The 55,135-nt window shown below is 65.0% G+C and carries 57 protein-coding genes and 2 tRNA genes (2 of these 59 cut by a window edge); 9 read left to right on the forward strand and 50 right to left on the reverse strand.

What is annotated here, in order from left to right; translation table 11 throughout:
- The 3 genes from M2361_RS20190 to M2361_RS20200 all read right to left on the reverse strand — a co-directional run.
- Positions 1 to 941: the 5' portion of a peptide chain release factor 3 gene (locus M2361_RS20190; RefSeq protein ID WP_100853574.1), read on the reverse strand. Its footprint begins 667 nt before the window's first position; 941 of the gene's 1,608 nt are visible here — the first part of the coding sequence; it begins with the start codon at positions 939 to 941; its stop codon lies beyond the left edge, outside the window.
- Positions 942 to 1,054: 113 nt separating this feature from the next.
- Complete coding sequence (locus tag M2361_RS20195) at positions 1,055 to 1,684, reverse strand: LysE family translocator (RefSeq protein ID WP_259251428.1); 630 nt, start codon at positions 1,682 to 1,684, stop codon at positions 1,055 to 1,057.
- A 57-nt stretch (positions 1,685 to 1,741) separates the two neighbouring features.
- The gene (locus M2361_RS20200) at positions 1,742 to 3,268 is read right to left on the reverse strand and encodes a DEAD/DEAH box helicase (protein ID WP_259251429.1); all 1,527 of its coding nucleotides are present in this window, start codon (positions 3,266 to 3,268) and stop codon (positions 1,742 to 1,744) included.
- Between the two features lie 305 nt (positions 3,269 to 3,573).
- Here M2361_RS20200 and M2361_RS20205 point away from each other — a divergent pair, with 305 nt between their 5' ends.
- A complete protein-coding gene (locus M2361_RS20205) occupies positions 3,574 to 5,046 on the forward strand; it encodes a YdgA family protein (RefSeq protein ID WP_259251431.1) in 1,473 nt (490 codons plus the stop codon).
- Between the two features lie 242 nt (positions 5,047 to 5,288).
- Positions 5,289 to 6,779, forward strand: coding sequence for a YdgA family protein (locus tag M2361_RS20210; protein ID WP_259251432.1), 1,491 nt, complete (start codon positions 5,289 to 5,291; stop codon positions 6,777 to 6,779).
- A gap of 2 nt (positions 6,780 to 6,781) precedes the next feature.
- On the opposite strand, the gene M2361_RS20215 is transcribed toward M2361_RS20210, so the two are convergent.
- From M2361_RS20215 to M2361_RS20245, 7 genes are all read right to left on the reverse strand, one after another.
- Complete coding sequence (locus M2361_RS20215) at positions 6,782 to 8,512, reverse strand: ABC transporter ATP-binding protein (RefSeq protein ID WP_259251433.1); 1,731 nt, start codon at positions 8,510 to 8,512, stop codon at positions 6,782 to 6,784.
- 7 nt (positions 8,513 to 8,519) lie between these two features.
- Positions 8,520 to 9,446 carry an ABC transporter permease gene (locus M2361_RS20220; protein WP_259251434.1) on the reverse strand — a complete coding sequence of 309 codons (927 nt, stop codon included), beginning with the start codon at positions 9,444 to 9,446 and terminating at the stop codon, positions 8,520 to 8,522.
- 10 nt (positions 9,447 to 9,456) lie between these two features.
- Complete coding sequence (locus M2361_RS20225; RefSeq protein WP_100853568.1) at positions 9,457 to 10,428, reverse strand: ABC transporter permease; 972 nt, start codon at positions 10,426 to 10,428, stop codon at positions 9,457 to 9,459.
- 136 nt (positions 10,429 to 10,564) lie between these two features.
- On the reverse strand, positions 10,565 to 12,172 hold the full coding sequence (locus M2361_RS20230; protein ID WP_259251435.1) for an ABC transporter substrate-binding protein: 1,608 nt from the start codon (positions 12,170 to 12,172) through the stop codon (positions 10,565 to 10,567).
- Positions 12,173 to 12,528: 356 nt separating this feature from the next.
- On the reverse strand, positions 12,529 to 13,917 hold the full coding sequence (locus M2361_RS20235; RefSeq protein ID WP_259251436.1) for a GTPase/DUF3482 domain-containing protein: 1,389 nt from the start codon (positions 13,915 to 13,917) through the stop codon (positions 12,529 to 12,531).
- Positions 13,910 to 15,346, reverse strand: a complete 1,437-nt coding sequence (locus tag M2361_RS20240; protein WP_404976406.1) for a DUF2868 domain-containing protein — start codon at positions 15,344 to 15,346, stop codon at positions 13,910 to 13,912. Before M2361_RS20240 ends, M2361_RS20235 begins: the two co-directional genes overlap by 8 nt.
- Before the next feature lie 151 nt (positions 15,347 to 15,497).
- Positions 15,498 to 16,388 carry a helix-turn-helix domain-containing protein gene (locus M2361_RS20245; RefSeq protein WP_259251437.1) on the reverse strand — a complete coding sequence of 297 codons (891 nt, stop codon included), beginning with the start codon at positions 16,386 to 16,388 and terminating at the stop codon, positions 15,498 to 15,500.
- Positions 16,389 to 16,558: 170 nt separating this feature from the next.
- Between M2361_RS20245 and M2361_RS20250 the strand changes: the two genes are divergently transcribed.
- Entirely contained in the window at positions 16,559 to 17,452 is an 894-nt protein-coding gene (locus M2361_RS20250; RefSeq protein ID WP_259251439.1) for a DMT family transporter, read from the forward strand.
- A gap of 52 nt (positions 17,453 to 17,504) precedes the next feature.
- Here the strand turns inward: M2361_RS20250 and M2361_RS20255 are convergent, their stop codons facing one another.
- The 5 genes from M2361_RS20255 to M2361_RS20275 all read right to left on the reverse strand — a co-directional run bounded on the left by M2361_RS20255 (position 17,505) and on the right by M2361_RS20275 (position 21,517).
- Positions 17,505 to 18,728, reverse strand: a complete 1,224-nt coding sequence (locus tag M2361_RS20255; RefSeq protein ID WP_259251440.1) for an aminotransferase class V-fold PLP-dependent enzyme — start codon at positions 18,726 to 18,728, stop codon at positions 17,505 to 17,507.
- 19 nt (positions 18,729 to 18,747) lie between these two features.
- Positions 18,748 to 19,221: a RidA family protein gene (locus M2361_RS20260; RefSeq protein WP_259251441.1), complete on the reverse strand. Its 474-nt coding sequence runs from the start codon at positions 19,219 to 19,221 to the stop codon at positions 18,748 to 18,750.
- A gap of 136 nt (positions 19,222 to 19,357) precedes the next feature.
- Positions 19,358 to 20,284, reverse strand: coding sequence for a transcriptional regulator GcvA (gcvA, locus tag M2361_RS20265; RefSeq protein ID WP_259251442.1), 927 nt, complete (start codon positions 20,282 to 20,284; stop codon positions 19,358 to 19,360).
- A gap of 291 nt (positions 20,285 to 20,575) precedes the next feature.
- A tRNA-Asn gene (locus M2361_RS20270) sits at positions 20,576 to 20,651 on the reverse strand.
- 65 nt (positions 20,652 to 20,716) lie between these two features.
- Complete coding sequence (locus M2361_RS20275) at positions 20,717 to 21,517, reverse strand: IclR family transcriptional regulator (protein WP_259251444.1); 801 nt, start codon at positions 21,515 to 21,517, stop codon at positions 20,717 to 20,719.
- Positions 21,518 to 21,717: 200 nt separating this feature from the next.
- Here M2361_RS20275 and M2361_RS20280 point away from each other — a divergent pair, with 200 nt between their 5' ends.
- The 3 genes from M2361_RS20280 (at position 21,718) to M2361_RS20290 (ending at position 25,664) form a co-directional block, all read left to right on the forward strand.
- Positions 21,718 to 23,139 carry an amidase gene (locus M2361_RS20280; protein WP_259251445.1) on the forward strand — a complete coding sequence of 474 codons (1,422 nt, stop codon included), beginning with the start codon at positions 21,718 to 21,720 and terminating at the stop codon, positions 23,137 to 23,139.
- Between the two features lie 30 nt (positions 23,140 to 23,169).
- Complete coding sequence (locus M2361_RS20285; protein ID WP_259251446.1) at positions 23,170 to 24,135, forward strand: tripartite tricarboxylate transporter substrate binding protein; 966 nt, start codon at positions 23,170 to 23,172, stop codon at positions 24,133 to 24,135.
- Between the two features lie 140 nt (positions 24,136 to 24,275).
- Complete coding sequence (locus M2361_RS20290; RefSeq protein WP_100853558.1) at positions 24,276 to 25,664, forward strand: GntP family permease; 1,389 nt, start codon at positions 24,276 to 24,278, stop codon at positions 25,662 to 25,664.
- Between the two features lie 72 nt (positions 25,665 to 25,736).
- Here the strand turns inward: M2361_RS20290 and M2361_RS20295 are convergent, their stop codons facing one another.
- The 8 genes from M2361_RS20295 to petA form a co-directional block, all read right to left on the reverse strand.
- Positions 25,737 to 25,943 (reverse strand): sulfatase, encoded by a 207-nt coding sequence (locus M2361_RS20295; RefSeq protein ID WP_259251447.1) that lies wholly within the window; start codon positions 25,941 to 25,943, stop codon positions 25,737 to 25,739.
- Between the two features lies 1 nt (position 25,944).
- Entirely contained in the window at positions 25,945 to 26,703 is a 759-nt protein-coding gene (locus tag M2361_RS20300) for a GAF domain-containing protein (RefSeq protein WP_232312143.1), read from the reverse strand.
- A 211-nt stretch (positions 26,704 to 26,914) separates the two neighbouring features.
- Positions 26,915 to 26,990 (reverse strand) — tRNA-Thr (locus M2361_RS20305).
- Between the two features lie 167 nt (positions 26,991 to 27,157).
- Positions 27,158 to 27,613, reverse strand: coding sequence for a ClpXP protease specificity-enhancing factor (locus tag M2361_RS20310; protein ID WP_259251448.1), 456 nt, complete (start codon positions 27,611 to 27,613; stop codon positions 27,158 to 27,160).
- Between the two features lie 13 nt (positions 27,614 to 27,626).
- Positions 27,627 to 28,238, reverse strand: a complete 612-nt coding sequence (locus M2361_RS20315) for a glutathione S-transferase N-terminal domain-containing protein (protein WP_050448901.1) — start codon at positions 28,236 to 28,238, stop codon at positions 27,627 to 27,629.
- 152 nt (positions 28,239 to 28,390) lie between these two features.
- The gene (locus M2361_RS20320; RefSeq protein WP_100853546.1) at positions 28,391 to 29,251 is read right to left on the reverse strand and encodes a cytochrome c1; all 861 of its coding nucleotides are present in this window, start codon (positions 29,249 to 29,251) and stop codon (positions 28,391 to 28,393) included.
- 23 nt (positions 29,252 to 29,274) lie between these two features.
- Positions 29,275 to 30,663: a cytochrome bc complex cytochrome b subunit gene (locus M2361_RS20325; RefSeq protein WP_100853545.1), complete on the reverse strand. Its 1,389-nt coding sequence runs from the start codon at positions 30,661 to 30,663 to the stop codon at positions 29,275 to 29,277.
- A 73-nt stretch (positions 30,664 to 30,736) separates the two neighbouring features.
- A complete protein-coding gene (petA, locus tag M2361_RS20330) occupies positions 30,737 to 31,378 on the reverse strand; it encodes a ubiquinol-cytochrome c reductase iron-sulfur subunit (RefSeq protein WP_259251449.1) in 642 nt (213 codons plus the stop codon).
- Between the two features lie 140 nt (positions 31,379 to 31,518).
- On the opposite strand from petA, the gene mscL reads away from it, so the two are divergent.
- The gene (mscL, locus tag M2361_RS20335) at positions 31,519 to 31,965 is read left to right on the forward strand and encodes a large conductance mechanosensitive channel protein MscL (protein ID WP_259251450.1); all 447 of its coding nucleotides are present in this window, start codon (positions 31,519 to 31,521) and stop codon (positions 31,963 to 31,965) included.
- 79 nt (positions 31,966 to 32,044) lie between these two features.
- Here the strand turns inward: mscL and M2361_RS20340 are convergent, their stop codons facing one another.
- Complete coding sequence (locus tag M2361_RS20340; RefSeq protein ID WP_259251451.1) at positions 32,045 to 32,821, reverse strand: Nif3-like dinuclear metal center hexameric protein; 777 nt, start codon at positions 32,819 to 32,821, stop codon at positions 32,045 to 32,047.
- Positions 32,822 to 32,840: 19 nt separating this feature from the next.
- Here M2361_RS20340 and M2361_RS20345 point away from each other — a divergent pair, with 19 nt between their 5' ends.
- Positions 32,841 to 34,001 (forward strand): trypsin-like peptidase domain-containing protein, encoded by a 1,161-nt coding sequence (locus tag M2361_RS20345; RefSeq protein WP_259251452.1) that lies wholly within the window; start codon positions 32,841 to 32,843, stop codon positions 33,999 to 34,001.
- A 31-nt stretch (positions 34,002 to 34,032) separates the two neighbouring features.
- On the opposite strand, the gene M2361_RS20350 is transcribed toward M2361_RS20345, so the two are convergent.
- The 26 genes from M2361_RS20350 to M2361_RS20475 all read right to left on the reverse strand — a co-directional run bounded on the left by M2361_RS20350 (position 34,033) and on the right by M2361_RS20475 (position 54,302).
- A complete protein-coding gene (locus tag M2361_RS20350) occupies positions 34,033 to 34,422 on the reverse strand; it encodes a helix-turn-helix transcriptional regulator (protein WP_259251453.1) in 390 nt (129 codons plus the stop codon).
- A gap of 190 nt (positions 34,423 to 34,612) precedes the next feature.
- Positions 34,613 to 35,404 (reverse strand): twin-arginine translocase subunit TatC, encoded by a 792-nt coding sequence (tatC, locus tag M2361_RS20355; RefSeq protein WP_259251454.1) that lies wholly within the window; start codon positions 35,402 to 35,404, stop codon positions 34,613 to 34,615.
- Entirely contained in the window at positions 35,401 to 35,970 is a 570-nt protein-coding gene (tatB, locus tag M2361_RS20360; protein WP_259251455.1) for a Sec-independent protein translocase protein TatB, read from the reverse strand. Before tatB ends, tatC begins: the two co-directional genes overlap by 4 nt.
- A 72-nt stretch (positions 35,971 to 36,042) precedes the next feature.
- A complete protein-coding gene (tatA, locus tag M2361_RS20365; RefSeq protein WP_100853537.1) occupies positions 36,043 to 36,270 on the reverse strand; it encodes a Sec-independent protein translocase subunit TatA in 228 nt (75 codons plus the stop codon).
- A gap of 14 nt (positions 36,271 to 36,284) precedes the next feature.
- Complete coding sequence (locus M2361_RS20370; RefSeq protein ID WP_259251456.1) at positions 36,285 to 36,653, reverse strand: histidine triad nucleotide-binding protein; 369 nt, start codon at positions 36,651 to 36,653, stop codon at positions 36,285 to 36,287.
- Between the two features lie 17 nt (positions 36,654 to 36,670).
- Complete coding sequence (locus tag M2361_RS20375; protein ID WP_259251457.1) at positions 36,671 to 37,021, reverse strand: phosphoribosyl-ATP diphosphatase; 351 nt, start codon at positions 37,019 to 37,021, stop codon at positions 36,671 to 36,673.
- Complete coding sequence (hisI, locus tag M2361_RS20380) at positions 37,018 to 37,422, reverse strand: phosphoribosyl-AMP cyclohydrolase (protein ID WP_100853534.1); 405 nt, start codon at positions 37,420 to 37,422, stop codon at positions 37,018 to 37,020. The genes M2361_RS20375 and hisI overlap by 4 nt, the downstream gene beginning before the upstream one ends.
- A 2-nt stretch (positions 37,423 to 37,424) precedes the next feature.
- Positions 37,425 to 38,246 carry an imidazole glycerol phosphate synthase subunit HisF gene (gene hisF / locus M2361_RS20385; RefSeq protein ID WP_259251458.1) on the reverse strand — a complete coding sequence of 274 codons (822 nt, stop codon included), beginning with the start codon at positions 38,244 to 38,246 and terminating at the stop codon, positions 37,425 to 37,427.
- On the reverse strand, positions 38,243 to 38,983 hold the full coding sequence (gene hisA / locus M2361_RS20390; RefSeq protein WP_046805342.1) for a 1-(5-phosphoribosyl)-5-[(5-phosphoribosylamino)methylideneamino]imidazole-4-carboxamide isomerase: 741 nt from the start codon (positions 38,981 to 38,983) through the stop codon (positions 38,243 to 38,245). The genes hisF and hisA overlap by 4 nt, the downstream gene beginning before the upstream one ends.
- A 57-nt stretch (positions 38,984 to 39,040) precedes the next feature.
- Positions 39,041 to 39,739: an imidazole glycerol phosphate synthase subunit HisH gene (hisH, locus tag M2361_RS20395; protein WP_100853532.1), complete on the reverse strand. Its 699-nt coding sequence runs from the start codon at positions 39,737 to 39,739 to the stop codon at positions 39,041 to 39,043.
- Positions 39,740 to 39,772: 33 nt separating this feature from the next.
- Entirely contained in the window at positions 39,773 to 40,360 is a 588-nt protein-coding gene (gene hisB / locus M2361_RS20400) for an imidazoleglycerol-phosphate dehydratase HisB (protein ID WP_006216836.1), read from the reverse strand.
- A gap of 1 nt (position 40,361) precedes the next feature.
- The gene (hisC, locus tag M2361_RS20405) at positions 40,362 to 41,468 is read right to left on the reverse strand and encodes a histidinol-phosphate transaminase (protein ID WP_259251459.1); all 1,107 of its coding nucleotides are present in this window, start codon (positions 41,466 to 41,468) and stop codon (positions 40,362 to 40,364) included.
- Positions 41,465 to 42,769, reverse strand: a complete 1,305-nt coding sequence (hisD, locus tag M2361_RS20410) for a histidinol dehydrogenase (protein WP_259251460.1) — start codon at positions 42,767 to 42,769, stop codon at positions 41,465 to 41,467. The genes hisC and hisD overlap by 4 nt, the downstream gene beginning before the upstream one ends.
- Positions 42,770 to 42,823: 54 nt before the next feature.
- Positions 42,824 to 43,501 carry an ATP phosphoribosyltransferase gene (gene hisG / locus M2361_RS20415; RefSeq protein ID WP_100853529.1) on the reverse strand — a complete coding sequence of 226 codons (678 nt, stop codon included), beginning with the start codon at positions 43,499 to 43,501 and terminating at the stop codon, positions 42,824 to 42,826.
- A 76-nt stretch (positions 43,502 to 43,577) separates the two neighbouring features.
- Positions 43,578 to 44,846, reverse strand: a complete 1,269-nt coding sequence (gene murA / locus M2361_RS20420) for a UDP-N-acetylglucosamine 1-carboxyvinyltransferase (protein ID WP_259251461.1) — start codon at positions 44,844 to 44,846, stop codon at positions 43,578 to 43,580.
- The gene (locus tag M2361_RS20425; RefSeq protein WP_046805270.1) at positions 44,846 to 45,091 is read right to left on the reverse strand and encodes a BolA family protein; all 246 of its coding nucleotides are present in this window, start codon (positions 45,089 to 45,091) and stop codon (positions 44,846 to 44,848) included. The genes murA and M2361_RS20425 overlap by 1 nt, the downstream gene beginning before the upstream one ends.
- A 5-nt stretch (positions 45,092 to 45,096) precedes the next feature.
- A complete protein-coding gene (locus tag M2361_RS20430) occupies positions 45,097 to 45,909 on the reverse strand; it encodes an ABC transporter permease (protein WP_100853527.1) in 813 nt (270 codons plus the stop codon).
- A complete protein-coding gene (locus M2361_RS20435) occupies positions 45,906 to 46,718 on the reverse strand; it encodes an ABC transporter ATP-binding protein (protein WP_259251462.1) in 813 nt (270 codons plus the stop codon). The genes M2361_RS20430 and M2361_RS20435 overlap by 4 nt, the downstream gene beginning before the upstream one ends.
- Positions 46,719 to 46,892: 174 nt before the next feature.
- Positions 46,893 to 47,522 carry a phospholipid-binding protein MlaC gene (locus M2361_RS20440; RefSeq protein WP_259251463.1) on the reverse strand — a complete coding sequence of 210 codons (630 nt, stop codon included), beginning with the start codon at positions 47,520 to 47,522 and terminating at the stop codon, positions 46,893 to 46,895.
- Positions 47,523 to 47,561: 39 nt separating this feature from the next.
- Positions 47,562 to 48,362: a VacJ family lipoprotein gene (locus M2361_RS20445; protein ID WP_259251464.1), complete on the reverse strand. Its 801-nt coding sequence runs from the start codon at positions 48,360 to 48,362 to the stop codon at positions 47,562 to 47,564.
- A gap of 80 nt (positions 48,363 to 48,442) precedes the next feature.
- The gene (gene mlaD / locus M2361_RS20450) at positions 48,443 to 48,940 is read right to left on the reverse strand and encodes an outer membrane lipid asymmetry maintenance protein MlaD (RefSeq protein ID WP_100857516.1); all 498 of its coding nucleotides are present in this window, start codon (positions 48,938 to 48,940) and stop codon (positions 48,443 to 48,445) included.
- Positions 48,941 to 48,952: 12 nt separating this feature from the next.
- Entirely contained in the window at positions 48,953 to 49,741 is a 789-nt protein-coding gene (gene mlaE / locus M2361_RS20455) for a lipid asymmetry maintenance ABC transporter permease subunit MlaE (protein ID WP_100853523.1), read from the reverse strand.
- Positions 49,738 to 50,574 (reverse strand): ABC transporter ATP-binding protein, encoded by an 837-nt coding sequence (locus tag M2361_RS20460; RefSeq protein WP_259251465.1) that lies wholly within the window; start codon positions 50,572 to 50,574, stop codon positions 49,738 to 49,740. The genes mlaE and M2361_RS20460 overlap by 4 nt, the downstream gene beginning before the upstream one ends.
- A gap of 338 nt (positions 50,575 to 50,912) precedes the next feature.
- On the reverse strand, positions 50,913 to 51,974 hold the full coding sequence (locus M2361_RS20465) for a nitronate monooxygenase family protein (protein WP_259251466.1): 1,062 nt from the start codon (positions 51,972 to 51,974) through the stop codon (positions 50,913 to 50,915).
- 17 nt (positions 51,975 to 51,991) lie between these two features.
- Complete coding sequence (locus tag M2361_RS20470) at positions 51,992 to 52,969, reverse strand: tripartite tricarboxylate transporter substrate binding protein (protein WP_259251467.1); 978 nt, start codon at positions 52,967 to 52,969, stop codon at positions 51,992 to 51,994.
- Positions 52,970 to 52,994: 25 nt separating this feature from the next.
- On the reverse strand, positions 52,995 to 54,302 hold the full coding sequence (locus M2361_RS20475; RefSeq protein WP_259251468.1) for a YbfB/YjiJ family MFS transporter: 1,308 nt from the start codon (positions 54,300 to 54,302) through the stop codon (positions 52,995 to 52,997).
- Positions 54,303 to 54,366: 64 nt separating this feature from the next.
- Here M2361_RS20475 and M2361_RS20480 point away from each other — a divergent pair, with 64 nt between their 5' ends.
- On the forward strand, positions 54,367 to 55,135 hold the 5' portion of the coding sequence (locus M2361_RS20480; protein WP_259251469.1) for a LysR family transcriptional regulator. The gene runs 104 nt beyond the window's last position; the window shows 769 of its 873 coding nt (coding positions 1–769); its start codon is at positions 54,367 to 54,369; its stop codon lies off the right edge, out of view.

Here is a 55,135-nt window from a genome sequence, read left to right on the forward strand (position 1 = left end):
ACGAATGCAACGCGGTCGCGGTGGGCCGGGTCCATGTTGGCTTGCACCTTGAACACCACGCCGGTGAACTTGGGTTCCTCCGGCAGCACTTCGCGTTGCAGCGCCATGCGCGGGCCGGGGGGCGGCGCGTGGTCGACCAGCGCGTCCAGCACTTCCTGCACGCCGAAGTTATTGATGGCGGACCCGAAGAACACCGGGGTCTGCTTGCCGGCCAGGAACTGGTCGCGGTCGAACGGGGGCGCGGCTTCGTTGATGAGTTCGATCTCGCCGCTGGCCTGGTCGAACGCCGAGCCGTAACGGCGGGCGATTTCGGGGTTGGTCAGCCCTTCGATGACGTCGTCATTGTCCGAGCGGCGTTCCTGCCCGGGGCGGAACACGCGCATGCGGTCGCGGCGGATGTCGAACACGCCGCCAAACGCCTTGCCCATGCCGACCGGCCACGAGAACGGCACGGCGTCCATGCCCAGGTGGCCTTCGATTTCCGACAGCAGTTCCAGCGGCTCGCGCACTTCGCGGTCCATCTTGTTGATGAACGTGATGATGGGCGTGTTGCGCGCGCGGCAAACCTGCAGCAGGCGGATCGTCTGCGGTTCCACGCCATTGGCGGCGTCGATCACCATCAGCGCGGCGTCCACCGCCGTCAGCACCCGGTAGGTATCTTCCGAGAAGTCCTGGTGGCCCGGGGTGTCGAGCAGGTTGATGACGCAGTCGCGGTATTCCATCTGCATGACCGACGAGGCCACGGAAATGCCGCGTTGCTTTTCGATTTCCATCCAGTCGGACGAGGCATGGCGCGAGGCTTTGCGCGCCTTTACGCTACCGGCGATCTGGATCGCGCCTGCGAACAGCAACAGCTTTTCGGTCAGCGTGGTCTTACCCGCGTCGGGGTGGGAAATGATCGCGAACGTTCGGCGCCGCGCAACTTCTTGAGGGATATTCATGGTCGGGGAGATTGTACTTAACGCCGCTTTTGGAGCCGGCGCGGTACGGCATCGTGCATGAAAAAGCCTTGGGGCACGCGCTGTCGCCAGCGAGCACCGCAAGGCCCGAAAATTCAGGAATGGCGGCGGAACGACGCCAGGAATACACCAGCCAGAATGAACAGCGACCCAAAGGTGCGGTTCATCCAGCGGATGTGCTTGGCGTCGCGCAGCAGGCGCAGCACGCGCGCCGCCAACAACGTGTAGACACCCATGGCGACCAGGTCGGTGAAGGCCAGCGTACCGGCCAGCGCCATGTATTGCGGCGTCAGCGCCAACGCGGGGTCCACGAACTGCGGCACCACGGCCAAGAGGAACACCGTGCCCTTCGGGTTCATGGTGTTGATCAGGAAGCCGCGCATGACGAGCTCACGGATCGAGGCCTGCTTGGGGTCGCCTGCATCCACCGCAACGGGCGCGGCGTCGGTACGAATCTGACGCACGCCCAGGTAGATCAAATACGCCACGCCCAGATACTTGACCACATTGAAGGCCATTTCGGACGTCGCCAGCACCGCGCCCAAGCCCACGGCCACGACGACGAACTGGAACAGGATGCCCAGGATGAGGCCGGCCGTGTTCCAGTAGCCGCGTGCAAAGCCGTATTTCAATCCAGAGGACATCGCGGAAATCGCGCCCGCCCCGGGTGAGAACGAAATGGCCCAGGAGGCCAGGAAGAACGTCAACCAGGTGGATAAGGGCATGATGGCGCGGGTCCTTGGATCGCAGGAAAGAGGTGCCGGGATATTACTCGCTTGGCTTTACTTGCCCAGCAAGGCCGCGCGCGGACGACCCGAACCGCCATTGCCCGCCGGACGCGGGGCGCCTTCGGCGCGGCGCGGGGCCTGCTGCGGACGGCTTTCGCCGCGACCGGCGTGAGCCGGACGGTCAGCGGGCTTGCTGTCGCGCTGGCCACCATTGCCACGACCTTCGCCGCCGGCGCGAGCCGGTGCGGGGGCGCGGCCACCGGTGGATGCGCGAGCCTGGCCCTGGGCCGGACGCGAACGACCGGCGCCAGCGTTGCCGCCGCGGCCGGCGTTACCGCCATTGCCGCCACGACCGCCGTTGCGATTGCCGCCGCGCGGGCTGCGCGCGTCTTCATCGCGTTCCTGGCGTTCGAAGGCGGCGGCGCTGGTGGGCGAGGGGGTCCAGCCTTCGACCGGCTTGCGCTCGATCGTCTTCTTGATCAGGCGTTCGATGTCTTTCAGCAGCTTGATTTCGCTGTTGTCGACCAGCGAGACGGCAGCGCCCGTGGCGCCGGCGCGGCCGGTACGGCCGATACGGTGCACATAGTCTTCCGGCACGTTAGGCAGTTCGAAGTTCACCACCTGGGGAAGTTGGTCGATGTCCAGGCCACGGGCGGCGATGTCGGTCGCCACCAGCACCGTCACGGTGCTGTCCTTGAAGCCGGCCAGCGCGCGGGTGCGGGCCGATTGGCTCTTGTTGCCGTGGATGGCGGCGGCGGTCAGGCCGTCCTTGACCAGCTTTTCAGCCAGGCGGTTGGCGCCGTGCTTGGTGCGCGTGAACACCAGCACCTGATGCCAGCCGCTTTCACGGATGATGTGGCTGATCAGGTCGCGCTTGTGATGCTGTTCCACCATGTGCACCGTCTGGGTGACCAGTTCGGTGGCGGTGTTGCGCGGGGTGACCGAGACTTCGCCCGGGTTGTTCAGCACGCCACGCGCCAGCGTGCGGATTTCGTCCGAGAACGTGGCCGAGAACAGCAGGTTCTGGCGTTGCTTGGGCAACAGGGCAAGAATCTTGCGGATGTCGCGGATGAAGCCCATGTCCAGCATGCGGTCGGCTTCGTCCAGCACCAGGATTTCGACGCCGGACAAGTCCACCGTCTTCTGGCCGCAATGGTCGAGCAAACGGCCCGGCGTTGCCACCAGGATGTCCAGCGGCTTGCGCAGCGCGGAGATCTGGGGGTTGATATTGACGCCGCCAAACATCACCATGGACGTCAGCGAGGTGTATTTGCCGTAGGTTTGTACCGATTCGGCCACCTGCGCGGTCAGTTCGCGCGTCGGGGTCAGAATCAGGCAACGGGGGCGGCCGGGCTTGCGGGCTTCCGGCTTTTGCTGCATCAGCAAATGCAGGATGGGCAGCGTGAAACCGGCGGTCTTGCCGGTGCCGGTTTGCGCGGCGGCGAGCAAATCGCCACCTTTCAAAACTTGGGGAATCGCCTGGGCTTGAATAGGCGTGGGTGCGGTGTAGCCGGTATCGGCAATGGCGCGCAACAGGGAATCAGCCAGCCCGAGGTCGGCGAAAGGGGAAGAGGTAGTCAAAACAACTCCAGCGGCAGCCCGTCGCTCAAGTTGAGAGACTCCAATCCAGGCGGACGAATAAGGAGAAAAGGGAAGCGCCCTGATGGGCGAAGCTTGGCAGCGAAGGGCCATAGCGGACGTGTGCAGATTGGCAAAGCACACTCGGCGATTGTAGCTGATGTGGCGGTGCAGCAGCGGATTGCTTTACCGGTGCTGTATTGCGAAGTAACAAATTGCAGCGTATCAGAACGAAATACGTGTTTTCCCTAGGGCGCACTCCCTATAATCGCTGCGCATCTATCCATTCAAAGAAATAAAGGGTCGCTATGAAGAAATCGGCATTAGTGGGCGTCGTGGTTGTTCTGGGCGCGGTGTGGACCGGCACGGCCTGGTACACGGGCCAAAAGGCCGAGGCGTTCGTCAACCAGTCCATCGGCGACGCCAACGTTGAACTGAAGAAGTTCAGCGACCAGTGGGGCATTGCTTCCAGCGTGGAATTGATGTCTTTCGAGCGCGGCGTGTTTTCGTCCACCGCGCGCTATCGCGTCAAGTTCACCCTGCCGGCCGCCGAGGGCAAGCCCGCCGAAGAGCGCGACGTGGTGTTCGTCGAGCATTTGTCGCATGGCCCGCTGCCGATGTCGAACCTGAAGTCGGGTTCGTTCGCGCCGGCCATGGTGGCCAGCGACTTCGTGCTGGAAGAGACCCCCACCGTCAAGGAATGGTTTGCCGCCACCAAGGGCGCGGCGCCGCTGTCCGGCCACTACAGCGTCAGCTACGGCAAGGACATCACCGGCAAGTTCAACATGGCGCCCGCCGATGTCGCGAAGGACGGCACCAGCCTGTCGTTTTCGGGCATGACGGGTAACTTCGACTACACGATCGACACCAAGCACGGCATCTTCGACTTGAAGACCGACAAGCTGGTGCTGGCCGGCCAGAGCGAAAACAGCGACGTGGTCAACATGACCATGCAAGGCATTGCGCTGACCAGCGACATGACGCCGGCGTCCAACGACATGTACGTGGGCAACCAGAAGCTGACGCTGAAGGACTGGACGATCACGTCCAAGGAAAAGCCGCCCGTCCAGTTCAAGGACACGTCGATTGCCGTCGACATGACCGAAGCCGGTTCGGCCATGGGCGCGAAGATGGCTCTGGACTTTGGCATGATCAACGTGCAGGCCAAGGATGTGGCCGGCATGAAGCTGGGCATTGACGTGCAGAAGCTGGACTCCAAGGCGTTCAAGGCACTGAACGACGTCTACGAAGCCGCCTCGCGCCGCATGATGCAAAGCAACGGCGAAGAGCAACTGCCTGAGTTCACGCCGGAAGAGCAGCAGGTCATCAAGGCCAATGTTGAACAGATCCTGGCGGGCAACCCCACGCTGGCCGTGTCGCCGCTGGAAGTGCGTACCGCCAACGGCACGTCCACGTTCAACCTGAATCTGGACTTCGCCAAGCCCGCGTCCATGGACGGTGAAATCGCCGATACCCTGACGCAAGCCGTGCGCAAGCTGGACGCCAAGCTGGTGCTGTCCAAGGGCAACCTGGGCGACCTGATGGCTGTTGAACCGCAGATGCGTGGCGTGCCGGCCGAACAAGCCGCGCAAACCGCCAAGGGCCAAGCCGAAATGGTCGCCACCATGGCCACCGCGATGGGCATGGCCAAGGTCGAGAACGACAACATCGTCACCTACCTGAACTACGCCGACGGCCAGGTCGACTTCAACGGCAAGAAGATGCCGGTTGAACAGTTCCTGATGATGGTCATGAGCGGCGCGATGGGTGGTGCGCGTTAAGCGTGTTGTGACCCCACGGCGCCGATAAACATCGGCGCCGTCGCATGAAGACTGCTGCGCCGTAAAGGCGTGGCAGTTTTTTTTTGTGAATGCCCAGGCAAGCAAAATAAGAAAAATCTCGGAATCGGTATGAGCCGGACATGTGGGGTCACGTTCATTCATGCCCGGCGGGTGCCTTGCCCCGTGTTGCTGCCCATACTGTGACTTCTGGTCATCGGGTGTGGGCATGGGGTAGGGGCATCATGAAGCAATCAGTATTCGCGGGCGTGCTGGGTCTGTCCCTGGCGCTGGCTCTGGGCGTGGGCGTCACTGGCGCAGCCTGGTACACGGGGAAGCGGGCGGAAAGCCATCTGGACCAGACGCTTGGCCAGATCAACGGCGTATTGCAGGCACTGCGTGAATGGGACGGTGACGCCGTGCCTGTCATCGACCTGATGGAGTCGAAGCGCAGCGTATTCTCGACCACGCGGCGGTACCGATTGACGTTGATATCCCCCAAGGGCGTGACGGGGGCCGCGCCGCAAGAGATTCGGTTTATCGAGACCCTGGATCATGGCCCGTTTCCCCTGCAACGCCTGAAAGCAGGCAACTATGCGCCAACGATGGTCGCGGGCCGCCTCCAGTTGGAAGACACCGCGACCGTCAAGGATTGGTTTGCCCAGACCGATGGCAGGGTTCCGGTGGCGGGCGAATACACCATCGATTACAGCCAGCAGTACTCCGCCCGCGTCGACGTCCGGGCGATGGCGTTGCAACACGGCGCGACCCACTTGCGCGTCTGGAACATGACGGGCCAGGTTGCTTACTCCGCTGACCGGCAGCGCGGCGTTGTGCAGTGGCAGGCGGACAAGTTGTCCGTGTTGTCGCAAGGCAATCGTCATGCCGGCATTGAGCTCGTGGCGCCAAGCTGGCGTTACGAGCTGAGCCGCACGCCCGATGGCGCGCGTGTCACCCAACAAAAACTGGCGTTCCAAACAGGCACGCTCGCCGCGCGCAACCGGCCCTTCTGGATATTGGAAGACACATCATTGGCCTTCGGCACGACGCAAGCGGGCAGGCTCTGGGGGGCCGAGGGGGGTGTTGATATCGGTGCGTTCAGGGGTTGGGGCAAGGGCTTTGGTACGGACCTTGAGCACACCAGCCTGCAATTGGCCGTCGCCATGAAGAACTGGGATCTGAATGCCGCCCGCGCGCTGGTTGGTACCTCGGCGGCTTTGGCTAACCGTGATTACCCGACGGAATATGGCGCCGACGCGCAGCAGTTGATGGCGTCGATGGCGCTGCATTTGCAGCAGTTTCTTGTCGGCGAGCCCACCCTGGCGTCATCGCTGACGGTGCGCACCGCGTCAGGCCGATCGGCGATGAAGCTGGACCTTGGCCTGACCGCGCCCGACCCCACGCAATCACCGCTTCAGTCCCCCTTGCATGGCATGTTGAAAAAGCTGGACTTCAACATGGCGCTGTCCAAGCAGTTGCTGCGCGACGTGATCGTCATGCGGCAAGGTCCGCCCGGCGTTGCCGTTGCGCGCGCCGCCCAAAAGATGGCCGCCGCGCGGCAGGCCGAAGCCATTGCGGCAGCGCTGGCGGATAGAGGCTTGGCCAGCATCGACGGCGACGCCCTGCGGGCCCGGGTGCGCATCGCTGACCATGGCCTGGTGGAATCCAACGGCGCCTTCATGCCGTTCGACACGTTCCTGGGCCATGTCAGCGGCATGATGCGTCGTCTGGATTGAGCCTAGCCTTCCACCACGTCCAGCCCGTCGCGCGACATGGATTGCAGGCGCGGCATCAAGCCAAGCAGGTGCTGGCTGTACGGATGTTGCGGACGCTCGAACAGGCTTTCGGTTTCAGCTACCTCGAGCAGTTCGCCGTAGCGCATCACGCCGACGCGGTCGCACATCTGGCGTATCACCGGCAGGTCGTGGCTGATGAACAGCATGGTCAGGCCCAGCTCTTCTTGCAGGTCTTTCAGCAGGTTCAGGATCTGCGCCTGAATCGATACGTCCAGTGCCGACGTGGGTTCGTCGCAGATCAAGAAGCGCGGCCGGGTGGCCAGCGCGCGGGCGATGCAGATGCGTTGGCGTTGGCCGCCTGAAAATTCATGTGGAAAGCGTTCGGCCGCGCGGTCGCCCAGGCCCACCACATCAAGCAGGTTGGCGACGATACGGCGCGCTTCGGCCTCGGATGCCGCCAGCTTATGAAAGCGAATCGGTTCGGCAATGATGTCCAGCACGCGCATGCGCGGGTTCAGCGACGAGAACGGATCCTGGAAAATCATCTGGATCTGCCGGCGGAACGGATTCAGCTGCTTTTCGCCTTTCAGCGCGGTCAGGTCCGTGCCGCCGAATGTCACCGAGCCTTCCGACGGGGTGTACAGGCCGGATATCAGCCGCGCCACCGTGGACTTGCCTGAGCCGGATTCACCCACCAGCCCAAACACTTCGCCCTCGCCTATGGAAAAGTTGACGCGCTTGACCGCGTCCAGCGTGCGCTGGTTGCGCTTGAACAGCGCGCTCTTCAACACGAAGCGCATGGACAGATCACGCACCTGCACCAGCGGGCCATTCGTCTGCGCGCCGAAGTCGCGCCGTTGCCCCAGCCAGTGCGTGGCCAGGTCCAGCGGTTGTGACGGCGTCTTGACGTCTTCGATGTAGGTGACCAGCGGAAAGCGCTTGAGCTTGATGTCCGGACGCGGCACGGCCGAGATCAGGCTGCGCGTGTAGGGATGGTCGGGGTCGCCCAGGATCTTGGCGGTGGGGCCTTGCTCAACAAGCTTGCCGCGATACAGCACCGCCACGCGGTCGGTCACGTCCGCAATCACGCCCATGTCGTGCGTGATGATGATCATGCCCACCTGCTCTTCGCGGCACAGCTTCTTCAGCAGTTCCAGAATCTGCGCCTGAATGGAGACGTCCAGCGCGGTGGTGGGTTCGTCGGCAATGATGACTTCGGGCTCGCAGCACAGCGCCAACGCAATCACCACGCGCTGCCGCATGCCGCCCGAGAACTGGTGGGGGTATTGCTTCACGCGCAGTTCCGGCTGGTCGATGCCCACTTGCACCAGCAATTGCACCGCGCGCGTCTTGGCCTCGGCGTGTGTCAGATTCAGGTGGACCTGCATGGTTTCCACCAACTGGCTTTCCACCGTTTGCAGCGGGTCCAGCGAGGTCAGCGGATCCTGGAAGATCATGCCGATGCGGCGCCCGCGCACCTTGCGCTTTTGCGCGGGCGTCAGCGTGTCGATGCGTTCGCCGTTCAGCAGCACCGAGCCGCCCGCCAAGCGCCCGGGCGCTTCCAGCAAGCCGATCACCGCATTGCCGATGGTGGACTTGCCGGCGCCGGACTCGCCCACCACTCCCAGGATCTCGCCCTTTTCCAGGGCCAGCGATACGCCGTCCACCGCCACCAGCGTGCCGCGGCGGCTGGGGAATTCGATGCGGATGTCTTCTATGTTCAACAGGGCCATGACGTCCTCAGCGCAGCTTGGGGTTGAGCGCGTCGCGCAGCCAGTCGCCCAGCAGGTTGACCGATAGCACCAGCGCCACCAGTGCAACGCCAGGGAAAATCGAAATCCACCACATGCCCGAGAACAGATAGCTGTTGCCGATGCGGATCAGCGTGCCCAGCGACGGCGCGGTCGGCGGCACGCCCACGCCCAGGAACGACAGCGTGGCCTCGGTGATGATGGCAATCGCCAGGTGGATGGTGGCGATGACCAGTACCGGCCCCATGACGTTGGGCAGGATGTGGCGGCGCAGGATGGTGATCGGGCCAATGCCGATCAGCCTTGCCGCCTGCACGTATTCCTTGTTGCGCTCGACCAGCGTAGAGCCGCGCACGGTGCGCGCGTACTGCACCCAGCCGGAAATGCCGATGGCGAAGATCAGCACATACAGCGCCAGTTGATCGTGCATGTCGCGTGGCAACAGGCCGCGCGCCACGCCGTCGATCAGCAGCGCCACCAGGATGGCGGGAAACGACAGTTGCACGTCCGCGATACGCATGATGAAGCTGTCGATGCGGCCGCCGGCGTAGCCGCTGATGAGGCCCAGCGTGACGCCCAGCACCATCGAGAACAACACCGACGCGAAGCCCACCAGCAAGGACACGCGCGAGCCATACAGCACGGCGGAAAGTATGTCGCGGCCCTGGTCGTCGGTGCCCAGCAGGAAGTCGGGGCTGCCGCCCTCTTCCCAGGCGGGCGGCGTGTTGGCGTCCATGATGCTCAAGGAAGCCAGGTCGAAGGGGTTGTGCGGCGCGATGATGGGCGCGAACAAGGCGCCCAGCAGAATGGCCAGCGTCACGATGGCGGCGATGATGGCGCCGGGCGACCGCTTGAAGCTGTGCCAGATGTCGCTGTCGGCCGCGCGGGCAAACATGGGAGCGATGCGAGCAATCATGTTGATTCCTTTACTTGCTCTGCACGCGCAGACGCGGGTCCACGGCGAAGTACAGCAGGTCCACGACCAGGTTGATGACCACGAACATGAAGGCGATCAGCACCAGGTAGGCCGCCATGACGGGGATGTCGACCATGCTGATCGCCTGGATGAACAAGAGGCCCATGCCGGGCCACTGGAACACGGTTTCGGTGATGATGGCGAACGCGATGATGGAACCCAGTTGCAGGCCCGTGATGGTGATGACGGGCACCATCGTGTTCTTCAGCGCGTGGCGGAAATTGATCAGCCTTTCCGGCAGGCCGCGGGCGCGCGCGAACTTGATGAAGTCGGCGCGCAGCACTTCCAGCATCTCGGCGCGCACCAGGCGCATGATCAAGGTCATCTGGAATAGCGCCAGCGTGATAGCGGGCATGATGAGCGCCAGCCATCCGGATTTGGTCAGGAACCCGGTGGTCCACCATCCCAGGCTGACGACGTCGCCGCGCCCGAAGCTGGGCAGCCATCGAAGCTGCACGCCAAACACCAGGATAAGCAGGATGCCGATCAGGAAGGTGGGCAGCGAAATGCCGGCCAGGGACAGCGCCATGAAGGCCTTGGACACCACGCCGTGACGCCGCAGTGCCGTGTAGATGCCCATGGGAATGCCCAGCGCCAGGGCCATCACGGCGGATACGAACGACAGTTCAAGCGTGGCGGGCATGCGTTCTTCAAGCAGCTCGCTGACGGGCCGGCGCTGCCGGTACGAGATACCGAAGTCGCCCTGCACCGCGTTGCCGACGAAGCGCGCGAACTGCACCACGAAGGGGTCGTCCAGGCCGAGCCGCACGCGCAATTCCGCGCGTTGTTCAGGCGTGGTGTCCTGGCCGACCATGCTGGCGATGGGGTCGCCTACGTAGCGGAACATGGAGAACGCGATCAGCGCCACCGTCAACATCACCAGCACCGACTGGATAAGCCGTTGCGCAATAAAAGAAAGCATTATCAGTTGCCCTCGTTTGCAGATAACGCCGGGCCGCGCTTGCCATGAAAAGCCGAAAAGCGGGGCTGGGCCGGGCGCGCCCGGATGGCTTGCGCCATCCGGGGCTCAGGTCGTCAAAGGATTACGACAAGAGGGCTTACGGCAACACCACGTCGCGCAGATCAAGCACGTCGTCGGCGCGCTGGATGACCTTGATGTTGTCCTTCACGCCCCAGGACATCGGCTGCTGGTGCAGCGGCAGGTAGCCGAAGTCGGTGCGCACGATCTCGAAGGCTTCCTTGATCATGGCGTTGCGCTTGGTCTGATCGGTTTCAACGCCGATCTTGTTGGTGAGGTCGTCCACCTTCTTGTTGCAGTAGCCGCCCAGGTTGAACTGGCCGGCGGCGGTCTTCGCGTCGCGGCAGGCGGCAAGGTTCAGCAGTACGTTGTGCGCGTCGGTGGAGCTGGGCGTCCAACCCAGCATGTACATGCTGGTCTGGTTGCCCGCTTGCAGCAGGATCTTGCCGAAGTACTTGGACTTGGTTTGCGCCAGCAGGTTGATCTTGATGCCCACGCGCGCCAGCATGCCGGCGACCGCCTGGCAGATCTTTTCGTCGTTGACGTAGCGGTCGTTCGGGCAGTCCATGGTGACGGTGAAGCCCTTCGGGTAGCCCGCTTCGGCCAGAAGCTTCTTGGCGCGTTCGGTGTCGGGCTTGAACGGCGCGCCGTAGGAGTCCGAGTAGCCGTTGATGGCGGTGGCCACCAGCGAGCCCAGCGGCTTGGCCGCGCCGCGCATGATCTTTTCGTTGATGGCCTTGGTGTCCACGGCCAGCACGACGGCTTCGCGCACCTTCGCGTCCTTGAACGGGTTTTTGCCCTTTACATCCGAGAACAGCAGTTCGTCGCGGCTCTGGTCCATGCCGATGAAGATCGTGCGGGCTTCAGGGGCGGTCAGCGGCCGGACGCCCTTGGCGTCTTCCAGGCGCTTCCAGTCTTGCACCGGCACGGGTTGCACCAGGTCCATTTCACCGGAGATCAAGGCGGCCACGCGCGTGGCTTCCTGCGTGATCGGCTGGAAGATGACTTCGTCGACGTTGGTCTTGATGTTCTTGTTCCAGTAGCCGTCGTAGCGCTTGAGCACCGTCTTCACATCCGGCTGGCGCGACACCAGCATGAAGGGGCCGGTGCCGTTGGCGTTCAGGTTGGCGTAATTACCCTGGTTGTCGCCCTTGACGTTGGTGGCTTCGGTGGTCTTGTTCTTCTCTGCCCACGTCTTGCTCATGATGTACAGGAACACCCATTCGCGCGGCAGGATGGGGTTGGGCGTGGGGGTCGTGACTTCGATGGTGAAGTCGTCGATCTTCTTGATGTCGGAAGCCTTGGCGCCATAGCCCTTCATGTCGGAGCCGGGGGTCAGGCTGCGCTTCCAGGAGAAGATGACGTCATCGGCGGTGAAGGGCGAGCCGTCGTGGAACTTGACCCCTTTGCGCAGCTTGAACACCCACTTGTTGGGCTCGGGGTTTTCCCAGCTTTCGGCCAGAAGCGGCGTCAATTTCAGTTCGCCGTCATAGCCGGCCAGTGTTTCGTAGATATTGCCCTGGAAGCCCAGCGTGAACGTTTCGTTCAAGGCCATCGGGTCCATGGACGTGGCGTCGCCTTGATACGCCCAGTGGAAGGTCTTGGCGGCCGCGCCGGCGCTGAACGCCAGCGAGGCGGCAATGGTTGCCGCCAGCGCAGCTTGCTTTAGGTGGGGAAAAGTACGCATAGCCCTCATGCTCCGTGTAGTGCGCGGATCGCGCGACAGAAGTGACAGAGCCCCGGCCCCGACGGGGTCCAGGGCATGGCGTTGCTGCTTACTGCGAAAGACGGCGCGGGGTCGAGCGGCGCGTGGCGCGAACTGCGCACAGGCCGTGGAGGGCGATGCCGGGTATCACTGCGGGTATCACTGCGGAAGACTTCGACTTCACGATAGACCCAACCCCTTTTGATTGTCATGACCGGGACGGGCCCGCGCCAATGCAGATCGAATCTTATAGACGCATTCGTTTAAGCGTCAATCGGTTTGGATTGGGGATAGTCCGTGCTTGCCGTCTGCCTTGAATGGTGCAGGTTGGTGGCCATTCAGGTGGCGTCGGCGGGGCCGGCGGCAAGGGAGCGCGCCAGGTCTTGAACGATACGTTTGCGGCGGTCGCTGTCTTCATGGTGCTTGCCCAATGCTGACCATTCCGGGCGGCTGCGTGCTTCTTTCAGCGCGTCGGGCAAAGGCCCTTTTTTCCAGGCCTCGTCATCGGGCGGGGCAAGCTTCAAGGGTTCACGCGCGGCGTGGCCGCGGCGTTCCAGCGCGTCGATCAATTGGCGTTGGCGCAAGGCCAGCAAGCGCAGCACGGCGTCGTCGACACTGATCTCGCGCCAGCCGCGCAGCTTGCCCGCGACACGCTTGCCCAGCTTTTCCACGCCCTGCCACAAGCCGCCCGCCGCCGCGCCGATCAGCATGCCCGTGCCCAGGCTCAGGCCCGCGCTAAGCAGGTCCACCGCCGCGCCGGCCATGGCGCCGGCGGCGGCGCCCATGCCCACTTGCACGCCCATGTCCTTGAGCGCCTGCGGATGGAAGAGGTCCATGCCCCAGCGTTCACCTTGCAGCGGCAGCGCGTCGTCGCTGAAGTCGGACGCGCGGAAGTTGTAGAGCGCCAGCAAGGCGTTCACGCAGGCCTGTTCGCGCTGCCGCACGTGGTCGCGCAACTGGTTGGACGCAGCGGCCAGCGCGCTGTCATCGTTGGGGCTGGTGAGATGCAGCGCCGCCACGTCGATAAGCAGATCGGCCAGCAGTTCGTAGGCGGCGGCGTGGCGTTCGCGGCGTTGCGCGGACAGGCTGTCGGCCAGGCGCGCCAGGGCGCCGGCGTGGCGGTCCAGCAGCACGCCCAGCTTGGCGTAGAGCTGCTGCTCGCCATCCAGCGGGGGCGCCACGGTGTCGAATTCCACCACGGCGTGCAGGCCCAGCCGCGCCATGGCGCCGCGCCATTCGTCGGCGCGGTGCGCGGGTGCGTTCACGAAATTCAACACGGGCAGCAGGGGGCGGCCGCAGGCGGCAAGAATGGCGAGTTCGTCGCGGTGCTTGCCCAGAACGGGGTCGCGCGCGTCGATTACGTACAGCGCCGCGTCGCACTCCAGCATTTTTGCCAGCACGCGGGCTTCTTGTTCGAAGCGGCCATGCGCTTCGGGCGTATCCAGAAAGCGGCGGATGCGCGCGGGGCCGTCCAGCCGCTCGTCCGTGGCGCCCAGCCGTTCCAGGTATTCCAGCAGCGCGATGCTGTCTTCCATGCCCGGCGTGTCGAACCATTCCAGCACCGCGCGCCCGTCCAGGCGCAGGCGCGCGCCTTCCACGTGGCGCGTGGTGCCGGGGCTGTCGGCAACCTCGCCAAAGCGGGTGTCGCGCGTCAAGGTGCGCAACAGCGAGGTCTTGCCGGTATTGGTGTGGCCGACCAGGGCGATCTTGATGATGTCCTCAGCCATGGCCGGCCTCCAGCCACGTGAGCGGCAGCGTGGGCGTTTGCAGGATGGCGTCGGCCGGCAAGCCCAGCGCCAGCAAGCGTTCGCGCCACAGCGCGGCGCGCGTGGCCGCGCCGTCATCGGGGGAAGCGATCAGCCAGACGCCGGTGTGGCCCGCGTGGGCGGAGAGTTCAGCGATCAGCGACAAGGTGCCGCGGTCTGGCGTTTGGCGCGCGTCGCAGGCGATCAGCAGGCGCGACGCCGCGGCTTGGGCCAAGGCGTCCAGCACGCGGTTGCGTTCTTCGCGCGTGTCCAGGTTGCCGGCCATTTGCACGCTGGCGGGCAGGCCGGCGGGTGGCCAGGCCAGGTCGGCGGGCAGTTCCAGCCCCAGCAGCACGGGCTGACCCGCCAGGCCGGACAGGGGCGCGGACTGCATGCGGGGCTGATGCAGCGCGTCTACCGGGCGGTCGATGCCGGTGGATTGCGCGGGCGGCTCCAGGCGGTCGCGCAGCGGCGAGAAGCCGGCAAGCGTGGGGTCGATGCGCAAGCGGCGCAACGCCCGCAGCGTGGCGCCGACGCACAAGGCCCCGGCCAGCAGGCGCGGCAAGATGCCGTAGACCACCAGCACGCCGATCAGCCACCACGACCATCGCACCTGTGCGTTGGCCGCCACCGTCTGCGCGCCGTCGCTGGCCCGGATGACGTCGGCATCCGGCATCGGAAAGCCCAGATGCGCGGGCAGCCAGCCGATGGCCTGGGTCAGCCAGACAAAGGTGTCGGGCGCCAGCAGCGTGGTGGCCCAGACGAAGCGGTAACTGGCGGTGGACAAGGCCACCAGCAAGGCCGCCAGCGCGGCGCACAGCGCGGTCAGCCACAGCAGATGGCTGACCGCGCCAAACAGCCAGCGCAAGGCGCCCGCGCGGGCCAGCAGGTTCAGAAAGGCTTGCGGCACCAGCGCGCTGTCGGGCCCGCGCGCCAGCTTGCGGGTGGCCCAGAGCCACAGCCGCCCCAGTCCGGTCGCGGCGGAGGGCTTGAACAGAAAGCTGGCCAGCCACAGCAGAAAGGTCAGCGCGTGTAGACCCAGCAAGGCGCCTAGCGCCCACAGCACGTTCACGGGTCGGGAGCCGTCGCCCAGCGCGCCCAGGGCCACGGCAATGCCGGACATCAGGGCCAGCACGAACAGCGCCGCCAGCATGGCCTGGGCGCTGCGGCGCCAGCCGTCCACTAGCGGGGAAAGGTTTTCGCGTTGCGCCAGCAAGTCGGCGCGGGCCAGGATGCGCGACGGCAGATCGGTGTCAAGCTGGCGCACGCGCCGGACCGCGTCTGCGTCGTCCATCGGGCCCCAATGCGTTTCACGCAGGCGGATGAGTTCGGCCAGCCAATGCGCGCGCAAGGGGCGTGGGGTGGCGGGGCCAGGCGGGGGATCAAAAGCGCGAGAGGTCGAGGGCGGCATCGCGTCGGTAGGCAGCGCGGTCGGACCGCGGCGTGAGGCCGCAAAGGGCGATGCGCCATTGTAGACCGGGCGGATTCGGCAACGGGGGCGGAACGCGTGCTGACAGCGGGCTACACATCGGACCCGACAGCGAACCGAGGCGTGGCCGAGATCAGTGCTGGCGGCGCGCGGCGCGGTATTGGCCGGGGGTAAGACCGACGGCCTCGCGGAACACGCGCGACAAGTGGCTGGCGTTGCCGAAGCCGCTGGCCTGCGCGATGCCGGCCAGGTCGCCCTTGCCGGCCGCCAGCAGCCCGCGCGCATGCGCCAGGCGCCGTGCGCGTACCCAGGCGTGCGGCGGCTCGCCGAACGAGGTGTGGAACATGCGGGCGAAATGGTAGGTGGACAGGGCCGCCACGCCCGCCAGTTGGTCCAGCGTCAAGGGCTCGTGCAGGTGCGCGTCCACATAGTCCATGACGCGTCGGCGAACGGCGGGCGCCAGGCCCCCGCGCGCGGGTTGCGGCGTCTTGCGCGCCACGCCCTGTTGCAGCAAATGATGCAGCACGGTTTCGGCGGCGCTGCTGGCGGCCAGGCGGTCGGCGGGTTGCGCCCAATCGGTGCCCAACAGTTGCCGGCACACGTCGATCAGCGACGGGTCCTGGATGTAGGTGCGGTCCCGCAGTTCCAGCGCGCGGGGCTCGCAGTCCAGGCGCATGACGGCTTCGCGGGCCAGCCGCTCGGGGGCGATGTACAGGTGCAGGAAGTGCACGGTGTCGTTCATGCACCAGCGCGAATAGTGTTCGGCCGGCAGCACGCAGAATTTTCCGGCGCCGCCATGCAGCGTGTCGCGGCCGACGCGAAACGACTTGTCGCCGCCGTGCAGATAGAGCGACAGCGTGTGATGGCCGGGCGTGTCGTAGCCCAGCGTTTCGTGCGCGCTGCGCCGCCATTGCGAGATGGCCATGCCTTCGCCCAAGGGCGACGCGCGTTCCAGCGTGGCGGTGGAACGCGACAAAGTGCGAAAGACGGAGAAGTCGGCCGGGGCCGAAGCAACGGTGCCCATAGTGGCGAAATGCTAAGCGATCTTGCGCGCGCCGCGCCGCCTGGTCGCGCAAAAACAGCAAGATCCGGCAATCGCCTTGAAAGGGGCCGGCGCACACTGGCGTTCCGGCGGGCGGCCTAGCCACGGCGGCTTCATGTCCCCGTCATGTCCCCTTTTTTGCGCATCGCATCGTGAACCTGTTTCTGTATTTCCTGACTGTCGTCATCTGGGGCACCACCTGGATCGCCATCAAGCTGCAACTGGGCGTGGTGGCCATTCCCGTGTCGATCTTTTATCGCTTTGCGCTGGCGGGCCTGGTTTTGTTCGCCGTGCTGCGCTTGACCCGCAAGCTGCAGACGCTGGACCGGCGCGGGCATTGGCTTTGTGTTGGCCAGGGGCTATGTCTTTTTTGCTTGAATTTCCTGTGCTTCTACACGGCCACCCAATGGATCCCCAGCGGTCTGGTGTCGGTGGTGTTTTCGGCCGCCACGCTGTGGAACGCGCTGAATGCCCGCCTGTGGTTCGGCACCCGGATCGCACCCCGCGTGATGGTGGCGGGGGCGGTCGGTTTTTCGGGTCTGGTGCTGTTGTTCTGGCCCGAGCTTGCCAGCCAGCAGGCCAGCCATGAAACCTTGCTGGGACTGGGCTTTGCCCTGCTGGGCACGTTCTGCTTTTCCACCGGCAACATGCTGTCGTCCTTGCAGCAGCGCGCGGGTGTGCGGCCTCTGACCGGCAATGCCTACAGCATGCTCTACGGCGCGGCGATCCTGCTGGCGGGCTGCCTGGTGGCCGGCCTGCCGTTTCAGTTCGACACGTCGACACCGTATGTCGGCGCCCTGCTGTATCTGGCCATTCCCGGGTCGGTGATTGCGTTCACGGCGTATTTGACGCTGGTCGGGCGCATGGGGCCGGCGCGCGCCGCCTACTGCACGGTGCTGTTCCCGGTGGTGGCGCTGGGCGTGTCGACGGTGGCCGAGGGCTACCAGTGGACGCCGCCCGCGCTGGTGGGCCTGGTGCTGGTGATGGGCGGCAACCTGCTGGTGTTTTCCAAGTGGTCGCCGTTTGTGCGGCGGGTGGCGGGATAGATTGATCTCGGACTCAAGGCGAGGCCAGAGTTTCGAGTTCCGAGTTCCGAGTTCAGCCCGGCGCTGATCGCGCCAACTGCCCCAACGCATCCAGCAGGCGGTCGATCTCGTCGCGGCTGGTCAGGGGGCTGACCGACACGCGCGCAATCTGCGACAGGCCGCGCGCTTCCATGTCCAGCGGCGTGTAGGGCACGCCATTGCTGCCGATGGTGATACCGTCCGCCGCCAGCGCGCGCTGCACGTCGGCGGCGTTCCAGCCTTCCAGATTGAATGCGATCAGGCTGGATTTTTCACGGCCCTGGTCCAGCACGGTAACGCCGGGAATGGCCGCGAGCTCGGCGCGCAGCGTTTGGGCGGTGGCGTCCAGCGTGGCGCGGATGGCATCCACCCCAAGTTCCAGCGCCTCTTGCAAGGCATGGGCCAAGCCACAGCGCAGCGCCATCGAGGCTTCGGCCGGCTCCAACCGCGCGGCGTCCGCTCGCAGCATGGGCCGGCCGTCCATGCCCAGGGGGGCGGAGTGGGTGTCGACGAAGGCGGGCGTCAACTGATCCAGGAAGCCGCGCCGCACATACAGCAGGCCGGTGCCGCGCGGGCCGCGCAGGGCCTTGCGGCCCACGCTGCTGAGCACGTCGCAGCCGATGTCGGCCACATCAATCGGCAACTGGCCAAGCGCTTGCGCCGCATCCACAAAATAGGGAATGCCGGCTTTGCGCGCGACGCGGCCGATGGCGGCGGCCGGGTTGATCAGGCCGCCGTTGGCCGGTAGCCATGTCAGCGTGATCAGCCGCACGCGCTCGTCCAGCATGGCGGCCAGTGCGTCGGCGTCCACGCAACCGCTGGCGTCCGACGGAATGGTCTCCAGCACCGCGCCCGCGCGCTCGGCGCTAAAGCGCATGGTGGCCAGGTTGCCGCCCCATTCATGGCGCCCGACCAGGATGCGGTCGCCCGGCCGCCACGGCGCAAGCGCCGCGAAGGCCGCGCCCCAGCCGGCGGAATTGCCGCTGGTCAGGGCAATTTCTTCCGGCTGTGCATTCAGCAGTTGGGCGGCCAGCGTGCGGGCGCTTTCCGTCAACGCGCGCGAGGCCACGCCGGCTTCCATGGGGCCCTGGGTGGCTTCGCGATGCAGATGCGCCTGGATGGCTTGCACGGTGCCGGACGACGGCAGCGAGGAACCCGCGTGATTGAAGTGGACGCTGGTTTGCGTGCCCGGCGTCTGGGCGCGCAAGGCCTGGATGGCGGCGGGGCTGAGGGGGGCGGGACTCGGGGCGGCGGACATGGTGGCGGTTATGGGAGGCTCAGGCGGAGGTCAGGGCGATGACGGCTTCGATTTCCACCGCCACGCCTTGCGGCAAGGACGCCACGCCGACGGCGCTGCGCGCATGGCGGCCGGCATCGCCGAACACCTCCACCATCAGGTCGGAAGCACCGTTGGCGATGGCGCTCTGGCGATTGAAGTCGGGCGTGCTGGCCACAAAGACGCCCAGGCGCACCACGCGCGCCACGCGGTCCAGGCGGTCGCCGGTGGCGGCGGCAATTTGCGCCAGCAGGCCCAGCGCGGACAGGCGGGCCGCTTCAATGCCGTCGGCATCGGAAATCTGGTTGCCCAACTGGCCCAGGTACTGGGGTTTGCCGCCCTTGCGCGAGATCTGCCCCGAGATGGTGAGCAGGTTGCCTTCCAGCACAAAGGGCACGTAGTTTGCGGCGGGCGCGGCGGCCGCTTCCAGGGTGTAGCCCAGTTCGCTGACGCGGCCGGAAATCGTTTGAGTCATGGTGGATCACCTGTGAATAAGTTGAGGATGCATGCGGTGCGTGGGTCGCACGGCGAGTGCACGGAGGCAATTGTTGATGCTATCGGCCGCGCCGCCGCCTGACCAATCAATTCTTGCACCCGACGCATGAGTCAAACTAATGCGTGCCGGCGTCGTCCGGCTCATCCGCCCGAGCAGCCTCGGCCAGCCAGTCGCGCAAGGCGAGGGCCGCCGGCGTCAGCGCTCCGCGTGGCGTCACAAACCACCAGCCTATGCGGGGGTCTTGCAGGACGGCGTCGGGCAGCGCCTGCACCAGCGCGCCACTGGCCAGATGCGGGGCAATCAGCCGGTGCCGGCCCATGGCCAGCCCTTGTCCCGCCAAGGCGGCTTCGACCACGATGTTGTAGTCATGCAGGCGCACCGTTTGGGCGCGGCCCAGGTCCATGCCGAACCGCCGCGCCCAGGCATCCCATTCAAAGGGTTGCCTGGCGTGCGAGGTCAACAGGGGGTGGCGCAGCAGATCGTCCGGGGTGCGGGCACGCTTGCGTCCCCGCCCAAGCGCCGGCGCGCAAACCACGGACAGGGTTTCCGTCATTAGCAGCCGGGAGCTCACGCCGGGCCATGCGCCGCGACCATAGCGTATGGCCACGTCCACCTCGCCGCCCGCCACGTCGGCCAGACCAATGTCGGGCTGCAATTGCAGGTCGATGCCGGGATGCGCGGCGGCAAACGCGGGTAGCCGAGGAGCCAGCCAGCGCGTGGCGAACGAGGCCAGCAAGCCCACCTTCAGCGTGACGCGCGCGGCGGCGGGCGCACGAATCTGGTCGGTGCCTTGGCGCAGCAGTTCGAATGCCGCGTGCACATGGTCGTAGTAGGCCTGCCCGGCGGGCGTCAGCGCCACCGCGCGCGTTCGGCGTTCAAAGAGCGCAACGCCCAGTTCGCTTTCCAGCCGCTGGATGTGGTGGCTGATGGCGCTTTGCGTGACGAAGAGCTCCTGCGCGGCCAGCGAAAAACTAAGGCGCCGCGCTGCCGCTTCAAAAGCGCGCAGGGAGACCAGGGCGGGCAGGGATCGCGTGGAACGCATGGGGAAGGCGGTGGTGTGGCTCGGTGGTGTTGCGCGGTGATTTCGCTCGATGGCGTCGCGGGGATGTCGCGGGGTGACGTCGCGGGGTGACGTCGATACGGATGCACATCATGCTACGCGCTTCGAATGCCGGGAAGCAAAGCACGGGTGCAAAACGCTTGTGGCAAGCACTTATGCCAAGCACCAATGCAAAAAGCCCGCAAACAAGTTGCGGGCTTTTTTAGGGGTACTGCTAGCGGTGCGGGTTTTGCTGCGGTCTTGCTGCAAGCATTACATGCACTGCTGAATTCTTGGCTCCCCGAGCTGGGCTCGAACCAGCGACCTGCGGATTAACAGTCCGTCGCTCTACCGACTGAGCTATCGGGGAACAGGTAGAGGGGCCGAATTATGCACAAAAAATGGGAAGAATGCAAAGCGGCCTGAAAATTTTGTTCAAGCGTGCTGGATCGCGTGGGCCGTGCGGAACAGTTGCGGCACGATATCGCGCAGCAAACGATCGCTGGGGTAATCATGCCGAGGCGCGCTGACGCTGATGGCCGCCAGCGGCACATCGCGCGCATCGCGCAACAGCACCGCCGCGCCCACCTGGTTCTGCAACACCTGGTCTTCGGTCAGCGCATAGCCGTCGTCGCGGGCTTGGCGGATCAGTGCCAGCAAGGCGTCGGGCTCAACCACCGTGCGCGGCGTGAAGGCGCGTGGCGGCGCGTGCAGCAGCGCCTGACGGATGACGTCGTCGTCTTGCTGGGTCAGCAGCATGCGGCCGCCGCTGTTGCACCACGCGGGCATGCGCCGGCCCGGCAGCATTTCGGCCAGGGTCAGTTGACGGCTGGGCAGGCGCAGCAGATAGATCATGTCACTGCCCGCCAGCACGCTCATGTGCACGGCCAGGCCGCAGCGATCACGTAGGGCGACCAGATGCGGCGCGGCCATGGACACCAGGCGGTCGTTGCGTAAAAAGAAATATCCCAGCTCCACCACGCGCGGACCCAGCCGGTAGCGGCGCGTAGCCGCGTCCTTGACCAGGTAGCCCAGGCGTTCCCAGGTATGAACGAAGCGCTGCGCGGCGCTTTTCCCCAGCCCGGTCAGGGTGGCGATGTCGGTGAGCCCCAGTGAATCAGAGGCGTCGCGAAAGGCATCCAGCACCCGCATGCCTTTTTCCAGCGAGGCAACAAACAAGGCGTCGTCCGCGTCGGGCGTGGCGGTGGCGGCAAGCGGGGTTTTGCGAGTCGTCATGAAGGGGAAGCCTAGGGGGCGCAAGGGGCTGAAAGCAAGGGTGGATGAGGCGCGAAGGCGTTGCCGGGGCTAGTTTCCCCGAATTGTCCGGGCGTCTAATACGCACTATAAAGTTGATTATTCAATACTTTGTATCGCATAGCAATACATCAACACCGCTGAATGAGTCCCCGTATGAGCCCCCGCATGAGCCCCGTTTTATGAGCAACACCTCTTCCCTTTGCGACCTTAGCGCCGTGGCGATGCGCGCCGAGATCGCCGCCGGGCACCTCAGCGCCCGCGACGTCACCGCCGCGCACCTGGCGCGTATCGACGCCTGCAATCCCCATGTCAACGCTGTCGTGACCCTGGACGCCGAAGGTGCGCTGGCCCACGCCGCCTTGGCCGACGAGCGGCAAGCGAATGGCCACCCGCTGGGCTTGCTGCATGGCCTGGCGATCGTGCACAAGGATTCATTCTTGACGGCCGGCATGCGCACGACTTACGGATCGCCGCTATATCGCGACTTCGTTCCCGAGCGCGACAGCCTTATCGTTACCCGCGAACGCGCGGCCGGCGCCATCACGCTGGGCAAGAGCAACCTGCCCGAATTCGGCGCGGGCTCGCAAACCTTCAACACGGTCTTCGGCGCCACCCGCAACCCGTACGACCTGCGCATGACCGCGGGCGGCAGCAGCGGCGGCGCGGCGGCGGCATTGGCCGCGCGCATGGTGCCCCTGGCGGACGGCACGGACATGGGCGGCTCGCTGCGCAACCCGGCGTCGTTCTGCAACGTGGTGGGCCTGCGCCCTTCGCCCGGCCGCGTGCCGCAATGGCCAACGGCCAGCCCCTACAACGCGTTGACGGTTGCCGGCCCCATGGCGCGCACCGTGGCTGATGTGGCGCTGCTGCTGGCCGCCACGGCGGGCCCCGATGCGCGCGACCCCCTGGCCATCGAACAGGACCCCGAGCGCTTCCTGGACAGCCTGTCGCGCGATTTCAAGGGCGTGCGCATCGCCTACGCGCCCGACTGGGGTGGTCTGCCGGTGCAGCGCGCGGTGAGGCAGGTGCTGGAGCGTCAGTTGCCGGTCTTCACGGACCTGGGCGCACGGGTGGAGCCGGCGTGCCCGGATTTCACCGGCGCCAACGACGCCTTCCACGCGCTGCGCGGCCAGGTTTTCGCGGTGGGCTACGAGGCCGCGCTGCGCGAACATCGCCATCAACTGAAAGACACGGTGATCTGGAATATCGAACTGGGGCTGACCCAGTCCCCCGCTGCCGTCTTGCAGGCCGAGCGTGACCGGGCGGCGCTGTTCGCGCGCATGCATGCCTTCATGCAGACCCACGAATTCCTGATCGGCCCGGTCAGCCAGGTGCTGCCATTTCCGGTGGAAGAGGAAACCGTCAGCCGTATTGAAGACACGTCGATGCAGAACTACATCGACTGGATGCGCTCGGGCTATTACCTGTCCTTGACCGGCCATCCCGCCATTTCCGTGCCCTGTGGCTTTACCGACGAGGGCTTGCCGGTCGGCATCCAGATCGTTGGCCGCTATCGGCAGGAACACGCGCTGCTGCAATTGGCGCATGCGTTCGAGCTTGCCACCCAGCACTGGCGCCGCACGCCCGTGCTGCCCGACTGACCATTCCAAACACAACACAAGGGGAAATCCATGAAGAAAGCTATTTCGAGCGCCCTCGCGCTATGCGTCCTGGCCGCCACGCCGCTGCTGGCGTCGGCCGACACGTATCCGTCCAAGCCGATCACCATGGTGGTGCCGTTCCCGCCTGGCGGCTCCACCGACGTCATCGGCCGGCTGTTTGCCGCCAAGCTGGGCGCGCGCCTGGGCCAGACCGTCGTGATCGAGAACAAGCCGGGCGCCAACACCAGCATCGGCGCGGTGGCCGTGGCGCGCGCGGCGCCTGACGGCTACACCTTGATGATCACCGGCGCGCCCACCTTCACGTCGAACCCGCTGCTGTATTCGAATCTGAATTACGACCCGCTCAAGAGCTATGAGTACGTTGCCGTGGCGGGCAGCACGCCGTTCGTGATCCTGACCAATCCGCAGACCGGCATCGGCACGGTGGCCGACATCACCAGCAAGTCGGCCACGCAGCCGCTTAGCTTCGGGTCATTCGGCAACGGCTCCACGCCCCATATCGCCGGCGAATCGCTGGCCCAACGTACCGGCGCCAAGCTGCTGCACGTGCCCTATCGCGGCAGCGCGCCCGCCATGACGGACCTGATCGGCAACCAGATCCCGCTGTCGATCGACACGCTGGTGGCGGGCCTGCCGCAGATCAAGGCAGGCAAGGTGCGCGCGGTGGCCTTGACCGGCGGCGAGCGCTCGTCCTTGGTGCCCGATGTGCCCACCGTGGCCGAAGGCGGCGTGGCGGGCTACGACTTCCAGACCTGGTTCGGCGTGGTCATGCCCAAAGGCACGCCCGAGCCCGTCGTGACCAAGATGTCCAAGGAAATCCAGGCCGTGATGGCCGAACCCGACACGCGCGCCCGGTTGCAGGAACTGGGCTTTGATGCAACCTACCAGGACCCCGCCGCGTTCCGCGCCAAGGTGCAGAGCGAACTGGAGCGCAATGTGGCCATCATCAAGGCGGCGGGAATCAAGCCGGATTGATCGGCTGAAAGCGCTTGGCGCACATGCCGGAATTTGCCCATTCGTCCGGCAGTTCCGGCGTGACCGAAGCGCGTCAGGCTGATCCCTTATCATGGCAACCAGAAGGCTCGCGACCTCTCTCGATTTTTCTGGATTACTCCATGTCTTCGTTCGACATTCAGTTGCTGCTCACCGCCCTGGTGAGCGTCTTGGTGCTGGTCGCCCTTATCGTTTCCCGCATACGCATGCATCCGCTGCTGGCGCTATTGATTGTGTCGATCGGCGTCGGTTTCGCCACGGGCATGGCGCCCACGGCCATCGTGAAGAATCTGACCGACGGCGCGGGCAAAACGCTGGGCGCGGTCGGCGTGGTCATCGCGCTTGGCGCCATGCTGGGCAAGATCCTGGCGGATTCCGGCACCACCGAGCGCCTGGCCAACGCCATTTTGCGGCGCACGTCCGTCCGCATGATTCCGTGGGCCATGACGCTGGTGGCGTTCGTCATCGGCATTCCCATGTTCTTCGAAGTGGGCCTGGTGGTCATGCTGCCGCTGATCTTCAGCGTGGCGCGCAAGCTGGAAGGCCAGCAACGCTTCAAAGGGTCGGCCTACATCTACGTGGGCGTGCCGGTCATTGCCGCCTTGGCCGCCATGCACGGCATGGTGCCGCCGCATCCCGGCCCGCTGACCGCCATCGCCACCTTGAAGACCACGGTCGGCCCCACGATGATCTACGGCTTTCTGGCCGCCCTGCCCGCCATGGTGCTGGGTGGCCCGTTGTACGGTGCATTCCTCACGCCGCGCATGACGACCCGCCCCGACGAGGCCTTGCTGGAGCAGTTCACCGCCACCACGGAACACGGTTCGGGCGCGTCTGCACCCAGCGTCGGCCTGGGTGTCTTGGCGGCCTTACTGCCCGCTCTGCTGATGTTGGTACACGCGCTGGCCGAGATGCTGCTGCCCAAGGATTCCAGCCTGATGCACGTGGCGGCCTTCCTGGGCAACCCGCTGGTCGCCATGTTGCTGGGCGTATTGTTCGCCGCCGTGACGCTGGTGTTCATGCGCGGCGGCGACGCCGAAAAGCTGCGAGACGGCCTGGGCAAAAGCCTGAAGCCCATCGCCGGCATCATGCTGATCATCGCGGGCGGCGGCGCGTTCCAGCAGGTGCTGACCAGCGCCAAGGTGGGCGACGCCATCGTGCACCTGACGCATCAATTCGCGTTCCCGCCATTGATCCTGGGCTGGCTGATCGCCATGCTGTTATCGGTGTCCACCGGGTCGGCCACCGTCGGCATCGTGGGCGCGGCGGGCCTGTTGGCGCCGCTGGCGGGATCGGACCCCACCTTGAACCTGCCGCTGCTGGCGCTGTCGATCGGCTGCGGCTCGCTATTCTTCAACTACGCCAATCACGCCGGCTTCTGGATGGTGAAAGAGTCGTTCGGCATGACGATGGGCGAGGCCACCAAAACGATTTCCGTCGTGCAATCGATCGTGGCGGTAGCAGGCTTGATCATGGTGCTGTTGTTCAACATGCTGCCGGCCTTGGGTTGAGGGCGGCGGGGTGTTGCAGGGGTAGATCTGCCCAGCACAAAAAAGGAAGCCCGCAGGCTTCCTTTTCTGGCTTTACGCGGAAGCCGACGTCTTCAACGGCGAGGGCGGCCCGGCATCTTCCCGCGCGCCCTGCCGAATGCCCGCGCTTCCGCTCGTGATCGCGCGCACCCCAAAGTCGGTAAGCGTCAGTTCATGAACTTTCATGACCGCACCCGGCTTCGAAATAAGCTTGGACTCTTTGACGAAAGTCTCGGCTTGTCGTTCGGTTATGGGATTCATATCAATACCTTTTCGTGACAAAGTCGCTAATGGCCTTGGTACCAACGCCAACGATCTCCACAACATCATCGCGTTCAAATAGAGCGCGGTCACTCGAGTCGAAGTAGATCACGCCAATCGGATGCCGTCCAGAACGGTCCAAAACCGGCACGGCCATTGCAGAATAGCGACCAGGCCCAAGCTTGCGGGCTTCTGCTTCCGTGTATCCCCATTCGCCCACTAGTTCGGTGCGGAGCTGTTCTTCCGTGCCGTTTTGACTGGACATCACCAACGGCTTCTTATTTCGGATGGCCCTACCAGTTATGCCTGTGTGGATAGGAAATGTCCGGCCAACGCCCTCGCCGCTCGAGCCCGCGTAATTGATGATCTGTTCGATTTCTCGGGGTTCGCGAATGGGTGGGACGACTCTGTGAAAGGTCGCGCGGATGTCCGCCCCGAAATTGCGTTTCTGGCACCATTCGGAAAGCATGGTGTGGACCGTGGAAACGGCTGCATAGAGCCCTTCGTGAATGACAGCCGGACCATCCTTCTCATCCTCAGCGCGCGCGCTCGCGACGCGCACCAGCGTTGCCACTATCAGCCAGACGCAGGTGGCAGTAGCAAGCCCAAACATCCATTCATCGAAAAGGGGCTCGCGCCAGCTTTTTACGGCAGCCGAAGCGGCAACGATAATGGGGGGACCGTTAAACAGAACTTCTCTTGGCCACTTTTTTTGCCAAAAGCGTTTTTGTTGGGCCCCCGGAAGATGATTGGTATTCACGCCGCCGAGCCTTTTCGAACCAGGGAATGGGCACGAGTGTAGACCGGGGCATGGCCAATGAGCCGCTACCCTGCCTGGGCAACCTGGAAATCAGACGATGTCATGGCCGCTGTAGGTCCGTTGAATGCCTACGGGATCTCTGCAATAAAAAACCCGCATCCTTATCGGGTGCGGGCTTTTGGACTATCTTGCGATTTTTTGGGCTGCGGATTGGTGCCGGTGAAAGGAATCGAACCCTCGACCTTCTCATTACAAGTGAGCTGCTCTACCAACTGAGCTACACCGGCACGGCGTGCCGGGGCACGCGCAGGGACTGCATTGTAATGAAAAATCGGCGGCGCCGCGTGCGGACTGGCACGGGACGCCGCCAACATTCAATTTGAATCCCACAGCAGCGCGGTAGCGGCGTTCACGGAGAGGGCGTGCCGGGCACGCCATCCCCGCGTAACGCACACTACTTGACGATAGTCAGGCGCGGGCGCTTGGGTTCGTCGTCGTTGCCGCCGTCGTCGCTGGGCGTGGCGTCGGCCTGGGCCTCGACGCCTTCCAGGGCAGCGGGTTCCGCCGCGCCTTGGGCGCCTGCTTCCGGCGGTTCATAGGGCTGTACTTCGAAGCCCATGCCCGCGCCGGTTTCGCGCGCGTAGATGGCGCTGACGGCGCCGACGGGTACGTAGACGTTTTCGGTCACGCCGCTGAAGCGGGCTTGGAATTCAATGAATTCGTTGCCCAGCACCAAGCGGTTGGTGGCCAGCGTGCCCACGTTCAGTGTGATCTGACCGTCACGTACATGCGCGACGGGCACCATGGTGTGCTCATCGACCTGCACGGTGATGTACGGCGTGTAGCCGTTGTCGGTGCACCATTCATGCAGTGCGCGGATCAGATACGGTTTGGTCGAAGTTTCACCCATCACACAGCCAGCCTTAACGACGCATTACTTTTTCCGAAGGCGTCAGCGCTTCGATGTAGGCCGGGCGCGAGAAGATGCGTTCGGCGTACTTTTGCAGCGGAGCCGCGTTCTTGGGCAGTTCGATGCCGTAGTGATCCAGGCGCCACAGGAGCGGGGCCACGGCCACGTCGAGCATCGAGAACTCTTCGCCCAGCATGTACTTGTTCTTCAGCAGCATCGGGGCCAACTGGGCCAGGCGATCGCGAATGTTCTGGCGCGCGTTGGCCAGCTTCTTCTCGTCGGGCTTGGTGCTGCGGTCTTCCAGCGTCGAGACGTGAACAAACAGTTCTTTCTCGAAGTTGTACAGGAACAGGCGGGTACGGGCACGCATGACGGGATCGGCCGGCATCAGTTGCGGATGCGGGAAGCGCTCGTCGATGTACTCGTTGATGATGTTGGACTCGTACAGGATCAGGTCGCGCTCGACCAGGATGGGCACTTGACCGTACGGGTTCATCACCGCGATGTCTTCGGGCTTGTTGTACAGGTCGATGTCACGGATCTCGAAGTCCATACCCTTTTCGAACAACACGAAGCGGCAGCGTTGCGAAAACGGACACGTGGTTCCGGAATAGAGCACCATCATGGTGAAAGTCCTTTATGAAAAACGAAAGGCCAGCGCCTAAATCTAGCAGGCGCTGGCCCCGATTGCCAGGCGGGATAGGCGTACGGCCCTATCCTCCGTTGCCGTCCCTTATTAATGAGGTAGCGGCTTGCATGCCTGGCGGGGCGTTGCGGTTAGCGCACGTGTTTCCAGTACGAGGCGTTCAAGCGCCACGTAACCAGGAAGAACAACAGCAGGAACAACATGACGCCGACGCCGATACGGACGCGCAATGTCTGGACGGGCTCAGCCATCCAGGACATGAATGCGGTCAGGTCTGCGACGTCGTTGTCGTATGTTGCGACTTGGGCCGGGTTGGCGGCCTTAAATTTGGCATCAAAGGTGGCATGGCCGTGGTAATCAGCTACCGGTTCGGCCTTGACCGTGGAAAAACCTTGAGCATCGTACACCGTCGTGATGCGTTCCCAGTTTTTGGGTGCGCCTTCCTTGGCATCCTTGACTTCCACTTCATGCATGGCCACGGTCGTCAGCTCGCGCGGACCCTGGCGTTCCCAGAGGGCGTGCGGCATGCCCACGGACGGGAAAACCAGGTTGTTCCACCCCGTGGCGCGCGACGTGTCGCGGTAGAAGGTGCGCAGGTAGGTGTAGATGTAGTCGGCGCCGGACGGGCCGGCGTTGACCGATTTGGCGCGGGCGATCACGGATAAATCCGGGGGCGTCGTGCCAAACCACTTCTTGGCGTCCTGGGGCGTCATGGCGATATGCATCATGTCGCCCACCTTTTCGCCGGTGAACAGCAGGCTTTCCTTGATTTGCTGGTCGGTCAGGCCAATGTCCTTGAGCTTGTTGTAGCGCATCGAGGACGCGCTATGACAGTTCAGGCAGTAGTTGACGAACAGCTTGGCGCCGTTTTGCAGCGACGACATGTCGTTGACGCGGTACGGCGCCTTGTCCAGGGGGAAACCGCCTTCGGCGGCAAATGCGGTGGTACACGTGAGCATCAAGGCCACGGCACCAATCAGCTTCTTGATCATGGTTAATCCGTTATCTGGTGGGCTCAGTGGGCGTGGAACGTAACGCGCTCGGGCACTTGCTTGAAGGTGCCAAGGCGGCTCCAGACCGGCATCAGGAAGAAAAATGCCAGGTACAGCAGCGTGCCGATTTGCGACGTGATGTTCAACGGCGGACTGGGCGGCTGCGTACCGATGTAGCCGAGCACCAGGAAGTTGACCATGAAGATGCCGTAGATCCACTTGTGCCACGTGGGCCGGTAGCGGATCGACTTGACCGGGGAATGGTCCAGCCAGGGCAGGAAGAACAGGATGACGACCGTACCACCCATGGCCACCACGCCCCAGAACTTGGCGTCGATCACGCGCAGCAGCACGGCCACGACGATCAGGATGCCGGGGATGGCAATGCGCAGGATGCCGCGCAGGTTGCTCTTGATCAGCAACGCCAGCGCGCCCAGTACCGACGCGCCCGCCAGCACCCACGTGAATTCGTCGGTGGTGGCTCGCAGCATCGAGTAGAACGGCGTGAAGTACCAGACCGGCGCAATGTGCGGAGGCGTCTTCAGCGAGTCAGCAGGAATGAAGTTGTTGTACTCGAGGAAGTAGCCGCCCATTTCCGGCGCGAAGAACACGATGAACGCGAACACGAGCAGGAAGCCCGCCACGCCCATGAGGTCATGCACGGAATAGAACGGGTGGAACGGGATGCCATCCTTGGGCCGGCCGTACTTGTCTTTCGGGCCCTGCTTGATTTCGATGCCGTCCGGGTTGTTCGAGCCGACTTCGTGCAGCGCCACCAGGTGAGCCGCGACCAGGCCCACGAGCACCAGCGGAATCGCGATGACGTGGAAGGCGAAGAAGCGGTTCAAGGTGGCGTCCGACACGACGTAGTCACCGCGGATCCAGATAGACAGTTCCGGGCCGATGAACGGAATGGCGGCGAACAGGTTCACGATCACCTGGGCGCCCCAATACGACATCTGGCCCCACGGCAGCAGGTAACCGAAGAAGGCTTCCGCCATCAGACAGAGGAAGATCGCCACGCCGAAGATCCACACGAGTTCGCGCGGCTTGCGGTAGGAACCGTAAAGCAGCCCGCGCAGCATGTGCAGGTAGACGACGACGAAGAACATCGATGCGCCGGTTGAATGCATGTAGCGCACGAGCCAGCCCCAGGGGACCTCGCGCATGATGTATTCAACGGATTGGAACGCGCGTTCGGCGTCCGGCTTGTAATGCATGACCAGGAAAATGCCGGTCACGATCTGCAGCACCAGGACCAATAAGGCCAGAGAGCCAAAGAAATACCAGAAGTTGAAATTCTTTGGTGCGTAGTATTCGGACAGATGGGCTTTCCAGGTGGATGTCACCGGAAAACGCCGGTCCAGCCACCCCAACAGGCCTGTTGTCTCGACGGTTTTCTCGCCAGCCATGTAACGGCTCCTTCTCTAATACGTGGCGTATTTGTTTTACTTACGTAATCGGGAAAAAAGCGCGACGCGAGCGTCAGGCCTTGTTGTCTTCATCGACGCCCACAATGATGCGGGTATCGCTCAGATACTGGTACGGCGGAACTTCGAGATTATCGGGAGCAGGCTTGTTCTTGTAGACCCGGCCAGCCAGGTCGAACGTGGAGCCGTGGCAGGGGCAGAGAAATCCGCCTTGCCAATTGGCGCCCATGCCGCCACCGCCGCCTGTTTCGAAGTGCGAGGTGGGCGAGCAGCCCAAGTGAGTACAGATGCCGACGCAAACGAAGATCTCGGGCTTGCGCGAGCGAACTTCGTTCTTGGCATATTCGGGAGTGAAGCCTGGCCGCTCGGATTCGGGATCGGCCAGCAAGGGGTCCAGCGTCTTGAGGGCGGCGAGCTGTTCGGGAGAACGGTGCATGATCCACACCGGTTTCCCACGCCATTCCACGGTTTTCATGGAGCCGACGGGTATATCGCCGATATCCACTTCAACGGGGGCCCCGGCCGCGCGGGCCTTTTCAGAGGGAGAAAATGTGCTCACAAGCGGCACTGCCGTTGCGACACCTGCTACGCCACCCACAGCACAGGCGGTGGTAACCCAGAAACGTCGCGAAGGATCGGGTGGCAGGTTGGGATCAACCGCACCGTCATCATCGTGCACCAGCGTATCCTGACTCATCTTCCTATCCTTGTTGATGCGCCCGCTCTACGAGTAGCATCATTTCTGCGGCATCGGGTTCGCGGGAATATGTAACAACATAGCAACCGCGTATTATAGCGCCAGCCCACTCAAGGGCGTATCACGATGGGAGTGCTTTTATGAGCAAAAAGACTGGTTTCATCAAAGAATTCCGAGATTTCGCTGTAAAAGGCAACGCGGTTGACTTGGCGGTGGGTGTGATTATCGGCGCTGCCTTCGGCAGGATCGTCGATTCGATGGTGAAAGACATCATCATGCCCTTGGTCAATTTCATCTTGGGTGGCGCAGTCGATTTTTCGAACAAGTTCTTTGTGCTGTCGATGCCTGCCGGCTACAACGGCCCGATGACGTATGCCGACCTGACCAAAGCGGGCGCTTCTGTGTTCGCCTGGGGTAATTTCGTGACGATCCTCATCAACTTCGTGTTGTTGGCGTTCGTGATTTTCTGGATGGTCAAAGCCATCTACAAGGCCCGCACCAAGGCCGAGGAAGCACCGGCCGCGCCGGCCGCAACGCCCGAAGACGTGGCGCTGCTGCGCGAAATCCGCGACCTGCTCAAGAAATAAGACACGGCAAGCGCTGCGTGGCGCGCGCGCCACGGGCTTGCTGCCCGCTGGGTACTGAACCGCAGCGGGCGCCACTGCGTTATGCCGGGTTATCAAGGTCGATGAATTCGACCTTGATGCCGAACTGCTCGGCGACGGCCTGGCCCAGCGCCTGGGCGCCATAGCGCTCGGTGGCGTGGTGGCCGGCCGCGATAAAGCCGACGCCGGTCTCGCGTGCAAGGTGCACGGTGGATTCAGACACTTCGCCTGTGATGTAAGCGCTGGCGCCGGCATCCACGGCGTCGGCCAGCATGCCCTGCGCACCACCGGTGCACCACGCCACGCTTGATAAGGGTTGATCCGGGTCGCCCACTACCAGCGGCTGCCGGCCCAGCCGTTCGGCCACGCGCGCGCCCAGTTGGCCCAGCGTCTTCAGGCCGGCGGCCTCGCCCAGCCACACCAGATTGTCTTGCCCACAGGTGCGCGGCGACCCATCGTCGCGCCGCGCGGGAGTCAGGCCCAGCACGCGGGCCAGTTGCGCGTTGTTGCCCAGCGTGGGATGCGCATCCAGCGGCAAGTGGTAAGCGTATAGATTCAGGTCATTCTTCAGCGCCAGCGCCATGCGCGTGCGGCGCGTGCCGATCACGCGCCGGTCTTCGTTGCGCCACATCCAGCCGTGGTGCACGAGCACCGCGTCGGCGCCCCGTTCAACTGCCGCGCGCAGTAACGCTTCGCTGGCGGTGACACCGGTGATAATGTGTGCGACTTCGGATCGGCCCTCCACTTGCAAGCCGTTGGGGCAATAGTCCTTGAAGCGGGCGGCTTGCAGGGTGTCGTCCAGCCAACTGGCCAGCACGTGAGAGTCCACTTTTTTCATTGCTCGTCCTATCAGAATCATGCGCCGATATTGGCTGATATTTGCTCAGGCCGTCACGGTCTGCCTGGCTATTCTATTCGTGGTCACCACCTTGCGGCCCGACCTGCTGCGCCTTGCCGGGCCGGGGGCCGCGCAGCCTGCCGCCGCGGCGGCCACGCGCCCAACCGCCGGCAGCGGCGTGGGGCCGGTATCGTATGCGGACGGCGTGGCGCGCGCGGCGCCGTCGGTGGTGAACGTTTACACGACCAAGCACGTCAATGTGCCGCTGGTGCCGCTGCCCGACGATCCGGTGCTGCGCCAGTTATTCGGGCAGGTGCCGGGCATGAGCCGGCGTCAGGCAACGACCAGCCTGGGCTCTGGCGTCATCGTGAGCCAGGACGGCCATGTGTTGACCAACTATCACGTTGTGCAGGCGGCTGACGCCATCGAGGTGGCGCTGACCGACGGTCGGCGCGACACCGCGAAAGTGGTGGGCGCGGACCCGGATACGGATCTGGCCGTGCTGAAGCTGAGTTCCTTGAGGACGCTTCCGGCCGCCACGTTGGCCGCCGATCGTGGCCTGCGGGTGGGTGATGTGGTGCTGGCGATAGGCAACCCGTTTGGCGTGGGCCAGACCACCACCCAGGGCATCGTGTCGGCGTTGGGGCGCAATGGGCTGGGGCTGAACACCTACGAAAGCTTCATCCAGACCGACGCTGCCATCAACCCGGGCAACTCCGGCGGCGCGCTGGTGGACGCCGAGGGCAATCTGGTGGGCATCAACACCGCTATCTATTCCGAATCGGGCGGGTCGATGGGCATCGGCTTTGCCACGCCGATCGAGATTGCGCGCAAGGTGATGGACGACATCGTCAAGACGGGCTCGGTCAAGCGCGGCTGGCTGGGCGTGGAACCGCAGGACGTGACGCCGGAGCTTGCCCGTGCGTTTGAACTCAAGAACGACACGCGCGGCGTGATCATCGCCGGCGTGATGCGCGACGGCCCGGCCGCGCGCGCCGGCCTTCGCGTGGGCGATATCGTGCAGACGGTCAATGGCAAGCGCATGACCGATACCACCCAATTGCTGGCCGAGATTGCGCAGTTGCCGCCTGGCCAGCGCACCACGCTGGGCGTCTTGCGCGCAGGCAAGCCGGTCGAGGTGGCCGTGGTGGTGGGGACGCGTCCCGGCAAGCCGCGCTAGCGGGCTGCGGTGCGCCCTGCCTGGCAGATCGCTAGGCATCGGGCGGTTGCCGTTCGGCCAGCAGGCGCACCATCGACAACACGGCTTTTTTCGTGCTGTCGGGTTGGCTCTGCAGCAATGCGCCGATCTCGGCGCAGTAGCTGTCCGGGGCGGCTGCCGGCGCATCCGGCGTAGCGGTCGCTGGCAAGCAGCTTGAGCCGAATTCCGTCACGCTCACCACGCCGTCGCTCAACCACGGGACGGTGGTGTCCAACGCTTTCGCCAGCCGCAACAAGGTGGCGCGCGAGGGGGCGTAGTGCTCATCGCGGGTAAGAATTCGGTGGATGCAGGATTGCGGCACGCCGGAAAGGCGCGCCAATTGGTTTTGGCTGTGGATGCCGCGCCACCGCATCAGGGCGCGCAGCCTTTGAGCAGGCGACATGCCATCAATGTAGGGTGGCGGCCGAGCGCCGACAAGAGTGAAAGAGTCCGATACTGTGCCGCGTCTGCATGGAGTCTTGCGCCGCTTCTTGCGCCATGTATTGCGCAGTACGGGCGGCAGATACAAGCGGCGGATGTGAATAGGGCCGCCCGAAGGCGGCCCCACGCAACGCAGGCTCAGCGGAGCTCTGTCAGTGGCGTTCGGTCAGTGAATCAGAGACAGCGTCGTCGGCCGCGCCGGGCTTGGGCGTGACCATGCGGGCGCAGATCAGCCCAACTTCATACAGCAGGCACAACGGCACCGCCAGCATGAACTGGCTGACCACGTCGGGCGGCGTGACCACGGCGGCGATGATGAAGGCGCCCACCACCACGTAGCCGCGCGCGGCCCGCAGCTTGGACAGTTCGACGACGCCCATCTTCACCAGCAGCACCACGGCCACGGGCACTTCGAAGGTGATCCCGAACGCCATGAACATCGTCATGACGAAGCTCAGGTAGGCCTCGATGTCCGGGGCCGGCGTGATGGACTGCGGCGCGAACGTGGCAATGAAATGGAACACCGTGCGGAACACCACGAAGTAGCAGAACGCCATGCCCGCGATGAACAGGAACGTGCTGGAGACGATCAGCGGCAGCGCCAGGCGCTTTTCGTGGCGGTACAGACCGGGCGCCACAAAGGCCCAGGCCTGGTAGAGCACGACGGGCAGCGCCACGATGAACGCGGCCATCATCGTGACCTTGACCGGCACCATGAACGGCGTGATGACGCCCGTGGCAATCATGCGCGTGCCTTGGGGCAGCGATGCCAGCATGGGGGCCGCCAGCACGTCGTAAATGGCTGATGCGCCGGGATAGATGAACAGCACGATGAACACGGCCACTACCGCGCCGACGGCGCGCATCAGGCGGGTGCGCAATTCAACCAGGTGAGAGATGAAGGTCTCTTGCTGGCCTTCTTCTTGGGAAGCGTCCTGGGTCACGTCGGTGTTCCGGAGGGCGGGACGGGCTTGGCGGCGGGCGCGGCGTCGTCAGCCTTGGGCGCGCGGGGCGCCGGGGCAGGTTGTTGAGAGGCGGGGGGCGCAGCCGGGCTGGATTCGGCCGCGGGCGGCAGATCCAGATCCAGGTTGTGACTTTGCCCGGGGGGCGCGATGGTGCGTGCGGGTTCGGGCGCGGGTTCGGCCGGGGCGCTGGCAGCGGGGGCCGGGGCATCGCCCACGATCACGGGTGCGACCTTGCCATTGGCTTCACGAGCCACTTCGTCGAGTTCGGCACGGAATTGCTGAACCGGCTCTTGCAAGGAAGCGTGCGTTTCATTCAGCGACTGTTGCACGCCTTGCGCGGCGTCTTCCATTTCGCTTTTGAATTTGCGCAGCTCGTCGATTTCGATTTCGCGTTGGATATCGGACTTAACGTCGTTGACGTAACGCTGCGCGCGACCCAACAGGTGGCCGATGGTGCGGGCAACCTTGGGCAGGCGTTCGGGACCGATGACGATCAAGGCGATGACGCCGACCACCATCAGTTCAGTGAAACTGACATCAAACATGCGACGGCCGCTCGGGAAATGAAGCAATAAGGGCCGGCCCTTTCAGGGCGGGCCCGGGATAAGAGCCGTGGCTCAGGAGTTGGTCTTTTCCTTGGCCTGCACGTCGATGGTGTCATCGGACACGCGCTGCTGCGCGATCGGGTCCGCCGGCTTGTCGCCGTTGGCGTCCTTCATGCCTTCCTTGAAGCCCTTGACCGCGCCGCCCAGATCCGAACCGATGTTGCGCAGCTTCTTGGTGCCGAAGATCAGCGCCACGATGACCAGAACAACCAACCAATGCCAAATGCTGAAACTACCCATGATGTTTCTCCGAATTACGCGGTGGGGGCCACGCGTCCTTTCCAGGGTCGCGAGCCGCCAATGATGTGGAAATGCAAATGCGGGACTTCCTGGCCGCCTTCGACGCCAGAGTTGATCATGATGCGAAATCCGCCATCAGGGCCCGGACGGCAACCGTTTTCGGCTGCTAGCCGCGGCGCCAACGACATCATTCTACCCAACCAACCTGCGTCCTCGCCCGTAATATCCTGCATGGATGTGACATGACGTCGAGGGATCAGCAGCAAATGCACCGGTGCTGCCGGATTGATATCGTGAAATGCAACAAAGTCCTCGTCCTCATAGACCTTCTTGGACGGGATCTCGCCAGCGGCGATCTTGCAGAAAAGACAGTTGTCGCTCATGTTTCCGGGCTCCGGGGTCAGTCTTTGGGGCGGCTGGCTTTTTCGGCCAGGCCCGACAGGCCTTCGCGGCGGGCCAATTCGGCCAGCACGTCTTCCGGCCGCAGCTTGAAATGCGTCAGCGCGACCAGGCAGTGAAACCACAGGTCTGCCGTTTCGCTGACGATGCGTTCCGGCATGCCGTCTTTCGCGGCCATGACCAGTTCCGTGGCTTCTTCGCCGATTTTCTTCAGGAAGGAATCGGGGCCCTTGGCCAGCAGCTTGGCGGAATAGGACGCGGTCGGGTCGCCGCCGTTTTCTGGGCGGCGGGTTTCCAGCGTGTCGGCGATGCGCGCCAGGATGTCGGCGGCGCTTAGCGTTTGATCGGTCATTTGTAGATCAGTTCGGGGTCTTTGAGCACGGGGTCGACCGTGACCCAGGAGGCGTGGTCCGTCGGCCCTTCCAGGCGGCGGAAAAAGCAGCTTGCGCGGCCCGTGTGGCAGGCAATGCCGCCTTCCTGGTGGACCTTTAGCAGGATGACGTCGCCGTCGCAATCCAGGCGCAATTCGTGCACTTCCTGTACGTGTCCGGATTCCTCGCCCTTGCGCCACAGGCGTTGGCGCGAACGCGACCAGTACACGGCGCGGCCGGTGGCGGCCGTTTCGGCCAGCGATTCGCGGTTCATCCAGGCGACCATCATGATCTGGCCGTTTTCGGCGTCTTGGGCGATGGCGGGAATCAGGCCGTTTTCGTCGAAAACGACGTCAGCCATCCAGGCGGGTTCGGTGCTCATAGTTAATCCAAGCGTACGGAAATGCCTTGTTCGGCCATGAAGCGCTTGCACTCGCCAACGGTGTGCTGGCCGAAGTGGAAGATGCTGGCGGCCAGCACGGCGCTGGCGCGGCCGGTGGTGACACCATCGGCCAGGTGTTGCAGGTTGCCGACGCCGCCCGAGGCGATGACGGGCACCGGCACGGCGTCGGACACGGCGCGCGTCAGTTCCAGGTCGAAGCCGGACTTGGTGCCGTCGCGGTCCATGCTGGTCAACAGGATTTCGCCCGCGCCGTAGGCGGCCATGCGGCGCGCCCAAGCCACGGCGTCCAGTCCGGTGGCCTTGCGGCCGCCGTGCGTGAAGACTTCCCAGCGCGCCGGTTCGCCCGCCGCCGATACGCGCCGCGCGTCGATGGCGACCACCACGCATTGCGAGCCGTGGTAGTCGGACGCGGCCCGAACCAGCTCGGGGTTGGCCACGGCGGCGCTGTTGATGCTGATCTTGTCGGCGCCAGCGTTCAGCAGGCGCTGGATGTCAGACACCTGGCGCACGCCGCCGCCCACCGTCAGCGGGATGAACACCTGCGAGGCCACCTGCTCGATGATGGGCAGGATCAGGTCGCGGCCATCGCTGGTGGCGGTGATGTCCAGGAAGGTGAGCTCGTCGGCGCCCTGCTCGTTGTAACGGCGGGCGATCTCGACGGGGTCGCCCGCGTCCAGCAGGTTGACGAAGTTCACGCCCTTGACGACGCGGCCGGCGGTAACGTCAAGGCAGGGGATGATGCGGCGGGTCAGCGCGCTTGGTACAGGCGCGCCGGCCTCGGTGCTGCTGGGAGAGATGGTCATTTTGCCAATTCGTCGGCGCGAGCCTGGGCTGCCTGGAAATCAAGCGTGCCTTCGTAGATGCTGCGGCCCAGGATGGCGCCTTCGACGCCCTCTTCTTCGACGGCGCACAGGGCTTCGATGTCCTGGATGCCGGCGATGCCGCCCGAGGCGTACACGGGAATGCGCACGTGTTGGGCCAGGCGGACCGTGGCTTCGACGTTGACGCCCGACAGCATGCCGTCACGGCCGATGTCGGTGTAGATGATGGCCTCGCAGCCGTAGTCTTCGAACTTCTTGGCCAGGTCCAGCACGTCGTGGCGGGTCAGCTTGCTCCAGCCGTCGGTGGCGATCTTGCCGTCGCGGGCGTCCAGGCCAACGATGATCTGGCCGGGGAAAGCGCCGCAGGCGTCTTGCAGGAAGCCCGGGTTCTTGACCGCGGCGGTGCCGATGATGACGTACGAAATGCCGGCGTCAAGGTAGCGTTCGATGGTGTCGAGGTCGCGAATGCCGCCGCCGATCTGGACGGGGATGTCGTCGCCGACGGCCTCCAGAATGGCCTTGATGGGCGCTTCGTTCTTCGGCTTGCCGGCAACGGCGCCGTTCAGGTCGACCAGATGCAGGCGGCGCGCGCCCTGGTCTAGCCAACGAGTGGCCATGGCGGCGGGGTCTTCGGAGAACACCGTTGCATCGTCCAGGTCACCCTGGCGCAGGCGCACGCAGCGCCCGTCTTTGAGATCGATGGCGGGGATCAGCAGCATGGTGGGCAGCAAAAAAGAAAGAGGGGTTGAATGGGCTGGCGCATGCAGGTCCGTGACCTACGGCTGCCAGTCTACAAAATTGCGATACAGGCGCAAACCGTGTTCGGCGCTCTTCTCGGGGTGGAACTGCACCGCGAAAATGTTAGCCGCCGCCACCGCGCAGGTAAAGGCGACTCCGTAATCGGTTTCACCAACTGTCAGGCTGGAATCATCCGGATCGGCGTAGTAACTATGGACGAAATAGAAGTGCGTGTCGTCCGGAATACCGGCCCAGATGGGATGAGAGCGCGTCTGGCGGACTTTGTTCCATCCCATGTGCGGCACTTTGAGCCGTTCGGGGCGGGTGTCGGCCAGACCCGCGTCGCCGGTGTCGGCCAGGCAGGCTTCGTCATCGGCGGGGATCAGGTCGGCAAAGCGCGGGCCCGAAAAACGGCGCACCACGCCGGGGAACAGGCCCAGGCACGACGTGCCGCCTTCTTCGCTGGAGTCAAACAGCATCTGTTCGCCCACGCACACGCCCAGCAAGGGCTTGTTGCGAGCAGCGCGCACGACGGCTTCGCGCAGGCCGGATTCATTCAGGGTGCGCATGCAGTCCGCCATGGCGCCCTGCCCGGGAAACACCACGCGGTCGGCCGCGTCAATGTCTTGGGGCTGGTTGCAGATGCGGATGTCCGCGTCGGGCGCGGCGAACTTCAGGGCGCGGGCGACGGAGTGGAAATTGCCCATTCCGTAGTCAACGATGGCGATAGTGGTCACTTCTTTTGCCTGCTGCGTTGGGGTTGGCGAACGTTACAGCACGCCCTTGGTGGAGGGCACGACGTCGCCCATGCGCGGATCGACTTCCATGGCCATGCGCAGGGCGCGGCCACAGGCCTTGAACACGGTTTCAGCCTGATGGTGGGCGTTGAAGCCGCGCAGGTTGTCGATATGCAGGGTGATGAGGGCGTGGTTGACCAGGCCCTGGAAGAACTCGCGCGTCAGGTCTACATCAAAATTGCCGATGTGGGCGCGCGTGAACGGGATGTGATATTCCAGGCCCGGGCGGCCCGAGAAGTCGACCACGACGCGCGACAGCGCTTCGTCCAGCGGCACGTAGGCGTGGCCGTAGCGGCGCAGGCCGGCCTTGGTGCCGACGGCCTTGGCAATCGCCATGCCCAGCGTGATGCCCACGTCTTCCACGGTGTGGTGCGCGTCGATGTGCAGGTCGCCCTCGGCCTTGATGTCCAGGTCGATCAGGCCGTGGCGCGCGATCTGGTCCAGCATGTGGTCCAGGAACGGCACGCCCGTGTCGATCGTCTGCTTGCCGGTGCCGTCGATATTGATGGCCACGCGGATGCGGGTTTCGTTGGTGTTGCGGGTGATCTCTGCGGTACGCATGTTAAGCACTCAAAATCTCTTGCAGGGCAGCCAGCAAGGCGGCGTTCTCGGCCGGGGCGCCCACCGAGATGCGCAGGCAGTTTGCCAGGAGCGGATGGGCGTTGGAAAAGTTGCGAATCAATATTTTGCGCGTTTTCAGCGCAAGATGCACGGCGTTGCCATCCAGCTTGCCGGAAAAGCGGGCAAGCACAAAGTTGCCGGCGGAAGGGAATACCCTGACGCCGGGCAAGGCGGCCAGCGCGTCGGCCAGCGGGCCGCGGTCGGCGCGCAGGCGCGCGGCCTGTTCGTCCAGTACGGGCTTGTGGCGCAGCACCGCCATCAACGTGGCCTGCGTCAGCACGTCCAGGTTGTAGGGCGGGCGCAGCTTGTTCAGTTCGGCGATCCAGTCGGGATGGCCGGCCAGGTAACCGAAACGCAGGCCGGCCAGGCCGATCTTGGACACCGTGCGCATGACGACCACGTTGGGGGCGTCCAGCACTTGCGGCATCCAGGTACGGTCGGCGAAGGGCTGATAGGCCTCGTCCAGCACCACCAGCCCGGGGGCGGCGGCGATGATGGCCTGCACGTCTTCGTCGGACCAGAGGCCGCCGGTGGGGTTGTTGGGCACGGCCAGGAACACCACCTTGGGCTGATGTTCGCGGATGGCGGCCAGCATTGCCGGCAGATCCAGGGTCAGATCCTCGGTCAGCGGCACGCCGACAAAGCGGGCGTGGTCAAAGCGCGCCGCCATGTCGAAGTAAACGAACGACGGCCACGGCGACAGCACCACGTCGCTCGGGTTGCAACAGGCCTGGACGATGATGTGGATGAGTTCGTCCGAGCCGTTGCCAAACAGCACGTCGGCCGCGTCGGGCACGCCGAACCCGGCCTTCACCGCCTGCTGCAAGGCGGACAGATCGGCAGCGGGATAGCGGTTCAGCGGCGTGTCGCGCACGGCGCGGGCGATGTCGTCGCGCACCTCGTCGGGCAGTTCATACGGGCATTCCATCGCGTCCAGCTTGATGCAGCCATCCGCGTGGGCGACCGGGTACGCGGCCAGTGCGAGGACGTCCGCGCGCAAGGTGCCTTGGATGCGGCCAGCGACGCTTGCCGCCGGGGCCGCGCTCATGGCTTGTCGATCCGGTACTGGGCGCTGGCGGCGTGCGCTTGCAGGCCTTCGCCCAGCGCCAGTTCGGCGGCGATGCGGCCCAGCGTTTGCGCGCCTTGATGCGACACCTGGATCAGGCTGGAACGCTTCTGGAAGTCGTACACGCCCAGCGGCGACGAAAAGCGCGCGGTGCGCGACGTGGGCAGCACGTGGTTGGGGCCGGCGCAGTAGTCGCCCAGCGCTTCCGAGCTGAAACGGCCCATGAAGATGGCGCCGGCATGGCGGATCTTGGCGGTCCAGATCTCAGGCTGCTCGGTGGAAATTTCCAAGTGCTCGGGCGCGATGTCGTTGGCGATCTGGCAGGCTTCTTCCAGGCTTTGCACCTGGATCAGCGCACCGCGATTGGCCAGGCTGACGCGCAGAATGTCGGCGCGCGGCATCGTCGGCAAGAGGCGCGCGATGGCGGCTTCGACTTCTTCGATGAAGGCCGCATCCGGACAGAGCAGGATGGATTGCGCCAATTCGTCGTGCTCGGCTTGCGAGAACAGATCCATGGCGATCCAGTCGGCCGGCGTCTTGCCGTCGCAGATGACCAGGATTTCGCTGGGGCCGGCAATCATGTCGATGCCGACCACGCCGAACACGCGGCGCTTGGCGGCGGCCACATAGGCGTTGCCCGGGCCGACGATCTTGTCCACGGCGGGCACGGTGGCGGTGCCGTAGGCCAGCGCGCCCACGGCTTGCGCGCCACCGATGGCGAACACGCGGTCCACGCCGCCGATGGCGGCTGCCGCCAGCACGATGGGGTTGCGCACGCCGTCGGGCGTGGGCGTCACCATGACCAGTTCCTGCACGCCCGCGACCTTGGCGGGAATGGCATTCATCAGCACCGACGACGGGTAGGCGGCCTTGCCGCCCGGCACATACAGGCCCACGCGGTCCAGCGGCGTCACCTGTTGGCCCAGCATCGTGCCGTCGGCTTCGGTGTAGGTCCAGGTATGGGCAAGCTGGCGCTCGTGGTAGCTGCGCACGCGGTCGGCGGCGGCTTCCAGCGCGTTGCGCTGCGCGGTGGGCAAGGTGGCCAGCGCGGCGTGCCAGTCGGCTTTCGGAATTTCAAGCGTGTCGGCCGAGGCGGCCGGCATGCGGTCAAAGCGCTGCGTGTATTCCACCAGCGCGGCGTCGCCACGCGCGCGCACGTCAGCCAGGATGCCGGCGGCGGCGCGGTCGATGGACTCGTCCTCGGTGGCCTCGAAAGCCAGCAGCTTGGACAGGGCGGATTTGAATCCGGGATCGCGGGAGTCGAGACGATTGATCAGGGCCATGGCGTCATGGAGCAAAGCGGAAAGCGGCCGCCGCGAGGTCGCGGCGGGCGGGGGTCAGGCGTTGCGGGAGGCGGCTCTTTCGAAGGCGTCCAGCAAGGGTTGCAGGCGGGCGCCGCGGGTCTTCAGCGCGGCCTGGTTGACGATCAGGCGCGACGAAATCGGCATGACGTCTTCCACCGCGACCAGGTCGTTGGCGCGTAGCGTGCCGCCGGTGGACACCAGGTCCACGATGCAGTCGGCCAAGCCAACCAGCGGCGCCAATTCCATCGAACCATACAGCTTGATGATGTCCACGTACACACCCTTGGCCGCGAAGTGTTCACGGGCTGAGTGCACGTATTTGGTGGCCACGCGCAGGCGCGCGCCCTGGTGCACGGCGCCTTCGTAGTCAAAGCCATTGCGCACGGCCACGGCCAGGCGGCACTTGGCGATGTTCAGGTCGATGGGTTGGTACAGGCCGCCGGGCTGCTCCTTGGCGTGCTCGATCAGCACGTCTTTGCCCGCGATGCCCAGGTCCGCCGCGCCGTACTGCACGTAGGTGGGCACGTCGGAGGCGCGCACGATGATCAGGCGCAGGCCGGGGTCGCTGGTCGGCAGGATCAGCTTGCGCGAGCTTTCCGGGCTTTCCGTGACTTCGATGCCGGCTTCGGCCAGCAACGGCATGGTTTCTTCAAAAATCCGACCCTTGGACAGCGCCAGGGTCAGGGGCTTCATCGTGGTGGCATTGTTCATTGCCGGGCAGCCTCAAAATGAACGGACCCACTCGGGGGGCAGCAAGCCGAAGGCGCAGCGTGGGGGCTACTACATTTCATGCCTGTTCCTTGCCGGTCACGCGTTGGATGTTCGCGCCCAGGGCGCGCAGTTTGACTTCCATCTGGTCGTAGCCACGATCCAGGTGGTAGATGCGGTCGACCAGCGTGTCGCCATCGGCGGCCAGGCCGGCAATGACCAGGCTGGCGGACGCGCGCAAATCGGTGGCCATGACGGTGGCGCCCGACAGGCGCTTCACGCCACGCACCACGGCGGTGTGGCCGTCGATGTCGATGTCGGCGCCCATGCGGCGCAGTTCCTGCACGTGCATGTAGCGGTTTTCGAAGATCGTTTCGACGATGACGGACGTGCCTTCGGCCACGGCGTTCAGCGCCATGAGCTGGGCCTGCATGTCGGTGGCGAAGCCGGGGTATTCATGCGTGCGAAAACCCACGGCCTTGGGGCGGGTGGACATCGCGCCCCGGATCCAGTCGGGGCCGGTTTCGATGGTCAGGCCGGCGTCGGCCAGCTTGTCCAGCGTGGCGCCCAGGATGGCGGGGTCGGTGTTGGTCAGGCGGATGTCGCCACCCGCCGCGCCCACGGCACACAGGAAGGTGCCGGCTTCGATGCGGTCGGAGATGACGCGGTGCTCGGCGCCATGCAGGCGCTCAACGCCGTCGATCACGATGCGGCCGGTGCCGTGGCCCTGAATGCGGGCGCCCATCTTGATAAGCAGTTCGGCCAGGTCCACCACTTCCGGTTCGCAAGCCGCGTTTTCCAGCACGGTCTGGCCCTCGGCCAGCACGGCGGCCATCAGCAGGTTCTCGGTGCCGGTGACGGTGACCATGTCGGTGCGTACGGACGCGCCCTTCAAGCGCTTGGCGCGCGCCACGACGAAGCCGTGCTCAATGCTGATCTCCGCGCCCAGCGCGGCCAGGCCCTTGATGTGCTGGTCCACTGGCCGCTGGCCGATGGTGCAACCGCCCGGCAGGCTGACGCGGGCTTCGCCGAAGCGGGCCAGCAGCGGGCCCAGCACCAGGATCGACGCGCGCATCGTCTTGACCAGCTCGTACGGCGCCTCCAGCTTGTCGACGCGGTCGGCTTGCAACGTCACCACGCCGTCGGTGCCGCGCGTGGCTTGCATGCCCATGCGCGCCAGCAGGCGCAGCATCGTGGCCGTGTCATTCAGGTGCGGCACGTTGGTCAGCGTCAGCGCGTCGGCGGTCAAGAGGCCGGCGCAAAGGATCGGCAGGGCCGAATTCTTGGCGCCGGAAATCGAGATCTCGCCGTGCAGGGGCGTACCGCCGGTGATGCGCAGCTTATCCATTACTTGCCTGCTTGCTGGTATTCGTCAGGGGTCAGTGTGCGCATCGACAGGGCGTGGATCTCGGCCTTCATGCGGTCGCCCAGGGCGGCGTAGACCATTTGATGACGCTGGATCAGGCGCTTGCCTTCGAAGGCCGCGCTGACGATGACGGCGTCGAAATGCGAGCCGTCGCCTTGCACGTCAAGATGTTCACAGGACAGGCCGTCCGCAATGTATTGGCGGACTTGCGCGGGAGTGGGAAGCATGGACGTCAGTTCCTGAGTTTGTAGCCGCTGGCCAGAAGCCGCAGCGCGTAAAGCGAGAGCGCCAGGAATACCCCCGTCACCACCGCCAGGCTGCGCCAGGGCGAGACGTCCGACACCGAGAAGAATCCGTAGCGGAAACCGTCGATGGCGTAGAAGATGGGGTTCCAGTGGGACACGGCCTGCCAGAACGGCGGCAGGGTGTGGATGGAATAGAACACGCCGGACAGGAACGTCGCGGGCATGATCAAAAAGTTCTGGAAGGCAGCCAGCTGGTCGAATTTTTCAGACCACAGGCCCGCAACCACGCCCAGCACCGCCATGATGCCGCAGGACAGCACCGCGAACACCAGCAGCCACAGCGGGTTGGCCGGCACCAGCGACACAAAGCACAGCGCCACGAACCAGACGAACACGCCCACCGTCAGGCCGCGCACGATGGCCGCCAGCACGAAGGCGCCGAAGATGTCGCGGTGCGACAGCGGCGGCAGCAGCATGAACACCAGGTTGCCCGTGATGCGGCTTTGGATCAGAGACGAGGACGGGTTGGCGAAGGCGTTCTGCAGCATGCTCATCATCATGAGCCCGGGGATCAGGAACGCGGTGTAGGGCACGGTGCCATACACCATCAGGCGCCCTTCCAGCACGTGCGCAAAAACCAGCAGATACAGCAGCGCCGTGATGACGGGCGCGGCGATGGTCTGGAAACCCACCTTCCAGAAGCGCAGCAATTCCTTGCGCAGCAGGGTGGGAAAGCCGGAACCCGCATCCAGGCGGGGCTGCACCAGCGGCTGGCTGGCGGTCGCGTTGGACTGCGTCATGACGAGATCTCTTCAGGTTGCAGGGCGGGCGCGGCGGGTTCGTCGCCTTGGTGCATGATGCGCACGAAAGCGTCTTCCAGGTCGACGCCGCCCACGCGCGCCATCAGCGCCTGCGTGGTGTCCAGCGCGACGATGCGGCCGCGCTTGAGCATGGCGATGCGGCCGCACAGGGCTTCCGCTTCTTCCAGGTAATGCGTGGTCAGCATGATGGTGTGGCCGGCCTTGTTCAGGCGCGAAATGAATTCCCACAGGGTGCGGCGCAGGTCGACGTCAACGCCCGCCGTGGGCTCGTCCAGCACGATGACCGGCGGACGGTGCACCAGCGCCTGCGCCACCAGCACGCGACGCTTCATGCCGCCGGACAGCGCGCGCATGTTGTTGTCGGCCTTGTCGGCCAGGCCCAGGTTGAACAGGATTTCGTCGATCCAGTCGTCGTTGTTGCGCAGGCCGAAGTAGCCGGACTGGATGCGCAGCGTTTCGCGCACGGTGAAGAACGGGTCGTAGACCAGTTCTTGGGGCACGACGCCCAGCGAACGCCGCGCCGCCTTGTAGTCGGTGACGACGTCATAGCCACAGACGCTGGCCCGGCCGGAAGTGGCGTGCGCCAAGCCGGCAAGAATCGAAATCAGTGTGGTCTTGCCCGCGCCATTGGGCCCCAGCAGGCCGAAGAATTCGCCGTGTTCGATGTTCAGGCTGACATCGTCCAGCGCCTGGAAGCCGGGGGCGGGCTTGCGCCCAAGCAGCTTTTGCCAGCCGCGCTGGCGCGGCGAGTAGATCTTGGAGACGTTTTCGAGACTGACGGCTGACATGACGGCGGGTGGTGCCCGGAAAAGAGCGAATTGATCATTATATAAGCGCGCCGTGACGGCAAGCGCCTATGGCCCCGGCAAGCGTGGGGAATGCGTAGGTTATGCGTCCCCGAAATAATCGGCCCGGCGGGCCACTGAGGGCGCGCCGGGCCGAAAGCAGCCGGAACCTTGTGCTTACTGGTTGCGCTTGTTCAGCGCCTGGATCAGGCCGTCGATGCCGCTCTGGTTGATCTGCTGCGCAAACTGGTTGCGGTAGTTTTCAATCAGCCAGATGCCTTCGACGTTCATGTCGTAGATTTTCCAGCCTTGCGGGGTCTTTTCCAGGCGGTAGTCCACGCCGGTGGGCTGGCCGTTTGACTGGCTGATCAGGGTGCGCACGACCACGTCGTCGGCCTTGGGATCGCCACGGAACGGCAGTGCCTTGACCGAGGTGTCGGGCGTGACGCGCGTCAGCGCGCCGCTGTACGTGCGCACCAGCGTGCCACGGAACGCATCGGCCAGTTCGGTCTTCTGCTGCTCGGAAGCCTGGCGCCAGAAGCGGCCGGCGGCCAGGCGCGTGGTCTTCTGGAAGTTGACGTACGGCAGGATGTGCTGGTTGACCACTTCGTTGATGCGCGCGGTGTTGCCGGCTTTGACGGCACCGTCGGCCTTCAGCACGTCCAGGGCCTCATTGGCCGTGGCGATGACGAATTGGTCGGGCGGACCATTGGGATCGGGTTTGGCCTGGGCAGCGCCGGCCGCGGCCAGGCCGACAAGGCCCGCGAAGGCCAGGCGTTGCAACAGGGAAACAAAAGCAAATCGCATCAAAACTCCTTACTGTACCGATGAACGCAAGGCCACAGCTTACTTGGTTGCGGGCGCCGGCGCCGGGGCGGCCTTGCCGGCGGCAGGGGCATCGTCCTCGTCGTCTTCGTAGTTGGGCAACGAGCTTTCGTCGTCAACGCGGTGGCCCAGCACCATGGCGTTGCGGCGTTGCAGATAGGCGTCGCGGATGAAGCTGTACGGGTCCAGGGCAACGCGGTCGACGGTGTCGGTGGCGTCCAGCAGGCTGGCGCGCGTGTCGACCAGACGCAGACCCCACAACGAGTTGCGCAGGCGCACGTTGTCGATGGAGTCGATGCCCATGTAGCCATAGGTGGTGCCGGCGAAATCGCCGACCAGGCCCGCGCCGTCTCGCACGGTGGACGAACCAAAGATGGGCAGCACCAGGTACGGACCCTGGCCAAAGCCCCACACGCCCAGCGTGGTGCCGAAGTCGTTCGGGATCTTGCGGGCGCCATTGGCCGAGGCCACGTCAAAGCAGCCGCCCACGCCCATGGTGGTGTTGAACAGGAAGCGGCCCAGCGTGTTCACGAAGTCGTGGCCACGACCTTGCAGGAAGCTGTTCGTGCCCGACCAGAGGTCGGTCATGTTGCTGAAGATGTTGTGCACGCAACTGCGCACAGGCTGCGGCGTGACGAAGGTATAGGCCTGGGCCACCGGCTTGAATACCGCGCGGTCGACCGTGTCATTGAACTTGTAAACGCCCCGATTGAAGCCTTCCCACGGATCGCGCGGGTCCGGGTTCTGCGGCGCGGCGCAGCCGGCCATCAGGGCACCCGCCGCCGCGATGGTGGCAATTCGGGAAAGTGCGTTCTTGTTCATGATCAGGAGATCCCTATCAACGATGCTTATGTTACGGCGATGTCGAGGCGCGGCCCGTTACGGCCCGTTGCGCATCGTCTTTAATTTGGCGCTTTCGCGGCAGGTTCAGGCGAAGTGGTGCCTTCTTTTTCGGCGGACCCGTACAGGAACTGGCTGATCAACTGCTCCAGCACAACCGCGCTCTGTGTATAGCGGATTTTTCCGCCGTCGGTAAAGTTCTCTTCCTCGCTACCCGCCGTCAAGCCCAGGTACTGCTCGCCCAGCAAGCCGGACGTGAGGATCGATGCTGACGAGTCTTTGGGAAACTGATAGGCCTTTTCCAGGTTCACCGACACGACCGCCTGGAAGGTCTTGTCGTCGAAGGTGATGCTGGACACGCGGCCCACCACAACGCCCGCGCTCTTGACGGCCGCGCGCGGCTTGAGGCCGCCTACGTTATCGAAATTGGCTGAAAGCGTATAGGTGGGGGCGAAGGAAAAGGTGCTGAGGTTGCCGGCCCGCAACGCCAGGAACACCAGCGCGACCGCGCCCAGCAATACGAACAGGCCTACCCAGAAGTCGGTTTTTTCGCGTGACATGATCAATCCGTTTCAATTTCCAAACATCAAGGCGGTGAGCAGGAAGTCCAGCCCAAGTACCGCCAGGGAACCCACGACCACGGTGCGCGTGGTGGCGCGCGCAACGCCTTCCGGGGTGGGCTTGGCCTGCCAGCCTTCATACAGCGCGACCAGCGTGACCGTGATGCCGAACACCACGCTCTTGATGACGCCGTTGGCCACGTCTTTCCAGACGTCGACGCCGCTTTGCATTTGCGACCAGAAAGCGCCCGCGTCCACGCCGATCATCACGACGCCGACGACCCAGCCGCCCAGGATGCCCACCATGGAAAACACCGCCGCCAAGATAGGCATGGCGATGATGCCGCCCCACAGGCGCGGCACCAGCACGCGGCGGATGGGGTCGACGGCCATGACTTCCATGGCGGCCAGTTGTTCGCCCGCCTTCATCAGGCCGATCTCGGCGGTGAGCGACGTGCCCGCCCGCCCGGCGAACAGCAGCGCCGTGACGACAGGCCCCAGTTCGCGCACCAGGGACAGCGCCACCAGCAAGCCCAGCGCTTCTTCAGAGCCGTAGCGGTTCAGCGTGTAATAGCCTTGCAGCCCCAGCACAAAGCCCACGAACATGCCCGACACGGCGATGATCAGCAGCGAATAGTTGCCGATGAAATGGACTTGCTGCGACACCAGGCGGGGGCGCGAGAACACGATGCCGCTGCGCGCCAGCATGCCGCCGAAAAAGCGGGTGAAAAAGCCGATGCCGGAGACCTGCTTGCGCACCCAGCCGCCCACCGCGTCGACCGCGTTGTTGGAACCGCTCATGCTTTGCGCCCTTTCTGTTGGGACAGCCACTTTTGGAAAGCGGGCGTCTCGGGGTACTGGAACGCGACCGGGCCGTCGGGTTCGCCTTTCAGGAATTGCTGGACATAGGGGTCTTGCGACGCCGACAGCGTTTCAGGCGTGCCGGCCGCGGCCAGCTTGCCCTGGCCGACCAGGTACACGTGGTCGGCGATGGAAAAGGATTCTTGAACGTCGTGGGTGATCAGCACCGAGGCGCAGCCCAGCCGGTCGGCCAGGTGGCGGATCAGTCGGGCGGTAATGCCCAGCGATATCGGGTCCAGCCCGGCAAAGGGCTCGTCGTACAGGATGAGTTCAGGTTCCAGCACCACGGCGCGCGCCAAGGCCACGCGCCGCGCCATGCCGCCGGAGACTTCGGCAACCTTCAGATGCGCGGCGGCGCGCAGGCCGACGGCGTCGAGTTTGTCCAGCGCCCGCTCGGTAACGTCGGCCTCGGACAGGCGGGTGTGTTCGCGCAGCGGGAAAGCGACGTTTTCGAACACGTTCAGATCGGTGAACAGGGCGCCTTGCTGGAACAGCACGCCCATGCGCTTGCGCAGGGCCTGCAATTCGTCGGGGTTGGCGCGGCTGATGTCCTGGCCGAACGCATGCACCTGGCCTTGCCGGGCGATGAGCTGGCCGGTGGCCGCGCGCAACAGCGTGGTCTTGCCCGAGCCCGAGCCGCCCATGATGGCGACCACTTCGCCCGCGCGCACGTCCATGGAGATGTCGCGCAAGACGGTGAAATCACCATAGCCTAGCGCCACACCGTCCAGGCGCAGGGCGAATTCCGGGGTGCTGCTTGATTGAGCGGGCATGGGCAACGAAAGGGTGTTTCGGTGGCGGAGCTTGCCCTGTCGGCTTGTCGATACGCAGGGCCGATAGCCGAGGCTGCGCGGGGCGAGACAAGCGGTGGCGGGAAGCGCCCGGTTACTCAGGTGCGGGGGCCAAGACAGGCGATGGCTCCCAGCGGCGAGGCGCCATTGTAGCTCGACGCTTTGTAATCACAATGTAAGGGGCCGCCCATGGAACAGTGTTTTCGGCATGGGGGACAATCCGGCCCGAATGCCGCACGGGCGCCCGCGGCCAGGGCGGCGGGCCGGGGGCACCGCCCTGGCTGGCGGTCGCCTCGCGGTAAGCGGGAATTGGTGTCGCGTCAGTGGCGCGCTTGCGCGGCGGCAAGTTCCTGCGCCAGGCGGCGGACGAGGTCAGCCGTGGACTCGCGCCGGGCCAGCGGCGCGGCCTGCCCCGCCCACAGGGACAGAACATTGATGTTGCCCGCCTTGCCGCCTTCGGTGCGCATCGGGCGGGTCAGGGCGTTCTGAAGGGGATACGGCAGGATGTCGGCAGCGATGGCGTCCGCGTCCTGCATGAAGGCGTTGGCGATGCCGCGCGCGGGGCGGCCGGAAAACGCCCGGGTCAGGCGCGATTGTTCCGAGCGCGATGCCGGCAGCACGGCCTTGTAGGCGTCGCTGATGCCGGATTCATCGGTCGTCAGAAAGGCTGTCCCCATTTGTGCGGCCTGGGCGCCCAGCGCCAGCGAGGCGGCGATGCCACGGCCATCCATGATGCCGCCGGACGCAATCACCGGCAGCGAAACCGCGTCCGCCATCTGGGGCACCAGCGCCATGGTGCCGATCAGCGATTGCTCGAAGCCGTCCAGGAACGTGCCGCGATGCCCGCCCGCTTCCGCGCCCTGGGCCACCACGGCGTCCACCCCGTCCTGCTCCAGCGTGACCGCTTCGCGCACCGTGGTGGCGGTGCCCACCGTCAGGATGCCCAACTCGCGGCAGCGCGCCAGGACATCGGGGGCGATGCGGCCGAACGTGAAGCTGAAGACGGCGGGGCGCAGGCGCAGGATGGCGTCAATCTGGCCGGGCAGCGGATCCGCCTGCGGGCCCGGCATGGTCGGGGCCGGCAGGCCCAACTGGGCGTGGTAGCGGGCCATCAAGGCCAGCATCCGGTCGGCATCGCCCTGCATGGGCTGGTCCGGCACGGTGGCGAACAGGTTGATCGCGAACGGCCGGTCCGTTCGGGCGCGGATGCCGTCCACCGCGGCTTCAATCTGCGCCGGGCTCATGTAAGCCGCCCCAAGCGATCCCAGGACCCCCGCCTTGGATGCCTCGGACACCAGCTCCACCGTCGTGGCGCCGCCAGCCATGGGCGCCTGGATGATGGGATGGTCCAGCTTCAGCAGGTCAAGCAGACGGGGGGACATGGGATGACTCCTTTGGGTTATTGAAGCTGGATGTTTCCAGCCTTGATGACGTGGGCCCACTTCTCGGTTTCGCTCTTGATGAAAGCCGCGAATTCCTCGGGCGTGCCGCCGCCGGCCTGGCTGCCCGTGTCGGCAATGGCCTTTTGCACGTCCGGCTCTTTCAGGATGCGATTGAACTCGGCGTTCAGCTTGGCGATGATCGGCGCGGGAGTGCCGGCCGGGGCGACGATGCCTTGCCAGTTGTAGGACTCGAAGCCGGTCAGGCCCGATTCGGCCATCGTCGGCACATTGGGCAACACGGCCAAGCGCTTGGCGGACGTGACGGCAATGGGGTGGATCTTGGCGCCCTGGATGGCCGGCAGCGCGGAATAGCCCATTTCGAACATCATCGAGATATGGCCGCCCATCAAATCGGTGGCGGCCAGGCTGCCGCCCTTGTAGGGCACGTGCACGATGTCGATCTTGGCTTGTTCCCGGAACATTTCGCCCGACAGGTGATGCGCGCCGCCCACGCCGGACGAACCGAACGACAGCTTGCCGGGTTGCTTCTTGGCCAGCGCGATCAGGTCGTCCAGCGTCTTGACCGGCAGCTCGTTGTTCACGCTCAGCACCAGCGGGCTGTTCTCGATCAGGATGATCGGCGCCAGGTCCTTTTGCGGGTTGTAGGGCATGTCCTTCATCAGCGTCGGGTTGACGGCCATCGGCGCCAGGTTGCCCGTGCCGATGGTGTAGCCGTCAGGCGCGGCCTTGGCGATCAGGCTGGTGCCGACCACGCCGCCCGCGCCCGCCTTGTTTTCAACCACGATGGGTTGCCCCAGCGATTCGCCCAGCTTGCGTGCCAGCAGGCGCACGCGCGTGTCGGCAAAGCCGCCCGGTGCGTAGGGCACGATCATGGTGATGGGCTTGGCGGGCCAGTCGCCAGTTTGGGCGTGGGCGGCGCCGCTGAAGGCGGCAACGGCCGACAGCGCGGCAATCAGGGGGCGCAGTGCTTTCATGCTGGGTGACTCCTCGTTCTTTTCTCTAATGTGTACAGCCCTGGGGGCCGATCGCATTATGCCCAGCGCCTTCGCCTTCTGTCGTGATTTTTCCCAACCGCCATGCCGACAGCGCCAGCAGTGCCGCGCCGCCACCCAGCACCTGCGCCAGGCCCGCGCCCCAGTGGGCGGCCCACGATGCCAAGAGCGGCCCCAGGATCTGGCCGGCCGCGAAGGCGGCGGTCATGAGGGCGGCGGCACGCGGGGCGGCAGCGCCCGCCATGCGCCGGGCCGTCAATATGCCGGCCTGGGTAATCACCATGAAGGTGCCGCCCACCAGCAGCGCGGCCACGATCACGGCGGCAATGTGCTGCCACAGCGCCACCGCCAGCATGCCGGCGGCCATGAGGGCCTGCGCGGCCTGCCAGACGCGCTTTTCGTCGCGACGGCGCGCCAGGCGGGGCACCAGCAGGCAAGACACTGCCGCTGCCAGGCCGAACAGCGGCCAGGCCCAGCCGAAGATCGCGGGGTTGGGGATAACCTGCTTGGCCATGGCGGGCAGGAATGTTGCGGGGATGATGTAGCCCACGCCGAAGACGCCGTAGTGCAGCGCCAGGCGGGGGATGACGCGGGGCAAGCGGGCGGTCGGTGCGGGGGGCGGTGTGTTTGGGGCGGTAGCGGTGTTTGAGGTGTTTGCAGCGATTGCGGCGTTTGGGGAGTTCGCAGCGCTTGGCGCGGCCGGCGCGGTCGGCGCCGCCGCTGGCGCCGGCCGGTTCAGGCCCGGCCAAGCCATGGCGGACAGCGCTAATGTCAGCGCGCCCAGTATCAGCCAAGTGCCGTCGGCCCCCACCTTCCAGGCCATCAAACCCAGGCAAGCCAGCCCCGTCAGCGCGATACCGGCGCCTACCCCGGCGTAGGTCAGCGCCGCCGTGGCGGGTTCGCGCGGGTCTCCTTGGGGTACGACGCGGCTGGAGGCCACGCAGATGAAGGCGCTGGCGCTGGCGTAACCGGCGGCCAGCCGCAGCGCGCACCAGACCGCCACGTTATGCGTAAGCGGCATGGCCAGGGTCAAAAGCGCCACGGCCAGCAGGCTGATGGCAAGCTGCGCGCGGGCGTGGCGCACCGGCCAGGCCACGGCGGCCAGCGCGCCTAATAGGTAGCCGGCGTAGTTGGCCGATGCCATCCAGCTTCCCTGGGCCAAAGACAACCCGCCTTCCTGCGCCATCAGCGGCCACACCGGCGTAAAGGCGAATCGGCCGATGCCCATGGCGGCGGCCAGCGCCAGCGCCGCCGGCCAAGCCAGGCTGGCCGCGCTGCGGGAATCGAAACTGGAAGGGTAAGCAGGCGTTGACATGCGCCCACTCTACGGCTGTACTTATATCTTGAATAGTGAATTATTAAGAACACAGGTTCTTGAAATGAGAAACTTGGATCTCGACGCCTTGCAGATTTTCAAAGCGGTGGCCGACCAGGGCGGCGTGGCGCGCGCCGCCGCGCACCTGAACCGGGTGCAGTCCAACGTGTCGACGCGCCTGAAGCAGTTGGAGGCCTCGCTGAACGCCCCGCTTTTCAGACGCCAGAATCGTCGGCTGGTGCTGTCAGACCAGGGGCGCGTGCTGCTGTCATACGCTGATCGCCTTTTGCGCCTGTCCGACGAAGCCCAGGCCGCCGTGCGCGATGGCGCGCCGCAAGGCGTGCTGCGCATCGGCACCATGGAAAGCACGGCGGCCGCGCGCTTGCCGCCGATTCTGGCGGCCTATCACGCGGCCTGGCCGCAAGTGGGCATTGAACTTGTCACCGGCACGTCGGGCGCGCTGGCGGCCAAGGTGCGCAACTACGAGATCGAAGCCGCCTTTGTGGCCCAGCCGTTTCCCGACGAGGGCCTGGCGGCCATGGATGCCTTCGATGAAGACCTGGCGTTGATCTCGCCGCTGGCCTGGGGCGACATCGATGGCGCCCGCGACGTGGGCGGCCGCACGGTGATCGCGTTTGCGGCGGGGTGCTCGTATCGGCGCATCCTGGAATCCTGGCTGAACCACGAAGGCGTGGCGCCCGCGCGCGTGATGGAGTTTGCGTCGTATCACGCCATCGTGGCGTGCGTGGCCGCGGGCTCAGGCGTGGCCATCGTGCCGCGTTCGGTGTTGGCGGTGTTGGGGGCGGAGCATTCCGTGCGCGTCAGCGCGCTGC

The sequence above is a fragment of the Achromobacter sp. JUb104 genome, from assembly GCF_024806975.1.
Lineage (GTDB): Bacteria > Pseudomonadota > Gammaproteobacteria > Burkholderiales > Burkholderiaceae_B > Achromobacter > Achromobacter spanius.

Excerpts from the sequence above, each read along its gene's own strand:
- M2361_RS20470 (WP_259251467.1), bottom strand. The coding sequence starts at position 52,969 with ATGAAAGCACTGCGCCCCCTGATTGCCGCGCTGTCGGCCGTTGCCGCC.
- M2361_RS20460 (WP_259251465.1), bottom strand. The coding sequence starts at position 50,574 with ATGCCCGCTCAATCAAGCAGCACCCCGGAATTCGCCCTGCGCCTGGAC.
- M2361_RS20220 (WP_259251434.1), bottom strand. The coding sequence starts at position 9,446 with ATGATTGCTCGCATCGCTCCCATGTTTGCCCGCGCGGCCGACAGCGAC.
- hisD (WP_259251460.1), bottom strand. The coding sequence starts at position 42,769 with ATGGCCCTGATCAATCGTCTCGACTCCCGCGATCCCGGATTCAAATCC.
- mlaD (WP_100857516.1), bottom strand. The coding sequence starts at position 48,940 with ATGTCACGCGAAAAAACCGACTTCTGGGTAGGCCTGTTCGTATTGCTG.
- M2361_RS20280 (WP_259251445.1), top strand. The coding sequence starts at position 21,718 with ATGAGCAACACCTCTTCCCTTTGCGACCTTAGCGCCGTGGCGATGCGC.
- M2361_RS20285 (WP_259251446.1), top strand. The coding sequence starts at position 23,170 with ATGAAGAAAGCTATTTCGAGCGCCCTCGCGCTATGCGTCCTGGCCGCC.
- murA (WP_259251461.1), bottom strand. The coding sequence starts at position 44,846 with ATGGATAAGCTGCGCATCACCGGCGGTACGCCCCTGCACGGCGAGATC.
- M2361_RS20290 (WP_100853558.1), top strand. The coding sequence starts at position 24,276 with ATGTCTTCGTTCGACATTCAGTTGCTGCTCACCGCCCTGGTGAGCGTC.
- hisB (WP_006216836.1), bottom strand. The coding sequence starts at position 40,360 with ATGCGTACCGCAGAGATCACCCGCAACACCAACGAAACCCGCATCCGC.
- M2361_RS20315 (WP_050448901.1), bottom strand. The coding sequence starts at position 28,238 with ATGATGGTGCTCTATTCCGGAACCACGTGTCCGTTTTCGCAACGCTGC.
- M2361_RS20275 (WP_259251444.1), bottom strand. The coding sequence starts at position 21,517 with ATGACGACTCGCAAAACCCCGCTTGCCGCCACCGCCACGCCCGACGCG.
- tatB (WP_259251455.1), bottom strand. The coding sequence starts at position 35,970 with ATGTTTGATGTCAGTTTCACTGAACTGATGGTGGTCGGCGTCATCGCC.
- gcvA (WP_259251442.1), bottom strand. The coding sequence starts at position 20,284 with ATGCGTTCCACGCGATCCCTGCCCGCCCTGGTCTCCCTGCGCGCTTTT.
- M2361_RS20240 (WP_404976406.1), bottom strand. The coding sequence starts at position 15,346 with ATGCCGCCCTCGACCTCTCGCGCTTTTGATCCCCCGCCTGGCCCCGCC.
- M2361_RS20430 (WP_100853527.1), bottom strand. The coding sequence starts at position 45,909 with ATGACGCAGTCCAACGCGACCGCCAGCCAGCCGCTGGTGCAGCCCCGC.
- M2361_RS20370 (WP_259251456.1), bottom strand. The coding sequence starts at position 36,653 with ATGAGCGACAACTGTCTTTTCTGCAAGATCGCCGCTGGCGAGATCCCG.
- M2361_RS20295 (WP_259251447.1), bottom strand. The coding sequence starts at position 25,943 with ATGAATCCCATAACCGAACGACAAGCCGAGACTTTCGTCAAAGAGTCC.
- M2361_RS20325 (WP_100853545.1), bottom strand. The coding sequence starts at position 30,663 with ATGGCTGGCGAGAAAACCGTCGAGACAACAGGCCTGTTGGGGTGGCTG.
- M2361_RS20475 (WP_259251468.1), bottom strand. The coding sequence starts at position 54,302 with ATGTCAACGCCTGCTTACCCTTCCAGTTTCGATTCCCGCAGCGCGGCC.
- M2361_RS20445 (WP_259251464.1), bottom strand. The coding sequence starts at position 48,362 with ATGAACAAGAACGCACTTTCCCGAATTGCCACCATCGCGGCGGCGGGT.
- M2361_RS20225 (WP_100853568.1), bottom strand. The coding sequence starts at position 10,428 with ATGCTTTCTTTTATTGCGCAACGGCTTATCCAGTCGGTGCTGGTGATG.
- M2361_RS20205 (WP_259251431.1), top strand. The coding sequence starts at position 3,574 with ATGAAGAAATCGGCATTAGTGGGCGTCGTGGTTGTTCTGGGCGCGGTG.
- tatA (WP_100853537.1), bottom strand. The coding sequence starts at position 36,270 with ATGGGTAGTTTCAGCATTTGGCATTGGTTGGTTGTTCTGGTCATCGTG.
- M2361_RS20310 (WP_259251448.1), bottom strand. The coding sequence starts at position 27,613 with ATGGGTGAAACTTCGACCAAACCGTATCTGATCCGCGCACTGCATGAA.
- M2361_RS20235 (WP_259251436.1), bottom strand. The coding sequence starts at position 13,917 with ATGGCTGAGGACATCATCAAGATCGCCCTGGTCGGCCACACCAATACC.
- M2361_RS20215 (WP_259251433.1), bottom strand. The coding sequence starts at position 8,512 with ATGGCCCTGTTGAACATAGAAGACATCCGCATCGAATTCCCCAGCCGC.
- mscL (WP_259251450.1), top strand. The coding sequence starts at position 31,519 with ATGAGCAAAAAGACTGGTTTCATCAAAGAATTCCGAGATTTCGCTGTA.
- M2361_RS20230 (WP_259251435.1), bottom strand. The coding sequence starts at position 12,172 with ATGCGTACTTTTCCCCACCTAAAGCAAGCTGCGCTGGCGGCAACCATT.
- M2361_RS20350 (WP_259251453.1), bottom strand. The coding sequence starts at position 34,422 with ATGTCGCCTGCTCAAAGGCTGCGCGCCCTGATGCGGTGGCGCGGCATC.
- M2361_RS20425 (WP_046805270.1), bottom strand. The coding sequence starts at position 45,091 with ATGCTTCCCACTCCCGCGCAAGTCCGCCAATACATTGCGGACGGCCTG.
- M2361_RS20245 (WP_259251437.1), bottom strand. The coding sequence starts at position 16,388 with ATGGGCACCGTTGCTTCGGCCCCGGCCGACTTCTCCGTCTTTCGCACT.
- M2361_RS20210 (WP_259251432.1), top strand. The coding sequence starts at position 5,289 with ATGAAGCAATCAGTATTCGCGGGCGTGCTGGGTCTGTCCCTGGCGCTG.
- M2361_RS20345 (WP_259251452.1), top strand. The coding sequence starts at position 32,841 with ATGCGCCGATATTGGCTGATATTTGCTCAGGCCGTCACGGTCTGCCTG.
- M2361_RS20435 (WP_259251462.1), bottom strand. The coding sequence starts at position 46,718 with ATGTCAGCCGTCAGTCTCGAAAACGTCTCCAAGATCTACTCGCCGCGC.
- M2361_RS20195 (WP_259251428.1), bottom strand. The coding sequence starts at position 1,684 with ATGCCCTTATCCACCTGGTTGACGTTCTTCCTGGCCTCCTGGGCCATT.
- hisF (WP_259251458.1), bottom strand. The coding sequence starts at position 38,246 with ATGACCATCTCTCCCAGCAGCACCGAGGCCGGCGCGCCTGTACCAAGC.
- M2361_RS20255 (WP_259251440.1), bottom strand. The coding sequence starts at position 18,728 with ATGTCCGCCGCCCCGAGTCCCGCCCCCCTCAGCCCCGCCGCCATCCAG.
- hisI (WP_100853534.1), bottom strand. The coding sequence starts at position 37,422 with ATGAGCACCGAACCCGCCTGGATGGCTGACGTCGTTTTCGACGAAAAC.
- M2361_RS20465 (WP_259251466.1), bottom strand. The coding sequence starts at position 51,974 with ATGTCCCCCCGTCTGCTTGACCTGCTGAAGCTGGACCATCCCATCATC.
- hisG (WP_100853529.1), bottom strand. The coding sequence starts at position 43,501 with ATGAACAATGCCACCACGATGAAGCCCCTGACCCTGGCGCTGTCCAAG.
- M2361_RS20440 (WP_259251463.1), bottom strand. The coding sequence starts at position 47,522 with ATGCGATTTGCTTTTGTTTCCCTGTTGCAACGCCTGGCCTTCGCGGGC.
- M2361_RS20260 (WP_259251441.1), bottom strand. The coding sequence starts at position 19,221 with ATGACTCAAACGATTTCCGGCCGCGTCAGCGAACTGGGCTACACCCTG.
- M2361_RS20340 (WP_259251451.1), bottom strand. The coding sequence starts at position 32,821 with ATGAAAAAAGTGGACTCTCACGTGCTGGCCAGTTGGCTGGACGACACC.
- hisA (WP_046805342.1), bottom strand. The coding sequence starts at position 38,983 with ATGCTGCTGATCCCCGCCATCGATCTCAAAGACGGGCGCTGCGTGCGC.
- petA (WP_259251449.1), bottom strand. The coding sequence starts at position 31,378 with ATGAGTCAGGATACGCTGGTGCACGATGATGACGGTGCGGTTGATCCC.
- mlaE (WP_100853523.1), bottom strand. The coding sequence starts at position 49,741 with ATGAGCGGTTCCAACAACGCGGTCGACGCGGTGGGCGGCTGGGTGCGC.
- hisC (WP_259251459.1), bottom strand. The coding sequence starts at position 41,468 with ATGAGCGCGGCCCCGGCGGCAAGCGTCGCTGGCCGCATCCAAGGCACC.
- M2361_RS20320 (WP_100853546.1), bottom strand. The coding sequence starts at position 29,251 with ATGATCAAGAAGCTGATTGGTGCCGTGGCCTTGATGCTCACGTGTACC.
- M2361_RS20375 (WP_259251457.1), bottom strand. The coding sequence starts at position 37,021 with ATGACCGATCAAACGCTAAGCGCCGCCGACATCCTGGCGCGCATCGCC.